Below are 55,195 nucleotides of genomic sequence, written 5' to 3'. Positions count from 1 at the left end.
GCGCAAGCGCGACTGCATGAAGTACAGCCTGGGCTCGGGTGACGTCATCAAGCCGCAGTACGTGGTCGAGACGCTCTGGAACATGACCAAGGACGCTGATACCTATATCACCTCGGACGTGGGCCAGCACCAGATGTGGGCCGCGCAATATTACAAATTCGACGAACCGCGCCGCTGGATCAATTCCGGCGGCCTGGGCACCATGGGCGTGGGCATTCCCTACGCCATGGGCATCAAGCTGGCCAAGCCGGATTCGGAAGTGTTTTGCATCACCGGCGAAGGCTCGGTGCAGATGTGCATTCAGGAGCTTTCAACCTGCCTGCAATACAACACGCCCATCAAGATCGTGTCGCTCAATAACCGCTACCTTGGCATGGTGCGTCAGTGGCAGGAAATCGAATACGCCGGGCGCTACAGCAGCAGCTATATGGACGCGCTGCCCAATTTTGTCAAGCTTGCAGAAGCCTACGGGCATGTCGGCATGCTGATTGAAAAACCGCAGGATGTGGAGCCCGCGTTGCGCGAAGCGCGCAAGCTCAAGGACCGCACCGTGTTCATGGACTTCCGCACCGATCCGACGGAAAACGTGTTCCCGATGGTCAAGGCCGGCAAGGGCATCACGGAAATGCTGCTGGGGTCAGAAGACCTCTGAGCGCATCGATTCCCTTACTTTACTTTTTTACCCCGTCAACTGACGAATCTATTGACTGCCGAGTCTGCGCATTACCGTGCGCAGTGGAGGGCAGCGAAAAGAGGAATCTTCTTATGAAACACATCATTGCAGTTTTGCTGGAAAACGAGCCGGGCGCTCTTTCCCGCGTGGTTGGCCTGTTTTCGGCACGCGGCTACAACATCGAGAGCCTGACCGTCGCGCCGACCGAAGACCCGACCCTGTCGCGCATGACCATTCAGACCTCGGGATCGGACGACGTGATCGAGCAGATCACCAAGCACCTGAACCGCCTGATTGAAGTGGTCAAGGTGGTCGACCTGACCGAAGGCTCTTACACCGAGCGTGAACTCATGATGGTCAAGGTGCGTGCAGTCGGCAAGGAGCGCGAAGAGATGAAGCGAATGGCTGATATATTTCGCGGGCGAATCATCGATGTGACCGAGAAAAGCTACACGATTGAACTGACGGGCGACCAGACCAAGAACGATGCGTTCCTGGAGGCCATCGACCGCAGCGCCATTTTGGAGACGGTGCGAACCGGTTCGAGCGGCATTGGCCGCGGCGAGCGAATTCTGAGGGTCTGATATGACCGGAATCCGGGTATCGGATCTGGCAGTTTTTATTTTTTTGCTGATTATTTAGGAGCGACAGATGAAAGTTTTTTACGACAAGGATTGCGATTTAAGCCTGATCAAGGGCAAGACGGTCGCCATCATCGGCTACGGTAGCCAGGGCCATGCACACGCCCAGAACCTGAATGACAGCGGCGTCAAGGTTGTCGTAGGCTTGCGCAAGGGCGGCGCTTCGTGGCCCAAGGTTGAAAAAGCCGGCCTTCAGGTCGCTGAAGTCGCTGATGCAGTCAAGTCTGCCGACGTGGTCATGATCCTGTTGCCCGACGAGCAAATCGGCGCGGTCTACAAGAATGACGTGGCCCCCAACATAAAGCAGGGCGCTTCCCTGGTGTTCGCCCACGGCTTCAATGTGCATTACGGTGCCGTGATTCCCCGCGATGATCTGGACGTCTGGATGGTCGCCCCCAAGGCTCCCGGCCACACGGTGCGCAACACTTACACCCAAGGCGGCGGCGTGCCTCACCTCGTGGCCGTTCACCAGGACAAGTCCGGCAAGGCCCGCGATCTGGCCCTGAGCTACGCCATGGCCAATGGCGGCGGCAAGGCCGGCATCATCGAAACCAATTTCCGCGAAGAAACCGAAACCGACCTGTTCGGCGAGCAGGCTGTTCTGTGCGGCGGTGCGGTTGAGCTGATCAAGGCTGGCTTTGAAACGCTGGTGGAAGCCGGCTACGCGCCTGAAATGGCCTATTTCGAGTGCCTGCACGAACTCAAGCTGATCGTGGATCTGATTTACGAAGGCGGCATTGCCAACATGAACTACTCCATCTCGAACAATGCCGAGTATGGCGAGTACGTCACCGGCCCGCGCATCGTGACCGAAGACACCAAGAACGCCATGCGCGCCGTGCTGAAAGACATCCAGACTGGCGAATACGCCAAGAGCTTCCTGCTGGAAAACATCGCTGGTGCTCCAACCCTGATCAGCCGCCGCCGCTTGAACGCCGAGCACCAGATCGAGCAAGTGGGCGGAAAGCTTCGCGCCATGATGCCGTGGATTGCCAAGAACAAACTGGTTGATCAGACGCGCAACTGATTTTTTCGACCACCACGGTTTTTTCAAAAGCCGCGCAAAGCCCTTGCGCGGCTTTTTCAATGGTGGCGGCAAAAATGCTGCGATCCAAAAACGGGTCTTATCCTTGCCAATCTGCACCGGTATGCTTGGCCCGCTGTTCACAAGGCATTGTCTTGTGCGCAGCCATAACTCGCTGCACTATGAATTCAATAGCTATTTGCACGCACCAGTCGTGCCTGAGGAGTACTTTTTATGCATGACGGCGAGGAAAACCTGACAACACGGGCGGAAGTTGTGCTGCGCAAGCGGCGCAAAGGCATCTACATATTGCCAAATCTGTTTACCCTTGCGGCGCTATTTGGCGGGTTTTACGCCATCGTTATGGCCATGAACGGGCGCTTCGATCTGGCAGCCATTGGCGTATTTTGTGCCATGGTGCTCGACAGCCTGGATGGCCGGATCGCGCGTATGACCAATACCCAGAGCGCTTTTGGCGAGCAAATGGACTCGCTTTCAGACATGGTGTCGTTTGGCGCTGCGCCCGCCTTGATTGCTTATGTCTGGTCACTGACCAGCCTGGGTCGTTGGGGCTGGATTGGCGCATTTGTTTATTGCGCTTGCGCAGCATTGCGGCTCGCGCGCTTCAATGTCAACACGGCCGTAGTCGACAAGCGTTTCTTTCAGGGTTTGCCTTCTCCCGCCGCCGCTGCGCTGGTTGCGGGTTATATCTGGCTGATGAACGACCTGGGAATCAAGGGTGTGGATGTGCGCTGGATCACCTTCGGATTGATGCTGTATGCCGGCCTGACCATGGTCACCAACGTGCCTTTTTACAGCTTCAAGGATGTCCAGATGAAGCGCAGCGTCCCATTCGTCGTCATTGTGCTGATCGCACTCGGTATTGCCATCATCAACATCGATCCTCCGACGATCATTTTTGGCCTGTTCGTGATTTATGGCTTGTCGGGTTACGCGTTGTACGGCTGGCGCAAGGCCAAGGGCCAGCAGACAAGTTTGATTTCAACCTCTACCGACGAGCCTGACGAACGTGGGCTGCACAAATGAATTGTGGTACATTGTTTTGATGAAAAAAATTTCGCTAGCACTACTGCTATCTGCCAACGGGCGGAGACGGTAGCGCACGCGCACACCTGATTTCCATGGCCCGTTTGCACCAGCAACGGGCCGTTTTTTTTTGGGTTGCTGGTTTCCTCCAATAGAAAACGCACCGCGACTGAAACCTGCAGACGATTGACCCCTAGATAACCTTTCTCAGCCCTGCTGCATTTTTGCAGTTTGTGCAAACCTCATCCAAACCGAGAGACTTCCCATGACCGACAAACTCATTATTTTCGACACCACCTTGCGCGATGGCGAGCAATCGCCTGGCGCTTCCATGACACGTGACGAGAAATTGCGAATTGCCCGGCAACTGGAGCGGCTGAAGGTCGATGTGATCGAGGCCGGTTTTGCCGCCAGTTCGAACGGCGACTTCGAATGTGTCAAGGCGATTGCAGAAGTCATCAAGGATTCCACCATCTGCTCGCTGGCGCGCGCCAACGACCGCGACATTTCGCGCGCCGCAGAAGCGCTGAAGCCGGCCAATTCTGGACGATTGCACCTCTTTCTGGCGACCAGTGCGCTGCACATGGAAAAAAAGCTGCGCATGACGCCCGACCAGGTGTTTGAGCAGGCCAGGCTTTCCGTGCGTTTTGCGCGCAACCTGATGGACGACATCGAGTTCAGTCCCGAAGACGGCTACCGCTCCGACCCCGACTTCCTGTGCCGCGTCATCGAGGCGGTCATCAACGAAGGCGCAACCACCATCAATGTTCCCGATACTGTGGGCTATGCGATTCCCGAACTCTACGGCAACTTTATCAAGAACCTGCGCGAACGTATCCCCAACAGCGACAAGGCGGTGTGGTCGGTGCATTGCCACAACGACCTGGGCATGGCCGTTGCCAATTCACTCGCTGGCGTGAAGATCGGCGGCGCCCGGCAGGTGGAATGCACCATCAACGGCCTGGGCGAGCGCGCAGGCAATTGTTCACTTGAAGAAGTGGTGATGGCGGTGAAAACACGCAAGGATTACTTTGGCCTCGAACTTGGCATTGACACGCAGCAGATACTGGCGGCCAGTCGCTTGGTGAGCCAGACGACCGGTTTTGTGGTGCAGCCCAACAAGGCCGTTGTGGGAGCCAACGCGTTTGCCCACGCGTCGGGCATTCACCAGGATGGCGTGCTCAAGGCACGCGACACCTACGAGATCATGCGCGCCGAAGACGTGGGCTGGTCCGCCAACAAGATCGTGCTGGGCAAGTTGAGTGGGCGAAACGCCTTCAAGCAGCGCCTCCAGGAACTCGGTGTTGCAATGGAAAGCGAGACCGACATCAACAATGCCTTCATCAAGTTCAAGGATCTTGCCGACCGAAAAAGCGAAATTTTTGACGAGGATATTCTTGCCCTGGTCAGCGATGAAAGCGTTACCCACAGCAATGAGCAGTACGGTTTTGTATCCCTGTCCCAGCACAGCGAAACTGGCGAGCGTCCGCAGGCTTGCGTGGTTTTCACGGTCGCAGGAAAAGAGGTCAAGGGCCAGTCCGATGGAAACGGACCGGTAGATGCATCGCTCAAGGCGATTGAGACGCATGTCAAAAGCGGTGCTGAAATGGTGCTTTATTCGGTCAATGCCATCAGCGGCTCAACCGAAAGCCAGGGCGAAGTGACCGTGCGCTTACAAAATAGCGGGCGCGTTGTGAATGGCGTCGGCTCTGATCCTGACATTGTGGTGGCGTCGGCCAAAGCTTATTTGAGCGCCTTGAATAAACTTCAAAGTAAAGCTGACAGGGTTGCCGCGCAGGGATAATATCTCTTTGTCTGGGCAATACCCTTTAGATTCAATGGCTTAGGTCGGGTCTGCCGGGTAAGCAAAGGCATGAAGCCAGACATTCTGGTAGTTATTTAAAAAAGTCACGCAAGCTCCTGATATTGCGTGACTTTTTCTATTTCTATACACTTCAGCCTCTTTCTTTATCGCAACCCAAACAGGCAATATTTACCATGTCGAAACAGCTTTTGAGTCGCGCACTAAAAATCGTGGGATTCTTTGCTTTGTCGTTTGCTCTGGTGGCACCGACTGCCCAAGCGGCGCCGGAAAAATCGTCGTCCAAGCGAGCGATTGTCAAGAAGCCCCATGTCGAAAAATCGAAAGCGTCCCAAAAAGTAGCATCCGTTCGCAAGAATGTACGCTTTGAAACCAGCGTCAAGTTAGCCCGTGCCAAGCGGCCTTCCCTTATTCAGGCGCTGATTCCCGCCATCCCTTCGTTTGGCCAGATGGCTGGCCTGCACAGCGCGATCGACCCGCTGGATCTGAAGTCCAGTGTGGCGCTGGTGATTGACCAGGACACGCGTGAAGTGCTGTTCAGCAAGAACGAACATGCGGTGCTTCCGATTGCGTCCCTGACCAAGTTGATGACTGGTGTAATCATCAGCGGAGCCAGGCTCCCGATGGATGAGATGATCACCGTGACGCAGGATGACGTTGACACTGAAAAACACAGCCGCTCGCGGCTCAGCGTCGGCACCACGCTGTCACGTGGCGAGATGCTGCACCTGGCGCTGATGTCGAGCGAAAACCGGGCCGCCCACGCCCTGGGCCGCACCTATCCCGGCGGCATGGCCACTTTTGTCAGCCTGATGAATGCCAAGGCAAAAATGCTGGGCATGCACGACACCAGCTACGCCGAGCCCACCGGTCTTTCCAGCCGCAACCAGTCCAGCGCACAAGACCTGGCTGCACTGGTCAATGCCGCTCATGGTGACCCGGTGCTGCGCGAATTGTCGACGTCTCCGGGTTTCCAGGTGGCGGTTGGCAGCCGCACCCTTCAGTACAACAACACCAACCGGCTGGTAAAAAACCCGGATTGGGACATTGGTCTGCAGAAAACTGGGTATATCAACGAAGCCGGCCAGTGCCTGGTCATGCAGACCAAAATTGCCGGCCGTAAACTGATCATGGTGTTTCTGGATTCTGCCGGCAAGCTGAGCCGCCTGGCCGACGCAGAGCGTGTGCGGCGCTGGGTCGAAGCCAATCCGGTGGCGGATCAGAAAGTCAAGCTTAGCGCTTCCGACAAGCAGATCACCGGTTGATTGCCAGCTTTCGGAAATATTAAAACCAGATGCCTGATGCGGGTTTTGCCAAAAACCGCATCAGGCATTGTGCTTTATGATGCTATGGTATTCATAGCTTAAGACGCTCGTGCACTGTGCGTGAAAGCCACTTTTATCTTGAAGTACAGCCCAGCGCCGTCGAAATCTCGTTGGCTGTGGCCTGCAGCTTGGGCAGCCAGCTTTCATCGAGCCGGTCAGCAGGCGCCGAAATCGACAAGCCTGCCACCAGCTTGTTCTGGTCGTTATAAATGCCGGCAGCCATGCAGCGAACGCCCAGCTCCAGTTCCTCGTTGTCCCGCGCATATCCGTATTGACGGGCTTTTGACAATTCGCGTTCCAGCACGGCCAGCTCGGTGATGCTGTTGCGTGTTTGCCCGGGCAAACCCGTTCGGGTTGCGTAGGCGCGCAGGCGCTGCGGATCGTCGGACGCCAGGAACAGCTTGCCTACCGACGTCAGGTGCAGCGGTGCCCGGCCGCCTATGGTGCGTACCACCTGCATGCCCGAGCGTTCGCCATAAGTGCGCTCGACATACAGGATTTCGTCGCTTTGGCGCATGCTCAGGTTGACGGGTTGCTGCGTCAGTTTGTGCAGTTCGCGCATGGGAGCAAGCGCCGCTTCTCGGACATTGAGGCGCGCCTTGACCAGGTTGCCAAGTTCGAGCAGCCGCATGCCCAGGCGGTAGTTTCCCGCTGCCGGCCGTTCCACGAAGCGGCCCGAGGCCAGGTCATTCAAAATTCGGTGCGCCGTGGAGGGATGCAGGCCGGATTGTTCGCTGATTTCCTTGAGGGAAACGGCTTCTTCACGGTTGGCCAGAATATCGAGCAGGGTAAAAATTCGCTCGATCACCTGGACGGTCGGTTTGACGGGAAGATCGTTATCGGGTTTTGTCATGTGCAGGCTTTCTGCTGCAAATTTTACCTTGTGAAATTTGCTTGTGCATTGCTGAATCTGCATGTGGCTGCACTGCTGAACGGAGCGGCGAGCCTAGCCGGGACCGGCGCTGATCGTTCGTGAGTCACTCCAGCAGCCGTTGAGCAGTATCTCGTTGGGCCTGAAGCCGAGCTTGTAATTCATCTTGGGACTCTGGGCGATCCAGTAACCCAGATAGACAAACGGCAAGCCAAGTTGCCGGGCCTGCTCGATCTGCCAGAGCACGCTGTAGTTTCCGTAGCCAGTGCCTGCTTCGGGCTCATAGAAGGTGTAGACCGCTGAAATGCCGTCTTCCAGCACATCGAGAATCGACACCATCTTCAGCGCGCCGGCCTCGCCGTTGGGCAGGGGCTCGCGAAATTCCACCAACCTTGAATTGACGCGGCTTTGGAGCAGGAACTGGGTGTACTGATCAATGCTGTCGTGGTCCATGCCACCACCAGCATGGCGGCTGTTCTGGTAGCGCAGGTACAACTGGTAGTGTTCCGGCAGAAAACACAGTTTGAGGCTGCTGGCCTTGAGGGCCTGGTGCCGCTTCCATGCGCGCCGCTGGCTGCGGTCTGGCACAAAGGTGTTGACTGGCACGCGCAGCGGCACGCAGGCCTGGCATCCGTCGCAGTAGGGCCGGTAGGTGAACATGCCGCTGCGCCGGAAACCCTGGGTGACCAGTTCTGAATAAGCGTCGTTGTGGATCAGGTGGCTGGGGGTTGCGACCTGCGAACGCGCCTGTCGGCCCGGCAGGTAGCTGCAAGGGTAGGGCGCCGTTGCGTAGAACTGCAGGGTGTGCAGCGGCAGGTCTTTTAGGTGCGTCACGGTGTTGCGGGCAATGGGGTAGCTGTCGCCTTCAGAATTTGCTGCCAGTATAGGGAATCGAATTGCCATGCGGGCGCGTTGGCATTCACGTTGCAGCGCAGGTGATCGGCAAACGCAGCGCGGCTGATTTCGGCCGCGCCGAGTGAGGCAAGATGGCCGGTGTTTTGCTGGCAGTCGATCATCGTGACGCCTGTGGCGCAGCAAAAAGACACCAGCGCGGCCAAGGCGATTTTGGAGGCGTCGGTCTGGTGCGCAAACATCGATTCGCCAAAGACCATAGTGCCCAGGTTGACGCAGTACAGGCCGCCGGCCAATTCTCCGTTGATCCAGGTTTCCACGCTGTGGGCGTGGCCGGCGCGGTGCAGTTCGGCATACGCCTGCTCCATTTCCGAAACAATCCAGGTGCCGGACTGGCCGATCCTGGATTTGCTGGCGCAGGCGCTGATGACGCGCTCGAAAGCGCTGTCAAACCTGATTTCGCACCGGGCATCGCTGATGAAGTGAGCAAGGCGCTTGCGCAGCGACCGGTGCAGCCTGAAGTCGGCGGTTCGCAGCACCATGCGCGGATCGGGACTCCACCAGAGCACGGGCTGCCCCAGGCTGAACCAGGGAAAAATGCCGTTTGAATAAGCTCGGAGCAAGGTGGGTGCATCGAGAGTTTCGCCGGCCGCCAGCAGGCCGGGTGCCGGGTCGGCCGTGCCCCAGGCCTGTTCCAGCGGTGGAAAAGCCTGACCGGCCGCAAGCCATGGCAGCGGTGGCAAGGCGGCCTGGGAAGTACCCTTCGCAAGAGGCATGAGAAGCTTCGGTGTAAAAGGTCGTGGACAGTCTGAAATCGATTTTTAAATGCTATGAAATAAATAGCTGCTTACGCACGTCATATAGGCGTAAAAGCCTTATTTTGTTCCAAAAATACGGTCGCCGGCATCGCCCAGGCCCGGCAGGATGTAGCCATGATCGTTGAGTTGACGGTCGATCGCCGCAGTGTAGATCGCCACGTCGGGATGCGCCTTTTGCAAGGCTGCAACGCCTTCCGGACAGGTCAGAAGGCAGACAAACTTGATGGATTTGGGCTTGAGCTGTTTGAGCCGGTCCACCGCCGCAATGGCCGAGTTGCCGGTGGCCAGCATCGGGTCAACGATGACGATGTCGCGCTCTTCCATTTCCTGCGGCATCTTGAAGTAATACTCGACCGGAGCCAATGTGTCCGGGTCGCGGTACAGGCCGATGTGGCCGACGCGGGCGCCGGGAACGACGTTCAGGAAACCATCGAGAAAACCGTTGCCAGCACGCAGGATGGACACCAGAACGAGCTTCTTGCCATCGATGATCTTGCCGGTCATGGTTTCCAGGGGCGTTTGCACTTCAATGTCCTGAAGCGGCATGTCGCGGGTGACTTCATAGGCCATCAGGTTGCTCAGCTCGCTGAGCAGGGTGCGAAAAGTGCTGGTCGAAGCGTTCTTGCGGCGCATCAGCGTCAGCTTGTGCTGCACCAGCGGGTGGTCGATCAGGTGAACATTGCTCATGGATAAAAGGCTTTCTTGTGGTGGTTCGATGTGTGGTTCAGCGTTTTTTGCCGCCAAACAGGCTGCCCAGTACACCACGAATGATTTCGCGTCCCACGGCCCCGCCCATGGTGCGAACAGCGGACTTGGCCATGCTTTGCGCCAGGCCATCGTATTTGGCGCCGCGCGGCCCGGTGGTGCCGAACAGCATGTCGTTCAGGCCGCCCAGCATGCCACCCGAAGCCGATTGCCCAGCCGCACCACCATTGGGCAATGCGGCCGCTGTAGCTGCGGCGCTTGAACGTTCCTGGAGCATTTCATGGGCCGATGCGCGGTCGACTTCCTTTTCATAGACGCCGGCCACCAGCGAATCCTGCAGGAGTTGCTGGCGTTGCTGCGCAGAGATCGGGCCCAGCTGGCTGCCGGGCGGCAGCACAAAGACGCGCTCGGTCACGCTGGGCCTGCCCTTGGCGTCGAGGAAGCTCACCAGCGCTTCACCCACCGCCAGTTCGGTGATCGCGGTTTCTATGTCCAGTCCAGGCTTTTGCCGCATCGTCTGGGCAGTGGCCTTGACGGCTTTCTGGTCGCGCGGGGTGTAGGCGCGCAAAGCATGCTGCACCCGGTTGCCGAGCTGGGCCAGCACCGAATCAGGAATGTCCAGCGGGTTTTGCGTCACGAAATAAACGCCCACGCCCTTGGAGCGCACCAGCCGCACCACCAACTCGATGCGCTCGACCAGCGCCTTGGGTGCATCGGTGAACAGCAAATGGGCTTCGTCAAAGAAAAACACCAGCTTGGGCTTGTCCGGATCGCCGATTTCAGGCAACTGCTCGAACAGCTCCGACAGCATCCACAGCAGGAAAGTCGCGTAAAGCCGGGGCGAATGCATCAGCTTGTCGGCCGCCAGGATGTTGATGACGCCATGCCCTGCGCTGTCGGTCTGCATGAAGTCGCTGATGTTGAGCATTGGCTCGCCAAAGAATTTGTCACCGCCCTGGGTTTCGATCTGCATCAGTCCGCGCTGGATGGCGCCCACGCTGGCGGCGCTGACATTGCCGTATTGCGTGGTGAACTGGCTGGCGTTGTCCCCCACATGCTGCAGCATGGCGCGAAGGTCCTTCAGATCAAGCAGCAACAGGCCGTTGTCGTCGGCAATCTTGAAGACCAGGTTCAGGACGCCGGCTTGCGTTTCATTCAGGTTGAGCATGCGGCCCAGCAGCAGCGGCCCCATGTCGGACACGGTGGCACGCACCGGATGGCCCTGCTCGCCGAACACGTCCCACAGCGTGGCCGGACAGGCCAGGGGTTCGGGCAGTCCCAAGCCGCGTTCCTTCAGGATGCCGGCCAGTTTTTCACCCACGATGCCGGCCTGGCTGATGCCGGTCAGGTCGCCTTTCACATCGGCCATGAAGACCGGCACGCCGATTCTGGAAAAGCTTTCAGCCAGGGTTTGCAGCGTGACGGTTTTGCCGGTTCCCGTGGCGCCGGTGATCAAGCCGTGCCGGTTCGCCAGCGCCGGCAGCAGCTCGCATTGCGTCAGGGAATTTTTACCAACAAGAATCGGCTCGGCCATGATGTGGAGGTCCTGGTGAAACTTGCCTGAAGGCGAGGCAAGCGAAAAGTAAAATGGATGGTGTAGATTAAATCAATTGCTGAAGGATTTTCCGTGGCTGGTCATAGTAAATGGGCGAATATTCAACACCGCAAGGGTCGCCAGGACGACAAACGCGGCAAGGTCTGGACGCGGGTGATCCGCGAAATCATGGTGGCGGCGCGCCTGGGCGGCGGCGACCTGGCGACCAATCCGCGCCTGCGCCTGGCGGTTGAAAAGGCCAAGGCGGCCAATCTGGCAGCCGACACGGTCAAGCGCAACATCGACAAGGCCACGGGCAACCTGGAAGGCGTTCACTATGAAGAAGTCCGCTATGAAGGCTATGGCATTGGCGGCGCGGCCATTTTGGTGGACTGCATGACCGACAACAAGGTCCGTACCGTCGCCGAAGTCCGCCATGCGTTTTCCAAGCACGGCGGCAACATGGGCACCGAAGGCTCGGTGGTGTTCCAGTTCAAGCATTGCGGCCAGCTGATCTTTGCGCCCGGCACGAACGAGGACCGCGTCATGGAAATTGCACTGGAGGCCGGTGCCGACGATGTGATTGCACATGACGATGGCGCCATCGAAGTGCTGACGCCTTACACCGCGCTGGAAACCGTCAAGAATGCTTTGGAAGCCGCCGGCTTGAAGCCTGAACTGGCCGAAGTCACCATGCGCGCTGACAACACCATCGAACTGAGCGGCGACGATGCCCAGAAAATGCAAAAGCTGCTCGATGTGCTGGAAGACATGGACGACACCCAGGAGGTCTTTCACAATGCCGAACTTTCCGAATAAGCCCCTTTTTGCCAACACAACAACAATGAAAGTCACAGCATGAAAGTCTTGGTGGTAGGCGGCGGCGGCCGCGAACATGCGCTGGCCTGGAAACTGGCCCAGTCGCCCAAGGTGCAGGCGGTGTATGTCGCGCCGGGCAATGGTGGAACCGCCCTAGATTCCCGGCTTGAGAACATAAATATCACGGACCCGCAAGCCCTGCGGGCGTGGGCAGCTACTGAAAAGATAGCGCTAACGGTCGTTGGCCCTGAGCAGCCATTGGCCGCCGGCATTGTCGATGAGTTTCGCCAGCACGGTCTGCGGATATTTGGCCCGACCAAGGCGGCGGCGCAGCTGGAAAGCTCCAAGGCCTTTTCCAAGGCTTTCATGAAGCGCCACCATATTCCGACGGCGGACTATGAAACCTTCAATGACGCAGCGGCCGCGCATGCCTATGTTGATGAAAAAGGCGCACCCATCGTGGTCAAGGCAGATGGCCTGGCCGCCGGCAAGGGCGTGGTGGTGGCCATGACCCTGCGCGAGGCGCACGAAGCCATCGAATTCATGCTGGCCCCCGACCCCGAATTCAACCCACTGGGCGTCACGCACAACGAGGGCGGTGCTCGCGTCGTCATCGAGGAATTCCTGCAGGGCGAGGAAGCCAGTTTCATCGTCATGTGCGACGGCAAGAACGTCGCCGTCCTGGCCACCAGCCAGGACCATAAGCGTTTGCTCGACGGCGACCAGGGCCCGAACACGGGCGGCATGGGTGCTTATTCGCCAGCCCCGGTGGTCACGCCCGATGTCCATGCCCGGGCGATGCGTGAAATCATCCTGCCCACCATCAAGGGCATGGAAAAAGACGGCATTCCGTTTACCGGCTTCCTGTACGCCGGCCTGATGATCGATGCGCAAGGCAAGCCCAAGACGCTGGAATTCAACTGCCGCATGGGCGACCCGGAAACCCAGCCCATCATGATGCGGCTGAAAACCGATCTTTTCGATGTGATGATGGCGGCTACCTCGGGAACGCTCGACAAGGTGGAAATGGACTGGGACCGGCGTCCGGCCCTTGGCGTGGTGATGGCCGCGCACGGTTATCCGCTGCACCCGCGCAAGGGCGATGTCATCCACGGCCTCCCCCCGGCCAGTGAAGACGCCATGGTGTTTCACGCGGGAACGCAGCGCCAGGACGGCGCCACGCTCACTTCCGGCGGCCGCGTGCTGTGCGTAACGGCGCTCGGCGGTACGGTCAAGGCCGCGCAGCAGCGCGCCTACGAAGTCGCCCGGGGGATTGATTTCGATGGCACGCAGTACCGCAAGGACATCGGTCACCGGGCTATCAAGTCCTGAATGCCGCTCATGTCCAGCATCGACCTTTCAACCGTGCGCAGTTTTTTGCTGGGTTTGCAAGAGCGCATCACCTGTGCGATTGCCGAGGTGGATGGCCAGCCATTCGTGGCCGACCATTGGCAAAAGGAACCTGGTGAAACGCTGCAGGGCAATGGCATCACCAAAATCCTGGAGCAGGGCCAGGTGTTTGAGCGGGCAGGCTGCGGCTTTTCCCATGTACGCGGCCCCAGGCTGCCGCCCTCTGCAACCCAGCACCGGCCCGAACTGGCTGGCGCACCGTTTGAGGCCATGGGTGTTTCCCTGGTGTTTCATCCGCGCAATCCCTATGTGCCGACGGTGCACATGAATGTCCGGATGCTTGCGGCAACGCCGCTTGGCCAAGACGCTGAACCGGTTTGCTGGTTTGGCGGCGGCATGGACCTGACGCCTTTTTACGGCTTTGACGAAGATGCCGTGCATTTCCATCAGGTGTGCAAGGACGCACTGGCGCCATTTGGCGACGATAAATACCCGCGCTTCAAGCAGTGGTGCGATGAGTATTTTTACCTCAAGCACCGGCAGGAGCAGCGCGGCATCGGCGGCGTGTTCTTCGATGACTTTCAGGAGCTTGGCTTGGCGCAGAGCTTTGCGATGATGCAAGGCGTTGGCGATTCCTTCCTGCAGGCGTATCTGCCGATTGTCGAACGCCGCAAGGACATCCCCTTTGGCCAGCGTGAGCGCGATTTCCAGTTGTACCGCCGGGGCCGCTATGTGGAGTTCAACCTGGTCTGGGACCGGGGCACCCATTTCGGCCTGCAGTCGGGTGGACGAACCGAATCGATCCTGATGTCCATGCCGCCGCTGGCAAGCTGGACCTACCAGCGGCCAAATGAAGCCGGATCGCCTGAAGCACGCCTGTATTCAGAGTTTCTTGCCAGGCGGGACTGGGTTTGAGTACTAACGCGAGCGGCCAGCCCCGATGCATCGGCGTGTTTGGTGGTGCGTTTGACCCGCCGCACAATGCCCATGTCGCATTGGCCAGGGCAGCGCTGGCGCAGTTCGATCTTGATGTGCTGCACGTCATCCCGACCGGCCAGGCATGGCACAAGGCCAGGGCGCTCAGCGCCCCCGAACACCGGCTGGCCATGGCCCGGCTGGCGTTCGGCAGCATTGATGGCGTCATGGTGGACGCGCGCGAATTGCAGCGCACGGGCCCTACCTTTACCATTGATACCTTGAAGGCCTTGCAAGCCGAGAATCCCGGGTGCCAGCTCTACCTGTTCATAGGCGCAGACCAGTTCGCCACCTTTGCCCAATGGCATCAATGGAGGGAGATTCTTGAAATCGCTATAATTTGCATAGCTGACCGCACAGAATCCGCGCTGACTCAAATCCAGTTTGATGCTTACGCGCCGCACCATCACCGCTTTTTCCTTCTCAAGTTGCCCTTGATGCCGGTCAGCGCGACCCAGATTCGCCAAATGATGGCTTCGGGCGCGACCACCGCTAAAGAAGCCAGGAAATTGGTTCCTGACGCGGTCGCACGTTATATTTCGCTCTATCACCTGTACGGCCACGGTTAATTTTCACCTTATTGAAGCAAAGCATTGCATGACCCCTATCACTGTCAAAACCTCAAGCACCGAGGGCAAAAAAGATGTCCAAAAACTGCAGCGCGCCATCATTGACGGGCTGGAAGATGTCAAGGCACAAGACATCCAGGTGTTTGATACCGAGCACATCACGTCACTTTTCGAGCGCGTGATCGTTGCCTCAGGAACGTCCAACCGCCAGACCAAGGCGCTTGCCGCCAGCGTGCGCGACGCCGTGCGGGACGCCGGTTTTGCCAAGCCACGCATTGAGGGCGAAGACAACGGCGAGTGGATCATCGTTGACTGCGGCGCGGCTGTTGCCCACATCATGCAGCCCACGATTCGTCAGTACTACAACCTGGAAGAGCTCTGGGGCGACAAGCCCATCAAGCTCAAGCTCGGAGCCCCCGCGCCGCTGCCAAAAGCCTCCAAGGTTGAAGCGAAAGCAGAAGTCAAGCCTGCCCGGTCGCGTGCTGGCGCTGCAAGTAAGCCCAGGTCAGCCGCTGCCAAGCCCTCCAAGGCTGCAAAAAATGCGCCTGATGAATCGCCGCTGGACGCGAAAAAAATCGCACGCACCGATGATGGAACGTATGTCGGCCGGGTCGGCAAGACCAACGACTGGACCGCCAAGCGCAATGCCAGTACACCTGCTGCCGAGCCTGAAGCGAAACCCCTCAAGGCGCGCAAACCGGCCAGGGCTGCCAAGCCCGAAACCCGGCCCGAAGTGACCAAACCAGCCGTTAGAAAAGCACCTGCCAAAACGCCGCTTGTCAAAATTCCCGTGGCCAAAAAAGTGGCCGCCAGGAAGGCCACTGCCACGACAACTGCCAAAACGCCTGCAGCCAGGAAGCCCGCTGCGAAGAAAACCACGCCTCGGAGCGAATGAGGCTGACCATCGTAGCGGTCGGCCAGAAGGTGCCCGATTGGGCCCAGACGGCTTACGACGACTACGCCAAACGCTTTCCTCCAGAACTGAAGGTTGAGTTAAAGGCCGTCAAGACCGAACCGAGGGGCTCCAAAACCCTGGAAAACCTGCTTGCTGCTGAGCGTGCCCGGATCGAAGGTGCCATTTCCCGAGGCTGCCGGGTCGTGGCACTGGACGAGCGCGGGACGGCCGTGACCACCATGGCGCTGGCGGAAAACCTCAAGAATTGGCAGCTTTCTGGCGACGACGTAGCCATCGTGATTGGCGGGCCGGACGGGCTGGATGCCGGCTTCAAGCAGTCCGCCCATCAGCGAATTCGCCTTTCTGACCTGACCCTGCCGCATGCCATGGTGCGCGTATTGCTGATCGAGCAGCTTTATCGCGCCTGGAGCATCACGATCAATCACCCGTATCATCGCGAGTAGTTTTTTGAGGTCTGTTCAGCATGGTGAAGTTTGTATATCTGGCCTCTCAAAGCCCAAGGCGGCGTCAGTTGCTGGAACAATTGGGCGTTCGGTACGAACTGCTGCTGCCCGACGCAGATGAAGATGCTGAAGCGCTGGAAGCCGCCTTTGAAAACGAGGCGCCAGCACGCTACGTCAAGCGCGTGACAGGACTCAAGCTCGATGCCGCTTCAGCGCGCCTGGCTCGGCGCCAGCTTCAGCCAGCGCCTATTGTGTGCTCTGACACCACTGTGGCCCTGGGGCGAACCATTTACGGAAAGCCCGACGATGCTGGACATGCCGAACGCATGTTGTCTGAACTTTCCGCCAAAACGCACCGAGTTTTGACCGCAGTTCAAGTTCAGTACGGCTCCCGGCGTTTTGCGGTACTCAGCACATCGCGGGTGAGTTTTGAAGCCATGACCGGCGATCAAATCAGTCGCTATGCAGCCACTGGCGAACCTCTTGGCAAAGCGGGCGCTTATGCCATACAGGGCAGAGTGTCCATGCATATTACCCGGATCAACGGCAGTTACAGCGGCATCATGGGGCTGCCATTATGGGAAACTGCCGCGTTGCTTCGGGCTGCTGGACTTGATATTTAGCCTTACTGTCTGAGAACAATGCAACAAGAAATTCTGATCAACTGGTCGCCTCAAGAGACACGCGTTGCCGTGGTGGAGCATGCAACTGTCCAGGAATTGCATGTTGAGCGAACGCTTGAGCGTGGCCTGGTCGGCAACGTGTATCTTGGAAAGATCGTCCGTGTGCTGCCGGGAATGCAGTCTGCGTTCATCGACATAGGCCTAGACCGTGCCGCGTTTTTGCACGTGGCCGACTTGATGAGCAGTATCAACAGCCGCCATGCCGAGCCTGAATCGCAGCTTGCGGGAACGGCCATATCGTCAGGAAATGCATCCTTCCAGCCGATCGAGAAGCAGTTGTTTGAAGGACAAGCGTTGATGGTGCAGGTTCTTAAAGACCCGATGGGCACCAAGGGCGCACGGTTGACGGCGCAAATTAGCATTGCGGGCCGTTTACTGGTCTTTTTACCCCAAGACAACCACATTGGTGTTTCGCAAAAAATTCCTCCTCTCCAGCGCGAAGAGTTACGCCAGCGGGTTCAGTCTTTGGTCGCCGATATGGGAGGCGGTTTCATTCTTAGAACCAATGGCGAGGATGCTACGGACATTGAACTGGCTGAAGACATTGCTTATTTACGAAAAACCTGGCTTCGTATCAAGCAGGCTTCTTTGCGCATGCCGGCGGCGTCTGTTTTGCACCAGGATTTGAGCCTTTTGCAGCGCGTGCTGCGCGACATGGCGCTGGAAAATACACAGACTATTCGGATCGATTCGCGTGAACAGTTTGAAAAACTCAAGGCTTTTGCCCTGGAGTTCATGCCCTCAACTGTCCCCAAGCTACAGCTTTACAGTGGTGAGAGGCCTATTTTTGACTTGTTCAACATTGACGAGGAAATTGCAAAAGCGCTTGGCCGCCGGGTAGACCTTAAGTCCGGTGGCTATCTGGTCGTTGACCAGACCGAAGCATTGACGACAGTTGACGTGAACACTGGTGGATTTGTTGGCGCCCGCAACTTTGAAGAAACCATTTACAAGACGAATCTGGAGGCCGCACAGGCCATTGCCCGACAACTCCGACTGCGTAACCTGGGCGGTATCGTGATTGTCGATTTCATTGACATGGGCAAGGAAAGCCACCGCGATGTCGTATTGGCTGAGTTCAAAAAACAACTGGAGCGCGATCGCGTCAAAACCGCTGTGAATGGATTTTCAGCCTTGGGATTGCTTGAAATGACACGCAAGCGAACCCGGGAGTCACTGGCGCATCAGTTGTGCGAACCTTGCAATGCCTGTAGTGGAAAAGGCATTGTCAAAACGGCCCGTAGCGTGACCTACGACATCCTGCGTGAAATCTTGCGTGAAGCACGCCAGTTCAATCCACGGGAATTCAGAATCGTGGCTTCGCCCAAAGTGATCGAGTTGTTTCTGGATGAGGAAAGCCAGCACCTTGCAAGTCTGAGCGACTTCATTTGCAAACCCATTTCCCTGCAGGCCGAAGCGGTGATGGCCCAGGAGCAATACGACATCGTATTGCTTTGATCCCCCGGCGATTCACCGCAAACATGCTGGCCGGCGCCTTCCTTATGCCTGGCAAGCGCATGGCGCAGTTCTCGCATCCAACCCGCGGCTGCCGATCAGCGCGCCGCGTATTGCGGCAGCAGCGCATCGGCCTGGCGTTGCTCCAGCGGCAACGGTTCGCCGTGCAACCGGGCTGCCAGCAGTTCGCCACACAAGGCCGCGAATGTCAGGCCGCGCGAACCCATGCCGCTGCACACCCACGCATTGGTCAGGCCGTCGAGCGGGCCGAGCGACGGCAGGCGGCTGGGCGTGGCGCAGCGAATGCCGGCCCAGCCCTGCACCTGTCCGTTTTCAAATTGAGGCGTCAGCGCCTGCGCGGCGGCGGGCAGCAGGGTTTGCAGCTTACTGAAGTTGTATTTTTGGTCATCGGACCGTAGTTCAGTGCTGATGTTGTCACGCTCGAAACTGGAGCCGGTGACCCAGGCTAGCCCTTCTTCCAGCAGCACGGCCGGCACTAGGCTGCCATGGCCGTTGACCGGGAAAACCGGCATGGCCTTTTTCGTGTCCGGCGCATGCAGGCCCCACGAGGCCTGGCCGCGAATGGCCTGCAGCGCCAGCGGATGGACCAGGCCCGCCGATTCGGCCAGGAGGCGGCTGGCGTGTCCCGCTGCCACCACGACCAACTCGGCGCTGGCCAGTTCCCGGCCGGCGTCATCGCGCGCCTGCCAGCCATCGGCTTGCCGTGCCAGCTGGCTGACGGCCACGTTGCCGCGCCATGCCACGCCCGGCGTTGCCAGCCAGGCCCGGACCAGGCGGGCGGGCTTGATCCAGCCGGCCCGCGCATGCCACAGCGCCGGGGTGTCGGGCGGCAGGCCGCCGTGGGCCAGCTGTTCGGGCGATGCCACGCTGGTCCAGTCGCCTGCTGCATTGGCCAGCGCCTGTCCGGTACGCCATGCGGCAGGCAACTGGCGCGAATGTTCCACGCAATGCTCCAGCACACCGCTCAAGCTCCAGTCGAGACCGCTTTCCAGCAGGCTACCGGCCTGTTGCAGCATCGCCCGGATGCCGCTGCGCGACAGGCGCGACAGCAAACTGTCGTCGGGTGACACATGCGGCGCCAGCACGCCGGCCAGCAAGCCAGAAGCGCCAGCGGCAGGCGTGCTGGCGGCGTCCAGAACCGTGACCTGCCAGCCGCGCCGCGCCAGGCTGGCCGCCACGGCGGCTCCGGCCAGGCCCGAGCCAATGACGATGCAGCGCGCCGCTTGTGTTCGCACTGGTGCGGGCCGGGATTTTTTGGGTTCCCACGCGGGCTGGTATTGCCCCTGCAGGTTGTCGCGCTTGGGCGGTATGCCAGGGATTTTTTTGATAATGAAGCCGCATTGCGCCAGCGCGTCGCGCACGCTGCGCGCAATCGTCCAGGTGGCGATGCGCGTGCCTCGGCGGCAGCAGCGCGCCACGGCCTTAAACGTATGCACGTCCCAGATGTCAGGGTTGCACTGCGGACTGAAGCCGTCGAGGTAGACCGAATCAGCTTCAAAAGTGGGTTCGCGCAGCATCGCCTTGGCGTCGCCGATGCACAGCGTGAGCAGCACCTGGCCGCCCTCGAACACCAGCCGGTGCATACCGGGCAGCAGGCCCCAGAGCTGGTCCTTCAAAGCCTGCGCGAAAGGAATCAGTTCAGGATGCGTCAGGGCGCTGCGCAACACATCGTCGGCGCTGGCTGGATAGGCCTCGGTCGAGACGAAATGCAGCAGGCGAGGGCGCTGCGGGTCGGCCCTCCAGGCGGCCCAGGTGACCAGGAAATTGAGCCCCAGGCCAAAGCCGGTTTCCAGCACGCACCATTGCGGCTGGCCGCGCCAGGCTTCGGGCAGGCCGCAGCCCTTGAGGAAGACTTCACGCGCCTGTTCCAGTCCGCCCGCTTCGCTGCGGTAGCGGTCGCCAAAGCGCGGGCTGTAGGGGCTGCCGCCCGCCGTGCCGTCGTCCCGCCATTCAATACGCTCGGCCATCCGCCGCGCTCAGGCGCTGGGGGAGGTGGGTGGAACGTAGCCCTGCACCGCATCGGCGCCGTCGCCGAAGAAGTGTTTTTCCATCTGCCGCGCCAGGTACTGGCGGGCTCTGGCGTCGGCCAGGTTGAGCCGGTTTTCATTGACCAGCATGGTTTGCTGCTTCATCCAGTCGGCCCAAGCCTGCTTGCTGACCTCTTCCCAGATGCGCTTGCCCAGCGGGCCGGGGTACGGTGGAAAATCAAGGCCTTCGGCTTCCTTGCCGAGCTTGATGCAATTGACGAGACGCGCCATATTAGAAGTTCTTTCTTGCTTTTTAAAGTTGTGGAAGATTTTTTGATAAAAACGAATTTCTATTCGTTTTTATCAGGAGTGCTTGCATCCGGTATCCATTTTGTCCGCATTCCGCGGCTTTTTTGGAGCATGGCGCAAACCACGGGGTCGCGTCGTCACTTTATCAACCTTTGTATTCACACCGCCGGGGCAATAGTTCGGGTAGCCTTGGCATGGGGCGGATACGGTCTGAATCAAGCTTTCAGGGTAGGCCGCGATGCCCTCCAGGTCGGCGTAAAGGCAGCCTGAAAGACCGCGTTGCAAATCAGGAGAGTGACGTCAATTCGTTTTAACTGTAAAATACGACTCCAACCCACGACAGGCAAGCGCGAAAAGCTATTAAAAATATAGCATTAGCGTTTGTCGGGCCGGGCTCTCAGTGGTCTGGCAGCCGATCCACCCCCCTTGGTGACGCCGACTGGCAAAGTGCTTGAATTTGGGGAAGGAACCCCCAGATTTGTTACATGAACGCCACAAAACCAAACGCCCGTAAAACCGATTTGACCGTGACCCATGTGCTCGCTGAGTTGCTTGAGCGCCTGGAGCGCAGTGCGGTGCCTGTCGGCGCCGAACAGTACCGATCGGTCGTGCAGCATCTGGTCAGCGAACTGGGTGAAGTCGAGCCGGGAACGGCACTCGGCGCCCTGCTCGACAGCCATCCTGCCGCCGCCGAAGTGTACGAGAACGTCAATTACCAGCATGCCGGGCTTTGCCGCTCGGCGCTGGACGCTTCGCTCGCTGCGGAGCTGCAAGCCAAAGAGGTTCTGGACCGCGCGATGCGCCGGGCCATGGACCGTTCCAACCCATCACATAAGGAAGACCCCACCCATGGCAAGAGCTGACGCCAAAACCGCCGTACTCGCAGACGGCCTGCGCTACAAATCCAAAGTTTCCGGTTCGCCCTTTGCGGCCACCACGTCCTTCGGCGCGGCCACCATGTCGTGCTTCATGTGCGGCAAGCACCGTGCCCGTTCCCTGATGGGTACCCGCAAGGTGCTGGGCAAGTCCCAGGCCGTATGCTCGCCTTCATGCAAGGGGCTTGATGAAGCGCTTGAGGCCGCAGCCGCTGCTTCGGCAGCCGCAGCAGCGTCGTCCGCCGCCTGAGGTCCTGCCGGGCCCCTGCGGGGGGCTCGCTGGTTTGACCCGGCCTTGATTTTCGGGCGCTTGGCAGCGCATAGAGCGCTGCCGGGCATGTCGAAACCACTGGCAACCATCGGCAAGCGACTTTGAAAGGGAAATTTTTCATGAATCCCCATTCCAGAACAATCTCCGTGTTGCAGCCTGACGAGGCTACTGACCATATTCGCGGACCCGCGTCCGCGCCGGTCACTCTGCTTGAATATGGCGATTTCGAGTGCCCGGCCTGTTGCCAGGCTTACGGCGCGGTGAACATCCTGCGGGCGCATTTTGGCGACCAGCTGCGCTTCGTGTTTCGCCATTTTCCCCTGCGTGAAGTGCATCCGCATTCCGAACTGGCCGCTGAAGCGGCCGAGGCGGCCGGTGCACAAGGCAAGTTCTGGTCGATGTACGACCTGCTGTTCACCCATGCGCAGCATCTGAAGGAAAAGCATCTGCTGGACCATGCCGCTCAGATCGGGTTGGACATGGCGCGCTTCCGCAATGAAATGACCGACCATGTCTATCTTCAGCGGGTGCAGGAGCATGTATTGGGCGGCCGGCATCTAAGCGTGCGGTCAACGCCGGCGTTTTACGTCAACGGCGTTTTCACCGACGTGTCCTTCGGCCTGCAGCACCTGCATGACGCGGTTGACAAGGCATTGCCACGCAGCTGATCGCCCTGCCGTGAAGGTGCCACCGGTGGACCGATAATGGTCCGCTTCTGAGTCACGTCCGCAAGGGGTGAATCGCATCAAACCCCCCATTAGGATCATTCCGTGAGAAAAACATTCCTCCTCAACATCGAAGGCAAGAACCGTGACCGGCTGGTCGAGGCCAGCAAGCACGACATCCGCAAATACGTCAAGCGTGAACGCAGCCGGGCCTTGCCTGCAGGCGTGGATTTCTGGGATTTCGACTGCAAGTTCGGCAACAACGAAGCCGCTGCGGCCGTGGTGCACTTTGCCACGCTCATGAACCTGATCGACACCGCCGTGCAGGAAGGCGCCGAGCAGTTTTACGTCGAGGTCGTCACCAAGCATGGCCACCGCAGCGCCCGTCCGCAGGGGGCCGAAGCCGTTTCCGGCGACGACGAAGACTTCGAATAAGCCTCGCCCAAGCTCTGCTTTTGCAGGGCTTATTCGCCTTGCACCGGTTTTGTCTGGCCGGCCGCTTCGCGCAGCTTGTCCTTCTTGCTCGGGCGCTTGCCCTTGACGCCGCCCACCGAAAGCGGATCGGCGGCATTGGGCTGAAGGATTTCAACAGGCTCGAAACCGGCGACCTGCTCGCGCAGCACGCTCAGGCGCTGGCGCTTTTCGATCAGCCGAAAATGCGCCTGGGTAGCGGCGCTGACAAAGCTGATGGCCATGCCGCTTTCACCCGCCCGGCCGGTACGGCCGATGCGGTGCGTGTAGTCGCTTGACGAGCGCGGCAGGTCGTAGTTGACCACCACCGGCAGCTGAACAATATCGAGGCCCCGCGCGGCCACGTCGGTGGCCACCACCACCTGCACCAGTTTTTGCTTGAAATCGAGCAACACCTGGCTGCGCTTGCCCTGGCTCAGTTCGCCGTGAAAGGGCTCGGCCTCGATGTCAGCCTTGCGCAGCTTGTCGGCCACGATCTCGGCCGCATGCTTGGTGGCGACGAACACCAGCACCCGGCTCCATTTCTCGGTCTGCACCAGGTGGCGCAGCAACTGCGTGCGCCGGCTCGGATCAACTTCGATGGCGCGCTGCGTGATGTCGGGTTCGGCCTGGGGCGCGGCCTGCACCTCGATGCGCAGGGGCCCCTGCAGCATGCTGGCGGCCAGCGTCTCGATGGCCGGCGGAAAGGTCGCCGAGAAAAACAGGCTCTGACGCTGCGTCGGCAGCAATTGCAGGATGCGGCCCAACTCCTCGCCAAACCCGAGGTCCAGCAGCCGGTCGGCTTCATCGAGCACCAGGGTTTCAACGGCGTCCAGTGTCAGCGCCTTGTGGTCGATCAGGTCGATCAGCCGGCCCGGCGTGGCGACGATGATGTCGGCGCCGCCGCGCAGGTTCATCATCTGCGGATTGATCGACACGCCGCCAAACACCACCGCGACCTTGATGCGCTGCGGAAGGTATTTGGCCAGGCTGACGATGGCTTCACCCACCTGGGCGGCAAGTTCGCGCGTCGGCACCAGCACCAGGCCGCGAATGCGCCGCTTGGCGCCGGCGGGCGATTCGGCCAGCCGATGCAGCAAGGGCAGGGCGAACGCCGCCGTTTTGCCCGAGCCGGTCTGGGCCGAGGCCACGATGTCGCGGCCCTGCAAAATGGCTGGAATCGCCGCCGCCTGGACCGCCGTGGGCGCAAGGTAGGCCATTTCGGCAATCGCGCGCGACAGAACGGGCAGCAGGGCCGGCGAAAAGCCGAGGGATGAAAATGGCATGGAAAAGGTGCTCGGAAAGAAGGCAAAAAGCGAAGACGCCGACAGCCGGTTGGGGGCTGCGACCAGTGTCGCCAGAACCCGCAAGTTTAAGCCCGGCCTTTTCAGCGCGCGCCCGCGATGCCAGAACCTATCTCAAGCCTGGATCGGGTAACGCATCAGGATGCTATGAAATACATAGCTCCTTGCGCTTGCGGGGTATGCGCAAAAGCCTGTTTTTGCTTAAATCCAGCGCAAATTGCATGGCGGTCTGCCGGCGTGCCGCCCGAACGCAGCAGCGGTTGATGCCGCCTGGCATGTGCTGGCTTTCCGGACCCGGCATCGTCAGACGCTTCTTACCCTGGCTACGCTGGCCAGCCTACGAAGAAAGCCACCAGCTTTCGTTACCACGGCTGTTTCAACCGGCCTTCTTAACCAGGGAACAAGCATGCTGGCAATGAACTACCGTAGCCCTTACCGGGTACGCGCGGAGCGAAATCGGCCCGACGGTGATTTCCGCCGATCTGGACCTGGGCGACGCGGTGCTGCTGACCGACGCCTAGCCGACCGGCGCATGCAAGGGCGTCACTGAGCGGCGGGTGCGGCAGTTAGCGGCACATGTTGTAGCCGCCGGTTTCCAGGTGGAAATGGTCGCGGTGCACCGCGTTGTAATCAGGGCCGAGCACGCCGTTGAAAAACTGGCAGGCGCCGTTGTGCGCATCGGTCAGCATCAGCGTTTGTGGACCTGGGGCTGAACTGGCTGCAGCGTGCGGCCAGTTTTTCAGCACCGTGATTTTTTGGCCGTTTTCCAGCGTGAAGCCGGCAATGTCCAGCGCATTGGCCGTGGCATGCCGGCTCCGCGCGACGCTCGGCGCATCGGGTGAATCGCCTTCGCCACGGTTGACGTTGCGGCAGGCGTAACTGCCCAGGTGGTCAATGGCGGCCACGCGCTGGCCGAAATGCTGCTGCGCGCTAGCCTGCAGCGCATGCTTTTCCCACATGAAAAACGACAGCGCCATCGGGCAACTGAGCGAGACCGGTGCGCCGATGCGAATGCCTGCGCTTCTCAAACGCACGGCATTCTCAAAACCGCAGCCTGGCGCCGTGGTGCGGTCCGGCAGCACGTCGAACTGCATGCCGGTCTGCGCCAGCGCTGTCAGGCAATGTCCGGGGTCGCTGCGGGCGCGCGAGAGTTTGTAGGATGTCAGCATGTCTGGCGCTGCCATGACATCAAGCGGAGCCCAGGGGTTGAAGCGCTCGGGAATCGCCAGGCGCCCGCTGTAAAGCCCATACGCTGCCGCAGCGACAAGGCTCCACAAAACGACCGCAATCCAGTGCGACTTGCGCGGGCGGTCACGCAGCGCAGAAGGAGAAGGACGAAGAGGCATTGTTTTTTTCTTGGCAGCCGCACAGCGGCATGGATATTTGTATCACGGTGAAAGTTGTGCGACCCGGTAAGTCTTTTTGGAATGTGAAAATTTTCTCGATGCACCACGGCCTGCATAAGCCCGGGGAGCCGTCCAGCCCTTCGCTGCACTGTGGGTGCGGGAACCTGTCTTCCCTGTGACAGGCGCAATGCCATGATGACCCGTTGTCAAGGAAATGGTTCAGGCCACATGGCCCGTCAAAGCGTCAGCCAACCGCCAGCGTGTGGCCTGATGCACGGGTCAGCAGGCTGGTCAAAGTTTTGTAGACTGACTGTTTTAAAAAAGTGCACCTTTATGGCCGTTTATAAAAAAACAGAAAAGGGCATGAATGAACTGCTTGCCCCGGCACCAAACATTGATGCTCGACTGGTCAGTGTGCTGATTCTGGTGGACGGCGTCCGTGATTCGGCGCAAGTCAACCGGCTGGCCCAAGAGGCTAGCCTGCCGGTCGATGCGCTGGAGATGTTGCTTCACGGCGGCTTCATCGACCGGAAATTCAAGGGCAGCGCCGCACCCGCCGAAGTCAAAACACCAACCCCTGCCGAGCCGGTGGTGCCTGAAAAAGCGGCGGCCACCAGCAAGCTTGAAAAATTCAATGCGCTCTATGCCTACCTGGTCGACGAAACCAAGGCCTTGCTGGGGCTTCGCGGTTTCATCTACCAGCTCCGCATTGAACGCGCATCCACGCTGCTGAAGCTGAAGGCATTGATCGAGCCGATCGGCCGGGCGATTGAAAAGAAGCATGGCTATGAAATTTCGAGGAATTTCGTGCGCGAAAGTGAGCGTCTGGCCGTTGCAGCGATTGCCGAGCGCGACATCTAGGGCACCTTACGCATCCATCATTTGCGCCTATGGCCCTATGGCTTGCGTTGAGAGCAAGGCCGCTAACATTTTTTTTACTACTAAATTCGTAGCAGCTCGCGCATAAAGGACATGCGAAAAATGGCTATTTAATGCTAAAAAGTTGCTTTAGCGCAGCACATAACCCGCCAGCACGCTCTGCACTTCATAAATGCTCAGCTTCTTGTTGAAACGCTTTTGCACCGGCAGGGCGGTGCCTGAAATCCAGATTTTCAACTCGGCGTCCAGGTCGAAATGGCCGCCGGTCTCAATGCTGAAATGCGTGATGCTTTTGTAGGGAAACGAGTGGTATTCGACCTTGCTGCCCGTCATCCCCTGCTTGTCCACCAGCACCAGGCGCTTGTTGGTAAAGACAAAATAGTCGCGGATCAGCTGGTAGGCATGCTCGACCTGCTCGCCGGCGGCCAAAATCTGGCTGAACTCCTGTTGAATCTTGTCGGCATCGATTTTCGATGCGTTGCCCATCATTCCGTCCAGCAAACCCATGGTGAAATCCTTCAAAAAAACAGTTGGTCTGGCGATGTTATGCGCTCAAGCGCGCTCCTTCGCTGGAATTGAAGGCGCGGGCTTTATGCGGCGCTCCAGATTTTTCCGTCAGGAACCCGGCAAGCCCACGCGCCCCCGGCCTTTGCGCTTGAGCAGCAGGCGCAGCGCCAGGTAGGCAGCAGCGCTGCCCGCGTACACGATGGCGCGTTGCTTCAGGCTGGGATGGCCTGGATATTCGCTGGCGACCTCGCGGGTGACCGCAGTTGGGAGTGAAGAGAACGGGCGGATGATGACCAGGTCGCTCTGGCGTGGCGGATCGGGCAGGTTTGTAGCTTGCTTGCCCGGCTTGTTTTGTCCGCTGGCGATGCCAGACGATTCAGTCGGCAGGTCAGCAGCGTCTGGCTTGCGGTTGCCGGCGAGCGAACCATGTTCATTGGCATACACCCAGGTGAATTCGGCGCCCAGCAAAAAGATTTGCGCCGAGTAATACACCCACACCAGCAGCACCACCAGCGAACCGGCGGCCGCAAAGGACGAGGTGACGCTGCTTTTGCCGATGTACAGGCTGATCAGCCACTTGCCCACCTCAAACAGCACGGCGGTGACGAACGCGCCTGTCCACACGTCGCGCCAGCCGACCTTGACCTGGGGCATGACCTTGAAAATCATCGCGAACAAGATCGTGGCAATGCCGATGGAAAACACGACGTTGATGACGAAAAGCAGCGTTTCCCAGCCCTGCAGCAGCCCGCTGGCCCATGAGCCCACGGCCGCAAGCCCGGCGCTGCTCACCAGTGACACCAGCAGCAAAAAGCCCAGCCCCAAAATGAAGCCCAGCGACAGCAGGCGGCTTCGCACCCAGGCCCAGATGCCTGAAGCCTGCGGTGCTGCCTTGGGCGCCCGCCAGATCCGGTCCAGGGAACTTTGCAGCTCGGCAAATACCGTGGTCGCGCCAATCACCAGCACCACGATGCTGATGGCCGTGGCCACCAGGCCTTTCGTGGGCTGGTTGGCGCTTTCGATCAAGGCCTGTATGCCCTGCGCGCCTTCCTGGCCGACCAGGCCGGACAACTGGCCAACGATTTCGCCCTGCACCGCCTCGCGGCCCCAGACAAAGCCGGCCACCGCAATCACGATGATCATCAAGGGCGCAATCGAAAACACCGTGTAGTAGGAAATGGCCGCACCCATGCTGGGCGCGTAATCGTCGATCCAGGCCATGACCGATTTTTTGGCAAGCTGATAGAAATGTTGGAGTTTCATGGTTTGTCCGGCGCCTTGGAGAATCAAGGACTGCCGGGAACTAGTGTGTCAAGCGCCGGCTGGCGGCATCGTCGGCCTGAACTCACGAATGCTGTAGGCGGCGGGCGATTCTGCGTCGCCTTCGTCGCCTGATGCAGCGCTCAATGGGTGATGACGGGCGTGGATTGACTTTTCGGCGCATGGTCCAGGTCGGGCCGCCGCCACGGGTCCACATGCGTCATCAGGTTCAGTACCCGGTGGCGCTTGAGCACGCGCTGGCGCGCTTCGACGGCAATGTCATGGCCGGCTTCCACCGTGAGGGTGGCATCAACCTCGATGTGCGCATCGACCACGATCATGTCGCCCATCTTGCGCGTGCGCACGTCATGCACGTCGCTGACGCCGGGCGTCTCCATCAGCGTGCGGCGAATCGCCTCGACTTCCTGCTCGTCAACGGCTCGGTCCATCAGGTCGTGCATGGCTTCCCAGCCGAATTCCCAGCCCATCTTGGCAACCATGAAGCCGACGATCAGCGCTGCAATCGGGTCCAGGATCGGGTAGCCCGCCAGGTTGCCAATGATGCCGATGCCCACCACCAGCGACGATGCCGCATCCGAGCGCGCATGCCAGGCGTTGGCCACCAGCATGCTCGACTTGACGCGCTTGGCCACCGCCAGCATGTAGCGAAACAGCGTTTCCTTGGCAACCAGGGCGATGCCGACCACCCACAGGGCGCTGGCATGGACCTGCGGGATGGACTCGGGGGACTGCAGCTTGCCCACAGCCGCCCACAGCATGGCGCCGCCCACCGCCAGAAGAATCAGGCCCAGCGCCAGCGAGGCGGCGGTCTCGAACCGCTGGTGGCCGTAGGGATGGTCAACGTCCGCGTCCTTCTTGCTGTGGTGGCCGGCAAACAGCACGACAAAGTCAGACACCAGGTCCGACAGCGAATGAATGCCGTCGGCAATCAAGGCCTGCGATTTTGTCAGCATGCCGGCGCTGATCTGCGCGGCCGACAGGACGATGTTCACGCCCACGCTGACCCAGGTGCTGCGCGAGGCGGCCGCCGCGCGCTCGGCCGGGCTGTGCTGGGTGTCTTCGGTGTCGTCGGCGAGGTCGTTGAATTTCATGGCGGATGGGGTTCGGTGGCGAGCGGATGCCCGATATTCAGACAAAGAGCTTACCTTGCCTGCTGCGGCTTAAGGCTGCCTGAGTGCGCGCGGCCTTGCTTAAGAAATCGCTAAGAACGCCGCCGCATCATGAGAACAAGCCCCAAACAAGGAGTTTTCATGAAGCTGTCATTCCCGCATCCATCGCCGTTTCAAGCCTTGCTGGCGGCCGCCGTCCTGACCTGCGCCGCCATCGCCCCCGTGGCCTATGCCACGACGCCCGCCGAACAGCTGGCCGGCTACACGGCCCAGGCCGGAGCGCCTGCGGTGCCTGCGCGCGGCCAGCAGTTTTTCAACACGCGCCACGGCCGCGACTGGAGCTGCGCCTCCTGCCATGGCGCCTTGCCGACCCAGACTGGCAAGCATGCGTCCACCGGAAAATCCATCAGCGCGCTGGCGCCGGCCTTCAACCCTGAGCGTTTCACCGACTCAGCCAAGACCGAGAAATGGTTTCGCCGCAACTGCAACGACGTGGCCGCCCGCGAATGCACGGCCGCCGAAAAGGCCGATGTGCTGGCCTGGCTGATGGCGCTCAAGCGCTGACGGCCGGCACTTCATCTACTGCACAAGGAAGCACACCATGTCATTTCGATTTTCTTCGCTGGCCACCCAGCTCACGTTCGGCCTGCTCGCCGCCCTCGGCATCCTGCAGGCAGCCGTGGCCGACAGCGACCGGCGCATGGTGCCGCTGCTGCCCAAGTACCAGCAGGAGTGCGCCGCCTGCCACCTGGCCTATCCGCCCGGCATGCTGCCGGCGGCTTCCTGGAAGCGGGTGATGGCCGGCCTGCCCAGGCATTACGGCACCGACGCATCGCTGGACCCGGCGACCGTCAAGGAACTCTCGACCTGGCTGGGCGCCAACGCCGGTTCTTACAAGCGCGTCAGCGAGGAGCCGCCGCAGGACCGTATCACCACCTCAAGCTGGTTCGAGCGCAAGCACCACGAGGTCGCGCCGCAGGTGTGGAAACGGGCAGCGATTGGCAGCCGGGCCAACTGCGCGGCCTGCCACACCGGCGCCGACAAGGGCGATTTCGACGACGACAACATCCGCATCCCCAAATAAGAAATGACAAAGCCATGACTGCCAACACCTTTCCTCCTTCACAAACTTCACAGCCGTCCAGTCCACCCGCCAGCGCGCAGGCGCAGCCGCCCCGTCCGCAAAGCCGCCGCGTGGTCGATGCCACCACGCGCATGCTGCACTGGCTGATGGCGCTGAGTTTCACCGGCGCCTACCTCACCGCCGACGGCGAGCGCTGGCGGCTGGTGCATGTGTCGCTGGGCTACACCCTGGCCGGGCTGCTGGTGGCGCGCGTCTTGTGGGGTCTGTTCGGGCCGCGCCAGGCGCGCTTGTCCATGCTGTGGCGCAAGTTGCAGGGCCTGCCGGCCTGGCTCAAGTCCTTGCCCACGGTGACATCACCCGCCGCGTTGCAGCCAGTCTGGCGCCAGGGCCAGAACCTCATGATGGCGCTGGTCGTGGTGCTGATCCTGGGTGCGGTTATTCCGCTGACGCTCAGCGGCTATGCGGTCTGGGACGAGTGGGGCGGCGAATGGCTCGAAGACGTGCATGAGTTTTTCGGCAATGCCCTGCTCATGATGGTGCTGGCGCATATCGGGCTGATTGCCCTGTTGAGCCTGCTGCGGCGCAAGAATCAGGCGCTGCCCATGCTGACCGGCCGCACCGCCGGCCCTGGCCCCGATCTGGCCAAGCGCAACCACGGCTTGCTGGCCGCGCTGGTGCTGGCCTGCGTGCTGGGCTTTTGGGGCTGGCAGTGGAGCGATGCGCCGCAAAACACCGGCGCTGATGCGGTGCAGCTTGATAATCGCCGCAACCATGACAACGACTGAAAGAGACCCCCATGCGCATCCTGCTGGCTGAAGACGATGGATTGCTGGGCGACGGCCTGCGGGCCGGGCTGCGCCAGCTTGGCTTTCAGGTGGACTGGGTGCGCGATGGCGAAGCCGCCGAGCGTGAACTGCGCGCCCAGCCCTACGAAGCCGCCGTGCTCGACCTAGGCCTGCCGCGCAAGGACGGGCTGGATGTGCTGGCGGCCATCCGCCGCTCTGGCATCAAGACGCCGGTGCTGGTGCTGACCGCCCGCGACGCCGTGCCCGACCGGATACGTGGCCTGGACCTGGGTGCCGATGACTACGTAGTCAAGCCGGTCGATCTGCACGAACTGGCCGCGCGGTTGCGCGCGCTGGTGCGCCGCGCCCACGGCCAGCCGCAGGAATGTTTGAGCGCGCAGGACCTCGTGCTGGACCCGGCCTCGCGCACCGTGCGCAAGGCGGGCGAGCAGGTAGCGCTTTCAACGCGCGAATTCGACCTGCTGCAGGCCTTCATGCTGGGCGCCGACCGGGTGCTGTCGCGCGAGCAGCTGGAGCAGCAGCTCTACAGCTGGGGCCAGGAGGTGGAAAGCAACGCCATCGAGGTGCATGTTCACAATTTGCGGCGCAAGCTGGGCCCGGCACTGATCCACACGGTGCGCGGCGTGGGCTACATGCTGCAGCGCGATATGCCTGCATCATGATCCGGCCACCGCGTTCGCTGCAAAACCGGCTGCTGCTGCTGGTGATTTCCGGCGTGGCGCTGGTCTGGCTGGTCACTTCCGTGCTGACCTGGTATGACGTGCGCCACGAGCTGGACGAGCTGCTCGACGGCCACTTGGCCCAGGCAGCAGCCCTGCTGGTGGTGCAGCAGGCGCAGGAGATTGAACAGGACGAACAGGGAAACGACCGCGACCGGGAACTGGACGCGCCCACGCTGCACCGCTATGCGCCCAAGGTGGCGTTCCAGGTTTTTCATGAAGGCCGGCTGGCCATGCGTTCGGCCAATGCGCCGGTGGCGCCGATGGTCGAGGCAGCCCAGGATTTCAAGTCCGGGTTCAAGACCGTCGCGCTTCAGGGTCAGGCATGGCGCGTGTTTGCGGCCCACGGCGCCGAGCGCGATGTGCAGGTCTATGTCGGCGAGCAGACGGGTTCGCGCAACGATATTTTGTGGGCGGTGCTGCGCAGCACCCTGTGGCCCATGGTCATTGCGCTGCCGCTGCTGGTGGGTGCGGTGTGGTGGGCGGTGCGCCTGGGCGTGCAGCCGATGCGCCAGCTGGGCCACGTCCTGGCCGAGCGCCAGCCGCAGGCGCTGAGCCCGGTCACGCTGGCGCAGGCACCGTCCGAGATGGCGCCGATGATCGACGCCTTGAACAGCCTGTTCGAGCGCATCGGGCAACTGCTCGAATCCGAGCGCCGCTTCACCGCCGACGCCGCGCATGAACTGCGCACGCCGATTGCCGCCATCCGCATGCAGGCGCAGGTGGCCATGGGGGAGGCCGACGATGCCCTGCGGCGGCATGCACTTGAAGGCACGCTGGAAGGCTGCGACCGGGCCACGCGGCTGGTCGGGCAGTTGCTCAGCCTGTCCCGGCTGGAGGCCGCCGAGTTACCCGCCATGGCCAATGTTGATTTGCGGGCATTGGCCCAGCGCGTGGTGGCCGAGCTGGCACCGAAAGCGATCGGCAAGCAGCAGTCGCTCGAATTCGAAGGCAGCGAGCCTTGCCTCATGCCCGGCAACGAAACGCTGCTGGCCGTGCTGGTGCGCAACCTGGTGGACAACGCCGTACGCTACAGTCCGCCGGCAGCGCGCATCCGGGTGAGCGTGCTGCGGCAGGTTGGGCAGATCGTGCTGAGCGTTGAAGACAGCGGGCCGGGGCTGGATGCCGCCGACCGCCAGCGCCTGGGCGAGCGATTCTTCCGCGTGACTGGCAGCGTGGAGAGCGGCAGCGGCCTGGGCTGGTCCATCGTGCGGCGTATCGCAGCGGTGCACCAGATGACGACTGACGTGGGCTGCCCGACGGCGCTGGGCGGTCTTTCTGTGCACCTTGTTTATGATCAATAATGCCGTTTGCGCAATAAAAGCGTGCATTGGTAGCTATTAAAAATATAGCAAATAGCCAGTCTGAATTCACAAACCCCCCGGGAAAGGTCGTTTTTTTTCGGCCTTGCCCGCAACACACAAAGCGATATCGCCATGAAACCACTCAGCCGCCACGTCGAACGCCATCGCACCGACCGCATCGGCTGGCTGCGCGCCGCCGTGCTGGGCGCCAATGACGGCATTGTCTCGACCGCCAGCCTGGTCCTTGGCGTGGTAGCCGCCGGCGCCACCCCGCAGGCCGTTTTGGTGGCCGGCGTGGCTGGGCTGATGGCCGGGGCCATGTCGATGGCGGCGGGGGAATATGTCTCGGTGTTTTCGCAGGCGGACACTGAAAAAGCCGAACTCGAACGCGAGCGCCGCGAAATCGAACTGCATCCCGAGGCGGAACATTCCGAACTGGCGGGCATCTACATGAAGCGCGGCTTGAGCCCCGAGCTGGCCCGGCAGGTAGCCGGGCAACTGATGAAGCACGATGCGCTGGGCGCCCATGTGCGCGACGAATTGGGCATTTCCGACACCATGAGCGCCAACCCGGTCCAGGCAGCGCTGGCGTCGGCTGCCAGTTTTGCCGTGGGGGCGGCGCTGCCGCTGGCCGTCATCGCCCTGGCGCCGGCGCAAGGGCTGGTGGTTTGGGTGGCCGTCACCTCGCTGCTATTCCTGGCGCTGCTGGGCGCCCTGGCTGCCCGTGCGGGCGGCGCGGGCATGTTGGCTGGCGCCTGGCGCGTCACTTTCTGGGGCGCGCTGGCCATGGCGATCACCGCCGGGGTTGGCGCGTTGTTTGGCGCTGTCGTTTAGGCGCGGTGTGCTGGGCCAGCCGCCGGATACAACTGGCGCAGCACGGACGAGGTGATGCGCAACAGCACCGCCTGCGCAGCGCCGGCCGAGGCGTCTGCATCAGACAAAGGGAGCCGCAGCGCCCGCCACAGGCGGCCCACGGCGGCTCCCTCGGCGGCCACTGCCTGCTCGACTTCGGTCTGCCAGAAAGCTGGCGCCTCGCTTTGCGCAAAATGGCCGCGCCCGCGCCCGAAATGCGCCACCGTCAGGTAGCGCAGCACGCTGGCCACCAGCAGCGTGCGCAGGAATTCATCGGTGAACCGCAGCGTGGTCTGTTCCCGGTCGGTGCTTGAATTAAAGCCCCAGGCCGCGCCAGCGAAACCCAGTGCGCCGACCACGCTGCCCAGCAGCGCGCCGGCGCCCAGGCTCAAGCCGCCGGCCATCAGGTCCGCCGACAAGCCGGTCGCCGCGCCCGACAGCACCGCGCCGAGCAAGCCCGCCTGCGCCTTGTCGATGGGCGCGCGAACCGCAAAATACTCGCGCACCCGCTGGTTGATGCGGGTCGCTTCGCCGGGATCGATCCGGTGCAGCGCCAGCAGCTGGCGCGTGGTCGCGGCAATGCCGTCGTTGAGCCGCTCCATCAAAAGGCCCATGGCCTGGTCCTGACGCTGCAGCTTGCCCGCTTTGCGCAGGCCGGTGGCCTGCAGCGCTGAATGGAGCAGCGACCGGCCCTCTGGCAGGGCCGCCTGTCTGTCCCGAGCGGCCGCCGCCAGCTGCTGCGCCGTCAGCCGCATGGCCTCCTGAAAGCGTTCTTCATTGTTCGCGTCCCAGGCGGCCAGCAGTCGCGCGTAGCCGGCGGCCTTCTCCAGCGCGATCCACTGGCCGACGGCTTCATAAAAAACGCGCTCATGCACCCAGCACCGGGCAAAGGCGTCGAGCGCGAGCACCTTGCGCACGATGGGGAATGCTTCCAGGTGCCGGCTCCAGCGCATGAGTTCTGCCTGTTCCTCTGGTGCCGGGCGCGGCGGCCCCATCTGGTTGAGCAGCACCACCACCGGCTTGCCCAGCCACTGCAGGATCTTCATCTCGGCTGCCAGGTAGCCGGCATCGCCCGGATTTTCCGCCGAATTGACCAGGTAAAGCACTACGTCGGCTGCGTCGCGGGCGGTGCGCAGCGCCTGCTGGCTGAGCCAGAAAGGGCGGTCGCGGTAGCGGTCCAGCACCTCCCGCAAAAACCAGCCAATCGGGTTGTCGGCCATGCCGAGCCGCTTGAGCAGGCGCACCGAATCGCCAAAACCGGGCGTGTCCCACAGCAGCAGGGCATCGCCGGCGCTGGTCGCGAGCAGCGGATGCGCGTCGGACGACAGGGTGACATGGGCGGCATCGCGCACTTCGCCAACATCCATGCCCAGCAGCGTCCGGGCCAGCGTGGTCTTGCCGTTGTTGGTGTGCGAAACCAGCGCCAGCTGAATCTGGACCGGGGCGGCGTTGTTCATGCGGCCGCCGACAGGGTCAGCCCGGCCCCGCTGTCCAGAGGATGCGCCTCGGGATGGAGCAGGTTGACAAAGGTGGCAGGCGCCTTGTGAAAGCTGCAGAACTGGCGCCACAGGGCGATGCGCTCAGCCATTCTTTCGGGGCCGCCGGCTTGCGCGCCGACCCGTTCCAGGTAGCCCGATTCATCGACCAGCACGGCAATGCCGCGCGCCGATTCGCGCACCAGGTGGTCGAGCAAGGCGCCATGGTTTTCCTTTTCGGGCGTGGCCGCCAGGCTGAACAGGACCGCCGTGACCGTGGCGTCGCTGTCGTTCAGCTTGACCTCGCGAAGCGCATCGCGCGGCTCGTCGCCATAGGCCATCGACGGGCGCAGCATCAGCCGCGCCTGCTCACCGAGCAGCCGGGCCGCCAGTTGGCTCAAGCCCTTGTCGCGCGCTTCATCGACTGCAAAACTGTAGGGCAGCACCCGCAGCGTGCCGGGCGCGCCGCCGAGTGCCTTGAGCAGCCGGCGGAAATAGGGCTGCTCCAGGTCCAGCGGAAAATCCCGGGTCCATTGCCTGACGCGCCACTGGGCAGCGCCGGCCAGCAGCAGGCGCGGCAGCACGACCAGCAGCAACAGCGTGGCGGCATACAAATGTACCCAGCGGGCGCCACCGAGAGGCGAGGAGGGCGCTTGTTCGAATCGAAGCGCTTCAATATCGGCCAGCGAAAAGCCCTGCAGCGGAAAAATCGCCATGGCCGGCATGAACAGCGCCGACAGCAGCGCATGGACCTGCCCGGCATTCAGAAAAGTGCTTTCCCAGCCCGCCGAATACTGCGCGAAGTAGCCGCGTGCATACAGCGAAAGCACCGCGCCAATGGCAAACAGCGCCGAACCCAGGTGCAGGGTGCGGCCCAGCCGGGCCAGCGTCAGCCGGCGGCTGAGCCCGGGCCATTCGGTCATGAACGCCAGCAAGGCACTGGCAAGCACGGGCGGCAGCTTGCGCGGCAGGCGTGTCCGGCCCAGGTTGAGCAGGCGGACCAGGCCCGGTGCGGATTTCTTGAGTTTGCCGAACGGCAACAAGGGCCAGACCAGCAGGCCCGCATAGACCGCCAGGTTCCAGCCGATGATCAGCAGCAGCGGTGCCGACAGCAGGTCAACGCGGTGCGGGTCGGTGATCTGGTCCAGGAAAATGCCGGCCAGAAGGGCCAGGGCCGGCAGCCCGGTCAAGAGCAGATTGAGCGCCCCGGGCAGCCGAAGCATGGGGCCAAACGCCGCATGCCGCTCAGACATGCGCTTGAGGATTTGCCCGGCGCGCTGGTGCAGGAAGTCGTCAGCCGTGACTTGCGATCCTGCGTAGGACGCCTGCCACTGGGCCAGTTCCATGGCGCTGCGGCTCGCATGGCGGCGGTCGTCTTCGCTCAGGATGTCGTGCGCGTGATCTGCCGCTTCAATGGCGCGGACCATCACCACCTCCCGAGCCGCCTGTTCATTCATGCATTACTTCCAGGGCGCAGCATGGCTGAAATGACCGGCGGCGTGCGGGTGCTTACTCGGGCAGCATGACCTGGTTGTTCACGCTGAACTGATAGTCGCGAAAGATGTGCTCGGCGCTCAGGCCCAGATAGGTGCCGTCGGCCAGAAGGCGCGTCGTGTCCTTGAGACGGTAGGTGCTGCTGCCGCAGGTCCAGACGTTGTAGTTGCGCATGTGGGTGCACAGGCAGGTCTTGTCCATGACCACGATGTTCTTGCCGTCCGGGTGGATGGCGATTTGCTGGTTGTAGGCGGTGATGTAGGCGCAGTTGCCATTGCCGTCCAGCAGGTAGCCGTAGGACTCGCAATTGGGCCGGATGCCCGAGCCAATGGCCGGGGAATTCTTCAGCATGCGCATCGGATAGCCGGTTGGCGAGATGGTGTTGACCTCGATGTCGGCTTCGCTGGCGCGGAAGTATTCCTGCTTGTCCTTGGCCGGCAGGCCGCATTCGTTGGCGACGGTGAAGCGCGTCGCCACCTGTACCGCCGCCGCGCCGTTTTCCAGGAAACCGACCGCGTCGCTGCCGGTGAAGATGCCGCCGGCGGCGATCAGCGGAATGTCAAGCTGCTCGGCCTTCAGGAAGGCGGCAATCTCGGCCACGATGGTGGCCAGGTCGTATTTTTCCCAGTCCAGGCCAAAACCCAGGTGGCCGCCCGCCAGCGGGCCTTCGACGATCACGTAGTCGGGCCGCCGGTCCAGGCGCGATGTCTTGCGCAGGAACAGCTGCAGGGCGCGAACCGACGACACGATGATGCCTAGCTTGGCATCGCGAAAGCGCGCGTGTTCGGCCATCAGGCCGAACGAGCCCAGGTGCAGGCCGGCGCTCAGCGTGATGCCGTCAATGCCCGCGTCCAGCGCCGAATTGAGCCGCACTTCCAGCGTGTCGCGTGGCGAATTCATCGTCAGCTTTTCCATCACGTTGACGAACACCATGCCGTCGCCGCGCTTGGCTTCCATGGTTTTCCCGACATGCAGCTTGGTGGCTTCAGCCAGCTGGCCCAGGTCGAACTGCACGCTGCTCTTGTCGGAGTTGGCGATGTTGCTTTTGTAGAACTTCGTCTTGCCCTTGACGAATTCGGTATCAAAGCGCCGGTCGGACACGTCATGAATCAGCGCGTCGGAAATATGCCCGATACCGCCCAGGCGCGCCGCCTCCAGCGCCAGCTCGGCGGTGGAAATGTCAACGCCCATTCCGCCAATGATGATTGGCACCAGTTCCTTTTGGCCAAGTTTCAGGCGGAAGTCATCAACTCTTTTCATCGGAATCCTTGTGGCTAGGTGGGGTGAAGGCGCTTTCGTGCGCTTGAGCATTCCACAGCAATTTACGAGTCTGGGGGAATGCGTTTGTCAATACCCATAATGGTAATGCCTTGAACGGCCAGAGTCAGGACCGGCATGGAGTAAACGTCCGGGAAACAGGATTTGGATCAATGACTGTGCATTGCGTGGCCGTGCTGCAGGGCCTTGGCCGGTGCCGCTGAGCGGCGTTTTGCGTAATGGGGTGTTTGCGCCGCTTTCTTTTCATCAACCGCCAGACGCGAACACTGTCATTCGCAATGGCGGTGCTGGCCGGCACCGGCATCAGTTTTCTGCCGGACAGCCTGAGCCGGGCCGAACTGCAGGCGCAATCCCTGGTCTTGGTGCTGCCGGGCTGGGCGCCCAAGCCCGGCATGGTGCATGCCGTTTTTCCTTCGCGGCGTGGCCAGATACCTGCTGTGCGCAGCTTCCTGGACTTTCTGGGCCAGCACATGCGGGGCGATGAACTGTTCGGCACTGCATCGCCGCCTTTTTCATGAGCCCTGCTTTTTTATGCCAAATCGGAACTTTGCGCAATCACAGCGGGCTTGGGTAGCTATTTAAAAAATAGCATTAAATAGGTTCGGCGCTGTCTGCTTTGTAAAATTCAATCGAATTTCTTTATTCGATTTAATTAATAAATTAAGAGAAATATATTCTTTTGAGTTTTAAAGGTTTCGCGCCAGAATACGCGCTTCGCAAGCGGCGCATCAGCTATCCTTTCCAACTTTTCCTTCAGCCTTCCTGGAACCCGCATGACCTCTAAATTCAAGATCGCCCTGGCAACGCTGGCTTTGGCCGCCAGCGGCATCGTTTCAAGCCAGACCCTGCTGAACGGCTCGTATGACGTGGCGCGCGAGTTCTACAAAGACTACAACGCCGCCTTCGTCGCCCACTACAAGAAAACCACAGGCAAGGACGTGAAGATCGACCAGTCGCATGCCGGTTCCAGCGCCGTGGCGCGTTCGGTGGCCGACGGCCTGGACGCCGATGTGGTGACCATGAACACCTCGACCGACGTCGAATTCCTGGCCAATGCCGGCGTCGTGGCCAAGGACTGGGCCAAGCGCTTTCCGGGCAATGCCTCACCGACCACCTCGACCATGCTGTTCCTCGTGCGCAATGGCAATCCCAAGGGCATCAAGGACTGGGACGACCTGGTCAAGCCCGATATCAAGGTGATCGTGGTCAACCCCAAGACCGGCGGCAACGGCCGCTACACCTACCTGGCCGCCTGGGGCTACGCCAAGAAAAAGGGCGCGACCGACGCGCAGGCCGCCGAATTCGTCGGCAAGCTGTACAAGAACGTGCCGGTGCTGGGCAAGGGCGGGCGCGACGCGACTACGGCCTTCGTGCAGCGCAACATTGGCGATGTGCTGGTGACCTTCGAGTCGGAAGTGGTGTCGGTGAACAAGGAGTTCGGCGAAGGCAAGGTCGATGCGGTCTATCCGTCCATCAGCATCCTGGCCGAAAACCCGGTGGCGGTGGTGGAGCGCACCGTGGCCAAGAAGGGCACGGCTGCATTGGCCAAGGCTTACCTCGATTACCTGTATTCAGACGAAGGCCAGGAAATTGCCGCCAGGCATGCCATGCGCCCGTATTCGCAGGCGATCCTGAAAAAACATGTCGCCACCTTCAAGCTGATCCAGCTTTTCACGGTGCAGGAAATGTTCGGCTCGCTGAGCGAAGCGCAAAAAGTCCATTTCAATGACGGTGGCCAGTTCGACAAGCTCTACACCGTTCGCTAAAGCATGAATTCCTTGACTTCCGGGGCGCCATCCGCCGGGGTGGCGCCCCCTTTTCGTGCCAGCGCCAAAAGAACGCCGCAGCGCGTGTTGCCGGGTTTCAGGCTGACGTTGGGCTACACGGTGCTCTACCTCAGCCTGATCGTGCTGATTCCGATCACCGCGCTGTTCTTCAAGACCTTCACGCTGACCTGGGAGCAGTTCGTATTCGCCGTCACGTCGCCGCGTGTCATGGCGTCTTACCGGCTGACGTTTGGCGCGTCCTTGATTGCCGCGCTGGTCAACCTGGTGTTTGGCCTGCTGCTGGCCTGGGTGCTGGTGCGCTACAAGTTTCCGGGTAAAAAAATCGTCGATGCGCTGGTCGATCTGCCGTTCGCGCTGCCGACCGCCGTGGCCGGCATCTCGCTGACGGCTTTGCTGGCCGGCAATGGCTGGCTGGGCCAGTACCTGGAGCCCATGGGCATCAAGCTGGCCTTCACTCCGGCCGGCGTGGTGATTGCGCTGATTTTCGTCGGCATGCCGTTTGTCGTGCGTACGGTGCAGCCGGTGCTTGAAGACGCGGAAAAGGAGCTTGAGGAAGCCGCCACGGCGCTGGGCGCGAATCGTTTCCAGATTTTCACCAAGGTGATTTTTCCGCACATCGCGCCGGCTTTGTTGACGGGTTTTGCCATGGCGTTTGCGCGCGCGATTGGTGAATACGGATCGGTGATTTTCATCGCTGGCAACATGCCGATGGTGTCCGAGATCACGCCGCTGATCATCATCGGCAAACTGGAACAGTACGACTATGCTGGCGCCACCGCTGTGGCGGTGGTGATGCTGGTGATTTCCTTCGTCCTGCTGCTGGTGATCAATGCGCTGCAAACCTGGCAGCGCAAAACCACCGGAGCCGCATCATGAGCAGTCCGTCTTCCCAACCAATTCGCCGGGCCAAGTCCGGCACCACTGAAGCGCCGTGGGTCCGCTACCTGCTCATCACGGTGGCGCTGCTGTTCGTGCTGCTGTTCCTGATCCTGCCGCTGGCTGCCGTGTTCACCGAGGCGCTGCGCAAGGGTTTTGGCGCCTACCTTGAGGCCCTGAAGGAGCCCGACGCCTGGTCGGCCATCCAGCTCACCTTGATTGCCGCCGCGATTGCCGTGCCGCTGAACCTGGTGTTTGGCGTGGCCGCCGCCTGGGCGATTGCCAAGTACGAGTTTCGCGGCAAGTCCTTTCTGACGACCTTGGTCGATCTGCCGTTCTCGGTTTCGCCGGTCGTGGCCGGCCTGATGTACGTGCTGCTGTTCGGCGCGCAGGGCTGGTTCGGGCCGTGGCTGCAGGCGCATGACATCAAGATCATCTTTGCCGTGCCGGGCATCGTGCTGGCAACCGTGTTTGTGACCTTTCCCTTCATCGCGCGCGAGCTGATTCCGCTGATGCAGGCGCAGGGCAACGACGAGGAGCAGGCCGCCATCGTGCTGGGCGCTACCGGCTGGCAGACCTTCTGGCGCGTCACGCTGCCCAACATCAAGTGGGGCCTGATTTACGGCGTGATTTTGTGCAATGCGCGCGCCATGGGCGAGTTCGGCGCGGTGTCGGTGGTGTCCGGCCATATTCGCGGGCAGACCAACACCTTGCCGCTGCATGTGGAAATTCTCTACAACGAATACCAGTCGGTCGCCGCCTTCGCCGTGGCGTCGCTGCTGGCCATCCTGGCGCTGGTCACGCTGGCCATCAAGTCGGTAGCCGAATGGCGCCATGATGCTGAAATGAAAGCGGCGGCTCAATTGCCGCCCGAGCGGCCGCAAGCTGTTGCTGGCATTCGTTGAAAACACGCTGGAAAAAATAAATCATGGGTATCGAAATTCGCAACGTCAGCAAGCAGTTCGGCAACTTCCAGGCCTTGAGTGACGTGAGCCTGGACATTGAAGCGGGCGAACTCGTCGCCTTGCTCGGCCCCTCGGGCTGCGGCAAGACCACGCTGCTGCGCATCATCGCCGGGCTGGAAACGCCAGACCAGGGCAGCATTTTTTTCAGCGGCGAGGACACCACCGACGTGCATGTGCGCGAGCGCGGGGTCGGTTTTGTGTTCCAGCATTACGCGCTGTTTCGCCACATGACGGTGTTCGAGAACGTCGCCTTCGGCCTGCGCGTCAAGCCGCGCAGCCAGCGTCCGAGTGAAGCGCAGATCAAGGAAAAGGTGCATTCGCTGCTCAGCCTGGTGCAGCTCGACTGGCTGGCCGACCGCTTTCCGTCGCAACTGTCCGGTGGCCAGCGCCAGCGCATCGCCCTGGCGCGGGCGCTGGCGGTCGAGCCCAAGGTGCTGCTGCTCGACGAGCCCTTCGGCGCGCTCGATGCCAAGGTGCGCAAGGAGTTGCGCCGCTGGCTGCGCCGCCTGCACGACGACCTGCATGTCACCAGCATTTTTGTCACGCACGACCAGGAAGAAGCACTGGAAGTCGCCGACCGCGTGGTGTTGATGAACGCCGGCAAGGTCGAGCAGATCGGCTCACCGCAGCAGGTCTGGGACCATCCGGCGAGTCCGTTTGTCTATGGTTTTTTGGGCGACGTGAACCTGTTCCATGGCCGCGCCCATGAAGGCGAGGTGCATCTGGAAGGCTTGACACTGGACTCGCCCGAGCACAGCGGCGCGCAAAACGCCAAGGCCTTTGCCTATGTGCGGCCGCACGATTTCGAGGTGGCGCGTTATGCGCCCGGCGCCGACGGCATGCATGCCACGCTGGACCGCGCGATTGTCATCGGGCCGATTGCCCGGCTGGAGCTGATTCCGGTTGACGCGCCCAAGCAGTCCGCCGACTCCCTGATTGAAGTGCAAATGCCATCGCAAAAGTTCAGGGACATGGGGCTGAAGGAGGGCGACAAGCTGGTGCTGATGCCGCGCAAGGCGCGTGTTTTTGTCGAGGCGGGCGAAGGCATTTGAGGCCAGGGGCTGCCTGGGCCCGTCAGAGCGTATTCGTTTTTACCGGAAAACGAAATTTCAGCATCAAATATGCATCTGGCGCTTGCTTGGCAAGCGTAAGCAGCTATAAATTCAGTAGCAAAAAGCTTATCAATCCCATCGAGTGGTGCGTCCTGCATGTGCAGGACAAAGACCTTTGCAGGTGCGATTGAGCCGCCGGACTATTCCGGGGCCTAAACGCTGGCGGGAACTAATCCCGGGCGGGTTCAACGAACCATCGGACAATCCATAAATTGACTAAACAAAGAGGGACTTGAATGTTTTTGACGTATTTCGACACCATGCCGCGCCGCTTGCTGGCTCTGACGGCTGCGGTGTGCGCGCTGCTGCTGGCTTTTGGTCTTTATCTGCAGCATGTGGTGGGGCTGGAGCCTTGCCCGATGTGCATCGTGCAGCGCTATGCGCTGGTGCTGGTCGCCATCGTTGCGGGCGTGAGTGCCTTGAGCGCCCGGCGCAATTTCCTGATCAGCGGGGCTAGTGTGCTGGTGTTGCTGTCGGGTTTTGGCGCTTTCGTGGCGGCGCGGCAAAGTTTTTTGCAGTGGTATCCGCCGGAAATCGTTTCCTGCGGCCGTGATTTCTACGGAATGATCGAAACCTTTCCGCTCAAACGCTCGATTCCGATGATCTTCAAGGGCAGTGGCGACTGCACCGCGATTGACTGGACTTTTCTGGGCGGCTCGATTGCCAACTGGTCCTTTGTCAGCTTTGTCTTGATAGGCGCAGTGGCGCTGATGCTGCTCGTCAGACAGGCCCGCCAGCGCTGATACGGCGCCTGGGCTGCCATCGTTGCTTTAATTGCTATTGAAAATATAGCTGCCTACGCTTGTGCTGTATGCGCAAGCGGGTGATTTTATGTAAAAAATGCCAGTCAGCGCCGGGCTGACTGGCATGGGCTTGAACAGGCGCTTTTTCGGGACGCCCCCGGCCGCTTTAGATCACCTTGGCAATCGATGCGCAGACATAGTCGATGTTCTTGCTGTTCAGCGCGGCCACGCACATGCGGCCGGTGTCTAGGCCGTACACGCCAAACTCATTGCGCAGGCGCACCATCTGGTCCTTGTTCAAACCGGAATAGCTGAACATGCCGATCTGCTTCGTGATGAAGCCCATGTCTTCCATCACGCCGGCCGCCTTCAGGCCATCGACCAGCTTGTGGCGCATGGCCTTGATGCGCACGCGCATTTCGCCCAGTTCCTTTTCCCACAGCGCGCGCAGCTCGGGCGTGTTCAGCACCATGGCGACCACCGTGCCGCCGTGGATCGGCGGGTTGCTGTAATTGGTGCGAATGACGATCTTGAGCTGGCTCAGCACGCGGCCCGTTTCTTCCTTGTCGCTGCACACCACGCTCAGCGCGCCGACGCGCTCGCCATACAGGCTGAAACTCTTGGAAAACGAGGTGGAGACAAAAAAGCTCAGGCCGGCGGCGACAAACTTGCCTACCACCGCGCCATCTTCAGTCAGGCCGTAGCCGAAACCCTGGTAGGCCATGTCCAGGAAGGGCGTCAGGTTCCTGGCCTTGACGGCGGCGATCACGTCGTCCCATTGTTCAGGGGTGATGTCGTAACCGGTCGGGTTGTGGCAGCAGGCATGCAGCACGACGATGGTGCCGGCAAGCGCGGCGTTCAGCGCGGCCAGCATGCCGTCGAAGTTGATACCGCGCGTGGCCGCGTCGTAATACGGATAACTTTCGACCGTGAAGCCGGCGTTCGTGAACAGTGCGCGGTGGTTTTCCCAGCTCGGGTCGCTGATCAGGACCTTGGCATTTGGGTTCAGGTGCTTCAAAAAGTCGGCGCCGACCTTCAGGCCGCCGGTGCCGCCGATGCACTGCACCGTGGCGACGCGGCCCGAGATGACGGGCTCGCTGTCGGCGCCAAACACCAGGGCCTTGACGGCCGAGTCGTAGGCGGCAAGGCCGTCGATGGGCAGGTAGCCGCGGGCCTTGGGCGATTCCATCATCTGCTTTTCAGCAATCCGGACGCATTCGAGCAGCGGGAGCTTGCCGTTGTCGTCGTAGTAAACGCCCACGCCCAGGTTGACCTTGGCAGGGTTGGTGTCGGCGCCAAACTGTTCGTTCAGGCCCAGGATCGGGTCGCGCGGTGCCATTTCGACGGCGGTAAACAAAGACATGGAATATCCTTAAGTGTGAAAAATGTGCCTTGAACAAGTCGATCAAGGCGAATAGCACCGGTGGTCGTCCCGGCAGCGGTCTGGTCGTCGGAAGGCGGGGATTGCAATTCCCGACTTCGCCCGAATGTCATAGTGTGTTTAATTGCCCCGGATTTTAACGGGGCCTGAATAGGGTTTTTATGCTAGACATCATGGAAGTCACGGCTGACGCGACGGACGCCGGCGGCGTAGGCCAGTTCATCCGTTTTCCGGATTCGCCGTTCGAGCTGTTTCAGCCCTACCTGCCGGCCGGCGACCAGCCGCAGGCCATCGACAAGCTGGTGGAAGGCGTGCGGGACGGCGAGGTTTTTCAGACCCTGCTCGGCGTGACCGGCTCGGGCAAGACCTTCACCATGGCCAATGTGATTGCGCGGCTGGGCCGCCCAGCCATCGTGTTTGCGCCGAACAAGACACTGGCCGCTCAGCTGTACAGCGAATTCCGCGAGTTCTTCCCGAAAAACGCGGTCGAGTATTTCGTCAGCTACTACGACTACTACCAGCCCGAGGCCTATGTGCCGCAGCGCGACCTGTTCATTGAAAAGGACTCGGCCATCAACGAGCACATCGAACAGATGAGGCTGTCGGCGACCAAAAGCGTGCTGGAGCGGCGCGACACCATCATCGTCGCCACCGTCAGCGCCATTTACGGCATTGGTGCGCCCGAGGATTACACGCAGATGCGTTTCATTGCCCGCATTGGCGACAAGATGGGCCAGCGCGACGTGATTGCGCGGCTGATCCGCATGCAGTACAGCCGCAATGACGCTGATTTTTCACGCGGCACCTTCCGCGTGCGTGGCGATGTGATCGACGTTTTTCCGGCCGAGCATTCGGAACTGGCGATCCGCATCGAGCTGTTTGACGACGAAATTGAAACCCTGCAACTGTTCGACCCGCTGACCGGCCGCATCCGGCAGAAAATCCCGCGCTTCGTGGTGTACCCGAAAAGTCATTACGTCACGCCGCGCGACAAGGTGATGACGGCGGTGGAAACCATCAAGCTGGAGTTGTCGGAGCGGGTAGGGCAGTTCATCGCTGAAGGCAAGCTGATCGAGGCCCAGCGTATCGAGCAGCGCACCCGGTTCGACCTGGAAATGCTGGGCGAGATCGGCCACTGCAAGGGGATTGAAAACTACACCCGCCACCTGAGCGGCGCGCCGCCGGGCTCGGCGCCTTCGACCCTGTGTGATTACATGCCCAAGGATGCGGTGATGTTTCTTGACGAAAGCCACGTCATGATTGGCCAGCTCAACGCCATGTACAACGGCGACCGGTCGCGCAAGACGACGCTGGTCGAATACGGTTTCAGACTGCCCAGCGCGCTGGACAACCGGCCGCTCAAGTTCGAGGAATTCGAAACCAAGATGCGGCAGGCGATTTTTGTCTCCGCCACGCCGGCGGCTTACGAAAACGAGCATGCCGGACAGGTGGTTGAGCAGGTCGTGCGGCCGACCGGGCTGGTCGATCCGCAGGTGGAGGTGCGCCCGGCAACGCATCAGGTCGATGACGTGCTGCAGGAAATCCGGATTCGCGTGGAGATCAACGAACGCGTGCTGATCACCACGCTGACCAAGCGCATGGCCGAGCAACTCACCGACTACCTGACCGAAAACGGCGTCAAGGTGCGCTATCTGCACAGCGATGTGGAAACGGTCGAGCGGGTCGAGATTTTGCGCGACCTGCGGCTAGGAACTTTCGATGTGCTGGTCGGCATCAACCTGCTGCGCGAGGGGCTGGACATTCCCGAGGTGTCGCTGGTGGCGATTCTGGACGCCGACAAGGAAGGCTTCCTGCGCTCGGAGCGCAGCCTGATCCAGACGATTGGCCGCGCCGCTCGCAACCTGAACGGCCGGGCGATTTTGTACGCCGATCGGGTCACCGACTCGATGAAGATGGCGATGGGCGAAACCGAACGCCGGCGCAACAAGCAACTGGCCTTCAACACCCTGCACGGCATCACACCGCGCAGCATCGTCAAGCGCATCAAGGACCTGATCGACGGCGTGTACAGCGAAAAATCTGGCAAGGATGCGCAAAAGCTGGAAATGCAAAAGGCGCTGGTCGAGGACATGAGCGAAAAAGACATTGCGCGTGAAATCAAGCGGCTTGAAAAGCAGATGGTCGAACATGCAAAAAACCTGGAGTTCGAAAAGGCAGCCCGTGTGCGCGACCAGCTGCATGTGCTGAAGGAGCAGGCTTTTGGTGCGCCCGGAACTGACAATGTGGTGCCAATTTCCTCGGTGGCTTGAAGTTGCCATGGCCCGATCGAGTCTTTGGGGTGTTGATTTGATTGGGGTTATTACCGCGAGCCACGGTGCACCGGCGTGCGAAAAATGACCCTGCATGGTATACTTGATTAAATTAGTCAGGAACCTGAAAGCAACAAAAAAAACTTCCGTCAGCTCTGAAGTTGGCCGGAATGTTGAGGGACAGTTCCCTGAAAGCCACAAGCTTTCGGGGCCAAAACGACAGTCAAGCACACTTGAAGGAGCTTGTTATGCGTCTTACAACCAAAGGCCGTTTCGCGGTCACCGCGATGATTGACTTGGGGCTGCGCCAGAATAACGGTCCGGTTACGCTGGCAGCGATCAGCCAGCGTCAGCAGATCTCGCTGTCCTACTTGGAGCAGTTGTTCGGCAAGCTGCGCCGCCATGAACTGGTCGAGTCCACCCGTGGACCGGGCGGCGGCTATACGCTGGGCCGCAAGGCGTCTGAAATCACTGTCGCCGACATCATCGTGTCGGTAGACGAACCCATTGACGCCACCCAGTGCGGCGGCAAGGAAAATTGCCAGGACGATGGCACCCGCTGCATGACGCATGACCTCTGGTCTTCGCTGAACACCCGCATGGTCGAGTTCCTTGATTCGGTCAGCTTGCAAAAGCTGGTCGATGACCAACTGGCTAAGGGCGTGATGGTTGAAAGCACGCCACAGGTCAAAAAGGCCGTTTTTGCATCGCCCATCGGCAAGCCATTACGCGTGAATGCGCCTAATTCCGTGTTCGCACTGGGCAACGCTTTTTCCAAATCCTGACGGATTCGAAACACATCGCCGCCTCACCACCGTTTTACCAAGTCGCCAGCCCGTAAAAATAAGAAAGTTTGCTTTATGGAAACCCCACACTTCCCGATTTACATGGACTACAGCTCTACCAATCCTTGCGATCCTCGGGTGGTGGATGCGATGGTTCCCTGGTTGCGCGAGCATTTTGGCAATCCCGCGTCACGCAGTCACGCCTGGGGCTGGGAGGCTGAGGCCGTGGTGGAAAAATCTCGCGAGCAGGTAGCTGCATTGATCGGCGCCGACCCGCGCGAGATTGTCTGGACCAGCGGCGCGACCGAATCGAACAACCTGGCGCTCAAGGGCGCGGCGCATTTCTACAAGTCCAAGGGCAAGCACCTCATCACGGTCAGGACCGAGCACAAGGCCGTGCTTGACACCTGCCGCGAACTGGAGCGCCAAGGCTTTGAGGTTACTTATCTGGATGTCCAGGCTGACGGTTTGCTGAACCTGGACGTGCTCAAGGCGGCGATTCGCCCTGACACGATTTTGGTCAGCGTCATGTTCGTCAATAACGAAATCGGCGTGATCCAGGACATGGCCGCCATCGGTACGATCTGCCGCGAAAAAGGCATCATTTTCCACTCGGACGCCGCGCAAGCCACCGGCCGCGTTGACATCGATTTGGCCAGCCTGCCGATCGATTTGATGAGCCTGACCTCGCACAAGACCTACGGGCCCAAGGGCATTGGCGCACTGTATGTGCGTCGCAAGCCGCGGGTGCGCTTGGAAGCGCAGATGCACGGTGGCGGTCACGAGCGCGGCATGCGTTCAGGCACCTTGCCGACGCACCAAATCGCCGGCATGGGTGAGGCTTACCGCATTGCCAAGGCCGAGATGCATGAGGAAAACCAGCGTATCCGGGTATTGCATGAGCGCATGCTCAACGGCCTGAAGGATGTCGAGGAAGTGTTTCTCAATGGCCACGCTGAAAAGCGCGTGCCGCACAACCTGAACATGAGCTTCAACTATGTCGAAGGCGAGTCGCTGATCATGGGCATCAAGGGCCTGGCAGTGTCGAGCGGTTCCGCCTGCACCTCGGCCAGCCTGGAGCCCAGCTATGTGCTGCGCGCCTTGGGCCGCAGCGACGAGCTGGCACACAGCAGCCTGCGCATGACGATTGGTCGCTGGACGACGGAAGAAGAAATCGACTACGCCGTTGCCACCATCAAGGAAAACGTGGCTAAGCTGCGCGACCTGTCGCCGCTGTGGGAAATGTTCAAGGATGGCGTTGACCTGTCCACCATCCAGTGGGCGGCCCACTAATCAAACAGGCATTCAGATGGCGCTGAACCCGTCATTTGCCCGATAACCAGAATTCAAGGAGTTAATTCAATGGCTTACAGCGAAAAAGTGGTGGATCACTATGAAAATCCCCGGAATGTCGGCTCTTTTGAAAAAGGCGATGAAACGGTAGGCACCGGCATGGTCGGCGCACCGGCTTGTGGCGACGTGATGAAGCTGCAGATCAAGGTGAACCCGGTCACCGGCGTGATTGAGGATGCGCGCTTCAAAACCTACGGCTGCGGCTCGGCCATTGCCTCCAGTTCACTCGTGACCGAATGGGTCAAGGGCAAGACGCTGGACCAGGCGGCGAGTATCAAGAACAGTGCCATTGCCGAGGAACTGGCATTGCCGCCTGTGAAAATTCACTGCTCCATCCTCGCGGAAGACGCCATCAAGGCGGCGGTGAACGATTACAAGCAAAAGCACCTGCCGGCCGCTGCATCCGCGCACTGATCAACCTGTTTATTTCGAGCGATTTACATGTCCGTTACCCTTACCGACGCAGCCGCCCGCCACGTGACCCGCTACATCAGCAAACGTGGCAGGGGCGTGGGTGTGCGCTTGGGCGTCAAGACCACTGGCTGTTCCGGCCTGGCTTACAAGCTGGAATATGCCGATGAAATCGCGCCCGAAGATGTCGTGTTCGAAGACAACGGCGTGAAGGTGCTGGTCGATCCCAAAAGCATGGCCTATATCGACGGCACCCAGCTTGACTTTGTGCGCGAAGGCCTGAATGAAGGCTTCAAGTTCATCAATCCCAACGAGCGTGACCGCTGCGGCTGCGGCGAGAGTTTTCGCGTCTGAGCGGCAAACGGACAACATTCTTACCGCGCCGCATCGCGCGTCCAATTTCTCAAACGCCGCCTTCACTGACCGTGCTGGCGGCTTTTTCATTCCATGAACCTTCAATCCAACGACTTCGAGCTTTTTGGCGTTCCCATGCAGTTTGCCCAGGACCGGGCGCAACTCGATGCGCGCTGGAAAGAGCTGCAGCGCGAAGCCCATCCTGACAAGTTTACAGGGCAGGGACCAGCGGCGCAGCGTCTGGCCATGCAATGGTCTGTCCGAATCAACGAGGCGTATCAGCGGCTCAAGGACCCGCTCAAGCGAGCCAGTTATTTGTGCGAACTGCACGGCGCGCCGATCAATGCCGAGAACAACACCACCATGCCTGGCGTCTTCCTGATGCAGCAAATGGAATGGCGCGAAGCGCTGGAAGATGCCGAGAGCATCGATGATCTGGATAAAATTGCCCTGGAGTCCAAGACCGGTCAGCATGAACAGCTATTAAAAATAGAGCAAACGCTGGATCAGGAAAAAGATTTTTCCGAAGCCGCGCAACAGGTCAGAAGCCTCATGTTCATCGAACGCTTTGCCCGCGAGGTCGATGCCCGCATCGATCTGCTGGAACAATAAGACATTCACGAAACTCAGTAAAGAACAGCGCCATGGCACTTTTGCAATTATCCGAACCCGGCCAGACGCCAGACCCGCACCAGCGGCGAATCGCCATCGGCATTGACCTCGGCACCACCCATTCGCTGGTGGCCAGTGTGCGCAATGGGCTGTCAGAGTGCCTGCCCGATGACCAGGGACAGGTATTGTTGCCAAGCGTCGTGCGTTACCTTGAGGGCGGGCGGACGCAAATTGGCTCTGATGCGCTCACGGCCCAGGTTGACGACCCGTGCAACACGATTTCTTCGGTCAAGCGGCTGATGGGGAGGGGCATTGACGACATTGGCAACCGCGAGCAGATGCCTTACCGCTTCATCGACAAGCCCGGCATGGTCACGCTGCAAACCGTGGCCGGTGAAAAAAGCCCGGTCGAAGTCAGTGCCGAGATTCTGGCGTCGCTCAGGCAGCGTGCCGAGGACACTTTTGACGATGACATCTATGGCGCCGTGATCACCGTGCCCGCCTATTTTGACGATGCCCAGCGCCAGGCGACGAAGGATGCGGCGCAACTGGCCCGATTGAACGTGCTGCGCCTGATCAACGAGCCGACCGCCGCAGCCATTGCCTACGGACTGGACAATGCCAGCGAAGGCGTCTATGCGGTCTATGACCTGGGCGGTGGAACGTTTGACATTTCCATCCTGCGCTTGTCCCAAGGGGTGTTCGAAGTGGTCTCGACCGGCGGGGATTCCGCGCTGGGTGGCGATGATTACGACCGCGCCCTGGTTGACTGGACCCTGGCCAAGGGCGGGGTGACCGCCGATACGCTGAGCGCGTCTGACAAGGCTGTCCTGCAGAAAACAGCGCGTGCTTGCAAAGAGGCGTTGTCCACGGCCTCATCGGTACCCTTTTCTGTTCGCTTGTCCAAGGCATCCATCACTTTTGAAATGAAGGCCGCTGATTTTGAAGCAGCCTCGGCGCATCTTACCCAGCACACCCTGGCTGCCGTGCGCAAGGCCTTGCGCGACGCCGGCCTTAACCGTGACGAAATCGATGGCGTGGTGATGGTTGGCGGATCAACCCGCATGCCGCAGGTGCGCAAGGCCGTCGCAACTTTTTTCGGACGCGAACCGCTGGTCAATCTCAACCCCGACGAAGTGGTGGCGCTGGGGGCGGCCATTTCTGCTAATCAACTGGCGGGAAACAATGCGGGCGACGACCTCTTGCTGCTCGATGTGATTCCCCTGTCGCTGGGCGTTGAAACCATGGGCGGGCTGGTCGAGCGCATCGTGCCGCGCAACCAGACCATTCCCACGGCCATGGCGCAGGATTTCACCACTTACCAGGATGGCCAGACCGCGTTGGCGCTGCATGTGGTGCAGGGCGAGCGCGATCTGGTGGCTGACTGCCGCAGTCTGGCGCGTTTTGAACTGCGCGGTATTCCGCCCATGGTCGCTGGCGCCGCGCGCATCCGCGTGACGTTCACGGTGGATGCCGATGGCCTGCTCAGCGTCAATGCCAGGGAACAGATCAGCGGCGTCGAAGCGCAAATCGACGTGAAGCCTTCGTATGGCCTGTCGGACGATGAAATCGCCCGCATGCTGCAAGACAGTTTTTCAACCGCCCAGCAAGACATGCGCGCGCGTGCGCTGGTGGAGGCGCAGGTCGATGCGGACCGCATGATCCTGGCGATTCAAGGCGCACTGCACGCTGATGCGGACCTGCTCAGTTCAAGCGACCGTGCGCAGACGGCCAGCTTGATTGCTGCGCTGGCCGATGCCCGTGTCAACGGCGATGCCGCGTCCATCGAGGCCGCAACGCAGGCGCTTGCCAAAGGAACCGAAGCTTTTGCAGCCCAGCGCATGAACCGGGGCATCCAGAAAGCCCTGGCCGGAAAGAACATCGAGTCGGTCTGAACACGTTGCCGCACTCTTATTACCCACAGATCGACACCATGCCAATCATCAAGATTCTTCCCCATCCCGAATACTGTCCGCAAGGCGCTGAAATCTTGGCGCCGGCAGGTACTTCCATCTGCGAAGCGCTGCTCGACAACAAGATCAACATCGAGCATGCCTGTGACCTGAGTTGCGCCTGCACGACCTGCCATGTCATCGTGCGCGAGGGATTCAGGTCGCTCAATGCGATGGACGAAAGCGAGGAAGACCTGCTCGACCGGGCCTGGGGCCTGGAGCCCAATTCACGCCTGAGCTGCCAGGCTTTTCTGGCGCAGTCGGATGTCACCGTGGAAATCCCCAGGTATTCAATCAACCATGCCAAGGAAAACCACTAAATGCGTTCAATGCGAGAACCCTGACCATGCGCCAAATTGTTCTAGATACTGAAACCACGGGCCTTTCTGCCGAAAACGGCGACCGCATCATTGAAATCGGCTGCGTGGAACTGGTCGCGCGCAAGTTAACCGGCAGCAACAAGCACTTTTACCTCAATCCCGGCCGCGACAGCCACGAAGATGCACTGAAGGTTCATGGCATCAGCAATGAATTCCTGAAAGACAAGCCCAAGTTTTCAGCCGTGGCGGACGAACTGCTTGACTACCTGCAAGGCGCCGAGGTGATCATTCACAACGCACCTTTCGATGTGAGTTTCCTGAACAAGGAACTCGAATTGATCGGCCGGGAACACATCATGCATTGGGTGGCGAAGGTCACGGACAGCCTGATGATGGCCAAGGAGATGTTCCCGGGCAAGCGAAATTCGCTCAATGCCCTGTGCGATCGCCTTGAAGTCGACAATTCGGGCCGTACCCTGCACGGAGCCTTGCTGGACGCCGAATTGCTGGCAGATGTGTACATCAACCTGACACGCGGCCAGAACAGCCTGATGATGGACATCGGCGGCCCGGTGGATGCAGGCGATGACGAACCCATGATTGACCTGCGCCTTTTCGACCTGCCGGTTATGGTGGCGAGCGACAAGGAAATGGAGGCACATGAAAAAGTCCTGGCGATGCTCGACAAGGCCAGCCGAGGAAAAACGATCTGGCGGGTAGAAACCTCAGCAATCGTAAATAATGCCTGAAAAGCGGCATATAATCGAAAGCTGACCGATAGGGCGGTTAGCTCAGGGGTAGAGCACTGCATTCACACTGCAGGGGTCGCAAGTTCGAAACTTGCACCGCCCACCAAAATAAATAATGAAATCAAGGACTTAGCTTTATGGCCAAGTCCTTTTTTTATGCCTGTACGGAAATAGTACGGAAAAGCTTTTCTGTTTCTCTTGCCATTTCATCCAATAAATTTGTAGATGTCAGTGTTGATCGGTGCCAAGAGGGATCAAGTAGGTGACAAAAACCATGACGTTGATCGGGCAGTCGAACACTCCTTTAGCGGTAGTTTCTTAAAGCCGAAGATAAAGGTTGATTTCCTGGCCGGCGTTCAAAGCGCCCAGCAGCGTGGCGAGTTCGGCTGGTGGGGCAGTTTCTGCAAAGGCTGCCTAGCAGCGCGCAAGCCAACAGCCCGGGGTCAGCTGCGCGCGCACCGCGCGTAGCAGGCGCGGCCAGCACGGCAGCGCCTGCTGCGCTGCTTGTTTTTTTTTCCACTTCAGGTGGTGCTGACTGTTGGCGCCAACGCGGTTTTGATCTAGGCTACCGATTTCAACTAACCCATGTGAGGCCAGCAAGATCCAACGCTGAGCCTGGATTTTTCGGGTGTGCGGATGGGGAAGTTATTTTCGGCAGCTTGGATCAATTCGTCGTCGGCACCAACACCCTTCCTGAAATGGCGGATGTTTAAACCACAAGATTTGGCTGAAAATCGCGCCAAACTTCGGCAATGCAGCGAAACCCGTCGGTGGCAAGTACCCGCTTTACGGTAACCCAATTGCACGATTTGGGGTATCGTTCAGCAGTCGTTCACGGCAGTCTCCAACGTGGCCAAAGCGGGCATACGCCACAGTTAAAAGCGGACGCTCAACTAAAGTGGACCCCGGATTTGAGACAGCGGTTTAAGCAGGACACTGTCGCAAGAAATGGGTAAATCATGAGTGAATCGAAGAAACGCAAAGTGCACCTGCCGGAGTTCAAGGCG

The 55,195-nt window shown here is 60.4% G+C and carries 58 protein-coding genes and 1 tRNA gene (1 of these 59 cut by a window edge); 43 read left to right on the top strand and 16 right to left on the bottom strand.

Features of this window, described 5'->3' with window-relative positions; all coding sequences use genetic code 11:
- From ACP7AD_RS02220 to pbpG, 7 genes are all read left to right on the top strand, one after another.
- Positions 1-652, top strand: the 3' end of a protein-coding gene (locus ACP7AD_RS02220; RefSeq protein ID WP_426144782.1) for an acetolactate synthase 3 catalytic subunit. Its footprint begins 1,127 nt before the window's first position; the window shows 652 of its 1,779 coding nt (coding positions 1,128-1,779); its start codon lies beyond the left edge, outside the window; the stop codon is at positions 650-652.
- 113 nt (positions 653-765) lie between these two features.
- A complete protein-coding gene (ilvN, locus tag ACP7AD_RS02215; RefSeq protein WP_011801117.1) occupies positions 766-1,257 on the top strand; it encodes an acetolactate synthase small subunit in 492 nt (163 codons plus the stop codon).
- Between the two features lie 67 nt (positions 1,258-1,324).
- Positions 1,325-2,341, top strand: a complete 1,017-nt coding sequence (ilvC, locus tag ACP7AD_RS02210; RefSeq protein ID WP_029524610.1) for a ketol-acid reductoisomerase — start codon at positions 1,325-1,327, stop codon at positions 2,339-2,341.
- Positions 2,322-2,597, top strand: a complete 276-nt coding sequence (locus ACP7AD_RS02205; RefSeq protein ID WP_426144784.1) for a hypothetical protein — start codon at positions 2,322-2,324, stop codon at positions 2,595-2,597. The genes ilvC and ACP7AD_RS02205 overlap by 20 nt, the downstream gene beginning before the upstream one ends.
- Positions 2,573-3,385, top strand: a complete 813-nt coding sequence (gene pssA / locus ACP7AD_RS02200) for a CDP-diacylglycerol--serine O-phosphatidyltransferase (RefSeq protein WP_426144785.1) — start codon at positions 2,573-2,575, stop codon at positions 3,383-3,385. Before ACP7AD_RS02205 ends, pssA begins: the two co-directional genes overlap by 25 nt.
- 265 nt (positions 3,386-3,650) lie before the next feature.
- Positions 3,651-5,189, top strand: a complete 1,539-nt coding sequence (locus ACP7AD_RS02195; RefSeq protein ID WP_426144787.1) for a 2-isopropylmalate synthase — start codon at positions 3,651-3,653, stop codon at positions 5,187-5,189.
- A 194-nt stretch (positions 5,190-5,383) separates the two neighbouring features.
- Entirely contained in the window at positions 5,384-6,472 is a 1,089-nt protein-coding gene (gene pbpG / locus ACP7AD_RS02190; protein WP_426144789.1) for a D-alanyl-D-alanine endopeptidase, read from the top strand.
- A 133-nt stretch (positions 6,473-6,605) separates the two neighbouring features.
- Here pbpG and ACP7AD_RS02185 read toward each other — a convergent pair whose 3' ends face one another.
- The 5 genes from ACP7AD_RS02185 to ACP7AD_RS02165 all read right to left on the bottom strand — a co-directional run bounded on the left by ACP7AD_RS02185 (position 6,606) and on the right by ACP7AD_RS02165 (position 11,312).
- Positions 6,606-7,385 (bottom strand): IclR family transcriptional regulator, encoded by a 780-nt coding sequence (locus tag ACP7AD_RS02185; RefSeq protein ID WP_426144790.1) that lies wholly within the window; start codon positions 7,383-7,385, stop codon positions 6,606-6,608.
- A 93-nt stretch (positions 7,386-7,478) separates the two neighbouring features.
- The gene (locus ACP7AD_RS02180; protein ID WP_426144792.1) at positions 7,479-8,237 is read right to left on the bottom strand and encodes an arginyltransferase; all 759 of its coding nucleotides are present in this window, start codon (positions 8,235-8,237) and stop codon (positions 7,479-7,481) included.
- A complete protein-coding gene (aat, locus tag ACP7AD_RS02175; RefSeq protein ID WP_426144794.1) occupies positions 8,234-9,031 on the bottom strand; it encodes a leucyl/phenylalanyl-tRNA--protein transferase in 798 nt (265 codons plus the stop codon). The genes ACP7AD_RS02180 and aat overlap by 4 nt, the downstream gene beginning before the upstream one ends.
- 99 nt (positions 9,032-9,130) lie before the next feature.
- The gene (upp, locus tag ACP7AD_RS02170) at positions 9,131-9,760 is read right to left on the bottom strand and encodes a uracil phosphoribosyltransferase (RefSeq protein WP_426144795.1); all 630 of its coding nucleotides are present in this window, start codon (positions 9,758-9,760) and stop codon (positions 9,131-9,133) included.
- Between the two features lie 37 nt (positions 9,761-9,797).
- Positions 9,798-11,312: a helicase HerA-like domain-containing protein gene (locus tag ACP7AD_RS02165; protein ID WP_426144796.1), complete on the bottom strand. Its 1,515-nt coding sequence runs from the start codon at positions 11,310-11,312 to the stop codon at positions 9,798-9,800.
- 93 nt (positions 11,313-11,405) lie between these two features.
- Here ACP7AD_RS02165 and ACP7AD_RS02160 point away from each other — a divergent pair, with 93 nt between their 5' ends.
- Genes ACP7AD_RS02160 through rng form a run of 8 tightly spaced genes read left to right on the top strand, consistent with a single transcriptional unit; the run spans position 11,406 to position 18,525 of the window.
- Entirely contained in the window at positions 11,406-12,131 is a 726-nt protein-coding gene (locus ACP7AD_RS02160) for a YebC/PmpR family DNA-binding transcriptional regulator (RefSeq protein WP_426144798.1), read from the top strand.
- A gap of 39 nt (positions 12,132-12,170) precedes the next feature.
- A complete protein-coding gene (gene purD, locus ACP7AD_RS02155; RefSeq protein ID WP_426144799.1) occupies positions 12,171-13,463 on the top strand; it encodes a phosphoribosylamine--glycine ligase in 1,293 nt (430 codons plus the stop codon).
- A gap of 9 nt (positions 13,464-13,472) precedes the next feature.
- Positions 13,473-14,396, top strand: a complete 924-nt coding sequence (gene hemF / locus ACP7AD_RS02150; RefSeq protein WP_426144801.1) for an oxygen-dependent coproporphyrinogen oxidase — start codon at positions 13,473-13,475, stop codon at positions 14,394-14,396.
- Positions 14,393-15,025 (top strand): nicotinate (nicotinamide) nucleotide adenylyltransferase, encoded by a 633-nt coding sequence (nadD, locus tag ACP7AD_RS02145; RefSeq protein ID WP_426144803.1) that lies wholly within the window; start codon positions 14,393-14,395, stop codon positions 15,023-15,025. Before hemF ends, nadD begins: the two co-directional genes overlap by 4 nt.
- A 28-nt stretch (positions 15,026-15,053) precedes the next feature.
- Positions 15,054-15,920, top strand: a complete 867-nt coding sequence (rsfS, locus tag ACP7AD_RS02140) for a ribosome silencing factor (RefSeq protein WP_426144805.1) — start codon at positions 15,054-15,056, stop codon at positions 15,918-15,920.
- Positions 15,917-16,384: a 23S rRNA (pseudouridine(1915)-N(3))-methyltransferase RlmH gene (rlmH, locus tag ACP7AD_RS02135; RefSeq protein WP_426144807.1), complete on the top strand. Its 468-nt coding sequence runs from the start codon at positions 15,917-15,919 to the stop codon at positions 16,382-16,384. Before rsfS ends, rlmH begins: the two co-directional genes overlap by 4 nt.
- Positions 16,385-16,404: 20 nt before the next feature.
- A complete protein-coding gene (locus ACP7AD_RS02130) occupies positions 16,405-17,007 on the top strand; it encodes a Maf family protein (RefSeq protein WP_426144808.1) in 603 nt (200 codons plus the stop codon).
- 18 nt (positions 17,008-17,025) lie between these two features.
- A complete protein-coding gene (gene rng, locus ACP7AD_RS02125) occupies positions 17,026-18,525 on the top strand; it encodes a ribonuclease G (protein ID WP_426144809.1) in 1,500 nt (499 codons plus the stop codon).
- A 95-nt stretch (positions 18,526-18,620) separates the two neighbouring features.
- On the opposite strand, the gene mnmC is transcribed toward rng, so the two are convergent.
- Complete coding sequence (gene mnmC / locus ACP7AD_RS02120) at positions 18,621-20,510, bottom strand: FAD-dependent 5-carboxymethylaminomethyl-2-thiouridine(34) oxidoreductase MnmC (protein WP_426144811.1); 1,890 nt, start codon at positions 20,508-20,510, stop codon at positions 18,621-18,623.
- A gap of 9 nt (positions 20,511-20,519) precedes the next feature.
- Positions 20,520-20,801: an oxidative damage protection protein gene (locus tag ACP7AD_RS02115; protein ID WP_426144813.1), complete on the bottom strand. Its 282-nt coding sequence runs from the start codon at positions 20,799-20,801 to the stop codon at positions 20,520-20,522.
- Positions 20,802-20,816: 15 nt separating this feature from the next.
- Here ACP7AD_RS02115 and ACP7AD_RS02110 point away from each other — a divergent pair, with 15 nt between their 5' ends.
- From ACP7AD_RS02110 to ACP7AD_RS02090, 5 genes are all read left to right on the top strand, one after another.
- Entirely contained in the window at positions 20,817-21,089 is a 273-nt protein-coding gene (locus tag ACP7AD_RS02110) for a hypothetical protein (protein WP_426144814.1), read from the top strand.
- Between the two features lie 215 nt (positions 21,090-21,304).
- On the top strand, positions 21,305-21,682 hold the full coding sequence (locus ACP7AD_RS02105) for a hypothetical protein (RefSeq protein WP_426144815.1): 378 nt from the start codon (positions 21,305-21,307) through the stop codon (positions 21,680-21,682).
- Positions 21,669-21,944 (top strand): hypothetical protein, encoded by a 276-nt coding sequence (locus ACP7AD_RS02100; RefSeq protein WP_426144817.1) that lies wholly within the window; start codon positions 21,669-21,671, stop codon positions 21,942-21,944. The genes ACP7AD_RS02105 and ACP7AD_RS02100 overlap by 14 nt, the downstream gene beginning before the upstream one ends.
- A 140-nt stretch (positions 21,945-22,084) precedes the next feature.
- Positions 22,085-22,633 (top strand): DsbA family protein, encoded by a 549-nt coding sequence (locus tag ACP7AD_RS02095; RefSeq protein WP_426144819.1) that lies wholly within the window; start codon positions 22,085-22,087, stop codon positions 22,631-22,633.
- A gap of 102 nt (positions 22,634-22,735) precedes the next feature.
- On the top strand, positions 22,736-23,065 hold the full coding sequence (locus tag ACP7AD_RS02090; RefSeq protein ID WP_426144821.1) for a DUF6172 family protein: 330 nt from the start codon (positions 22,736-22,738) through the stop codon (positions 23,063-23,065).
- A 29-nt stretch (positions 23,066-23,094) separates the two neighbouring features.
- On the opposite strand, the gene ACP7AD_RS02085 is transcribed toward ACP7AD_RS02090, so the two are convergent.
- Entirely contained in the window at positions 23,095-24,366 is a 1,272-nt protein-coding gene (locus tag ACP7AD_RS02085) for a DEAD/DEAH box helicase (protein ID WP_426144823.1), read from the bottom strand.
- A gap of 584 nt (positions 24,367-24,950) precedes the next feature.
- A complete protein-coding gene (locus ACP7AD_RS02080) occupies positions 24,951-25,730 on the bottom strand; it encodes an extensin family protein (RefSeq protein ID WP_426144825.1) in 780 nt (259 codons plus the stop codon).
- Positions 25,731-26,093: 363 nt separating this feature from the next.
- On the opposite strand from ACP7AD_RS02080, the gene ACP7AD_RS02075 reads away from it, so the two are divergent.
- On the top strand, positions 26,094-26,591 hold the full coding sequence (locus ACP7AD_RS02075) for a hypothetical protein (protein ID WP_426165965.1): 498 nt from the start codon (positions 26,094-26,096) through the stop codon (positions 26,589-26,591).
- 147 nt (positions 26,592-26,738) lie between these two features.
- Here ACP7AD_RS02075 and ACP7AD_RS02070 read toward each other — a convergent pair whose 3' ends face one another.
- From ACP7AD_RS02070 to ACP7AD_RS02060, 3 genes are all read right to left on the bottom strand, one after another.
- Entirely contained in the window at positions 26,739-27,116 is a 378-nt protein-coding gene (locus tag ACP7AD_RS02070; protein ID WP_029524643.1) for a PH domain-containing protein, read from the bottom strand.
- A 108-nt stretch (positions 27,117-27,224) separates the two neighbouring features.
- On the bottom strand, positions 27,225-28,379 hold the full coding sequence (locus tag ACP7AD_RS02065) for a YihY/virulence factor BrkB family protein (RefSeq protein WP_426144828.1): 1,155 nt from the start codon (positions 28,377-28,379) through the stop codon (positions 27,225-27,227).
- Between the two features lie 140 nt (positions 28,380-28,519).
- Complete coding sequence (locus ACP7AD_RS02060; protein ID WP_426144829.1) at positions 28,520-29,488, bottom strand: cation diffusion facilitator family transporter; 969 nt, start codon at positions 29,486-29,488, stop codon at positions 28,520-28,522.
- A gap of 159 nt (positions 29,489-29,647) precedes the next feature.
- On the opposite strand from ACP7AD_RS02060, the gene ACP7AD_RS02055 reads away from it, so the two are divergent.
- The 6 genes from ACP7AD_RS02055 (at position 29,648) to ACP7AD_RS02030 (ending at position 34,253) form a co-directional block, all read left to right on the top strand.
- Complete coding sequence (locus tag ACP7AD_RS02055; protein WP_426144830.1) at positions 29,648-30,070, top strand: DUF1924 domain-containing protein; 423 nt, start codon at positions 29,648-29,650, stop codon at positions 30,068-30,070.
- A 37-nt stretch (positions 30,071-30,107) separates the two neighbouring features.
- Positions 30,108-30,590, top strand: a complete 483-nt coding sequence (locus ACP7AD_RS02050; RefSeq protein ID WP_426144831.1) for a diheme cytochrome c — start codon at positions 30,108-30,110, stop codon at positions 30,588-30,590.
- Between the two features lie 14 nt (positions 30,591-30,604).
- Positions 30,605-31,375 carry a cytochrome b/b6 domain-containing protein gene (locus ACP7AD_RS02045; protein WP_426144833.1) on the top strand — a complete coding sequence of 257 codons (771 nt, stop codon included), beginning with the start codon at positions 30,605-30,607 and terminating at the stop codon, positions 31,373-31,375.
- A gap of 11 nt (positions 31,376-31,386) precedes the next feature.
- Positions 31,387-32,058 carry a response regulator gene (locus tag ACP7AD_RS02040; protein ID WP_426144835.1) on the top strand — a complete coding sequence of 224 codons (672 nt, stop codon included), beginning with the start codon at positions 31,387-31,389 and terminating at the stop codon, positions 32,056-32,058.
- Positions 32,055-33,419, top strand: a complete 1,365-nt coding sequence (locus ACP7AD_RS02035) for an ATP-binding protein (RefSeq protein WP_426144837.1) — start codon at positions 32,055-32,057, stop codon at positions 33,417-33,419. Before ACP7AD_RS02040 ends, ACP7AD_RS02035 begins: the two co-directional genes overlap by 4 nt.
- Positions 33,420-33,551: 132 nt before the next feature.
- Positions 33,552-34,253, top strand: a complete 702-nt coding sequence (locus ACP7AD_RS02030; protein ID WP_426144838.1) for a VIT1/CCC1 transporter family protein — start codon at positions 33,552-33,554, stop codon at positions 34,251-34,253.
- On the opposite strand, the gene ACP7AD_RS02025 is transcribed toward ACP7AD_RS02030, so the two are convergent.
- From ACP7AD_RS02025 to ACP7AD_RS02015, 3 genes are read right to left on the bottom strand one after another with little or no spacing between them, the layout of a single operon-like run.
- On the bottom strand, positions 34,250-35,728 hold the full coding sequence (locus tag ACP7AD_RS02025; RefSeq protein WP_426144839.1) for a DUF3482 domain-containing protein: 1,479 nt from the start codon (positions 35,726-35,728) through the stop codon (positions 34,250-34,252). The two genes, ACP7AD_RS02030 and ACP7AD_RS02025, sit on opposite strands and share 4 nt — an antisense overlap.
- Positions 35,725-37,203 (bottom strand): DUF2868 domain-containing protein, encoded by a 1,479-nt coding sequence (locus ACP7AD_RS02020; RefSeq protein WP_426144840.1) that lies wholly within the window; start codon positions 37,201-37,203, stop codon positions 35,725-35,727. Before ACP7AD_RS02020 ends, ACP7AD_RS02025 begins: the two co-directional genes overlap by 4 nt.
- 52 nt (positions 37,204-37,255) lie before the next feature.
- Complete coding sequence (locus ACP7AD_RS02015; RefSeq protein WP_426144842.1) at positions 37,256-38,500, bottom strand: nitronate monooxygenase; 1,245 nt, start codon at positions 38,498-38,500, stop codon at positions 37,256-37,258.
- 245 nt (positions 38,501-38,745) lie between these two features.
- Here ACP7AD_RS02015 and ACP7AD_RS02010 point away from each other — a divergent pair, with 245 nt between their 5' ends.
- The 6 genes from ACP7AD_RS02010 (at position 38,746) to ACP7AD_RS01985 (ending at position 44,001) form a co-directional block, all read left to right on the top strand.
- Positions 38,746-39,036 carry a LysR substrate-binding domain-containing protein gene (locus tag ACP7AD_RS02010; protein ID WP_426165962.1) on the top strand — a complete coding sequence of 97 codons (291 nt, stop codon included), beginning with the start codon at positions 38,746-38,748 and terminating at the stop codon, positions 39,034-39,036.
- Between the two features lie 255 nt (positions 39,037-39,291).
- Positions 39,292-40,284 carry a sulfate ABC transporter substrate-binding protein gene (locus tag ACP7AD_RS02005; protein WP_426144844.1) on the top strand — a complete coding sequence of 331 codons (993 nt, stop codon included), beginning with the start codon at positions 39,292-39,294 and terminating at the stop codon, positions 40,282-40,284.
- Between the two features lie 3 nt (positions 40,285-40,287).
- On the top strand, positions 40,288-41,181 hold the full coding sequence (cysT, locus tag ACP7AD_RS02000) for a sulfate ABC transporter permease subunit CysT (protein ID WP_426144846.1): 894 nt from the start codon (positions 40,288-40,290) through the stop codon (positions 41,179-41,181).
- The gene (cysW, locus tag ACP7AD_RS01995; RefSeq protein WP_426144847.1) at positions 41,178-42,086 is read left to right on the top strand and encodes a sulfate ABC transporter permease subunit CysW; all 909 of its coding nucleotides are present in this window, start codon (positions 41,178-41,180) and stop codon (positions 42,084-42,086) included. Before cysT ends, cysW begins: the two co-directional genes overlap by 4 nt.
- Before the next feature lie 23 nt (positions 42,087-42,109).
- The gene (locus ACP7AD_RS01990) at positions 42,110-43,198 is read left to right on the top strand and encodes a sulfate/molybdate ABC transporter ATP-binding protein (RefSeq protein ID WP_426144849.1); all 1,089 of its coding nucleotides are present in this window, start codon (positions 42,110-42,112) and stop codon (positions 43,196-43,198) included.
- 296 nt (positions 43,199-43,494) lie between these two features.
- Positions 43,495-44,001 carry a disulfide bond formation protein B gene (locus ACP7AD_RS01985; RefSeq protein WP_426144850.1) on the top strand — a complete coding sequence of 169 codons (507 nt, stop codon included), beginning with the start codon at positions 43,495-43,497 and terminating at the stop codon, positions 43,999-44,001.
- 166 nt (positions 44,002-44,167) lie between these two features.
- Here ACP7AD_RS01985 and ACP7AD_RS01980 read toward each other — a convergent pair whose 3' ends face one another.
- On the bottom strand, positions 44,168-45,364 hold the full coding sequence (locus tag ACP7AD_RS01980; protein ID WP_426144852.1) for an amino acid aminotransferase: 1,197 nt from the start codon (positions 45,362-45,364) through the stop codon (positions 44,168-44,170).
- A 179-nt stretch (positions 45,365-45,543) separates the two neighbouring features.
- Here ACP7AD_RS01980 and uvrB point away from each other — a divergent pair, with 179 nt between their 5' ends.
- From uvrB to ACP7AD_RS01930, 10 genes are all read left to right on the top strand, one after another.
- Complete coding sequence (gene uvrB / locus ACP7AD_RS01975; protein ID WP_426144854.1) at positions 45,544-47,652, top strand: excinuclease ABC subunit UvrB; 2,109 nt, start codon at positions 45,544-45,546, stop codon at positions 47,650-47,652.
- Positions 47,653-47,900: 248 nt separating this feature from the next.
- Positions 47,901-48,437, top strand: a complete 537-nt coding sequence (gene iscR / locus ACP7AD_RS01970; RefSeq protein WP_426144856.1) for a Fe-S cluster assembly transcriptional regulator IscR — start codon at positions 47,901-47,903, stop codon at positions 48,435-48,437.
- A 75-nt stretch (positions 48,438-48,512) separates the two neighbouring features.
- Positions 48,513-49,730, top strand: coding sequence for an IscS subfamily cysteine desulfurase (locus ACP7AD_RS01965; protein ID WP_426144857.1), 1,218 nt, complete (start codon positions 48,513-48,515; stop codon positions 49,728-49,730).
- 69 nt (positions 49,731-49,799) lie between these two features.
- Entirely contained in the window at positions 49,800-50,204 is a 405-nt protein-coding gene (gene iscU, locus ACP7AD_RS01960) for a Fe-S cluster assembly scaffold IscU (protein WP_426144859.1), read from the top strand.
- A gap of 27 nt (positions 50,205-50,231) precedes the next feature.
- Positions 50,232-50,555 carry an iron-sulfur cluster assembly protein IscA gene (gene iscA, locus ACP7AD_RS01955; RefSeq protein ID WP_029524668.1) on the top strand — a complete coding sequence of 108 codons (324 nt, stop codon included), beginning with the start codon at positions 50,232-50,234 and terminating at the stop codon, positions 50,553-50,555.
- 93 nt (positions 50,556-50,648) lie between these two features.
- Positions 50,649-51,167 (top strand): Fe-S protein assembly co-chaperone HscB, encoded by a 519-nt coding sequence (hscB, locus tag ACP7AD_RS01950; RefSeq protein WP_426144860.1) that lies wholly within the window; start codon positions 50,649-50,651, stop codon positions 51,165-51,167.
- Positions 51,168-51,199: 32 nt separating this feature from the next.
- Positions 51,200-53,062 (top strand): Fe-S protein assembly chaperone HscA, encoded by a 1,863-nt coding sequence (gene hscA, locus ACP7AD_RS01945; protein WP_426144861.1) that lies wholly within the window; start codon positions 51,200-51,202, stop codon positions 53,060-53,062.
- A gap of 38 nt (positions 53,063-53,100) precedes the next feature.
- Positions 53,101-53,439 (top strand): ISC system 2Fe-2S type ferredoxin, encoded by a 339-nt coding sequence (gene fdx / locus ACP7AD_RS01940; protein ID WP_426144862.1) that lies wholly within the window; start codon positions 53,101-53,103, stop codon positions 53,437-53,439.
- Positions 53,440-53,465: 26 nt separating this feature from the next.
- Positions 53,466-54,188, top strand: coding sequence for a DNA polymerase III subunit epsilon (gene dnaQ, locus ACP7AD_RS01935; RefSeq protein ID WP_426144864.1), 723 nt, complete (start codon positions 53,466-53,468; stop codon positions 54,186-54,188).
- Positions 54,189-54,219: 31 nt separating this feature from the next.
- Positions 54,220-54,294, top strand: a tRNA-Val gene (locus ACP7AD_RS01930).
- Positions 54,295-55,195 lie beyond the last annotated feature (901 nt).

Origin of the sequence: Polaromonas sp. DSP2-3-2b2 (assembly GCF_049895905.1) — a bacterium.
Taxonomy (GTDB): Bacteria; Pseudomonadota; Gammaproteobacteria; order Burkholderiales; family Burkholderiaceae_C; genus Polaromonas.
Note: the sequence above shows the minus strand (reverse complement) of the source record. Positions and strands in the feature narration are given on the sequence as shown.

Bases quoted from the DNA above. Each gene is read 5' to 3' on its own strand.
- ilvN (WP_011801117.1), top strand. From the start codon at position 766: ATGAAACACATCATTGCAGTTTTGCTGGAAAACGAGCCGGGCGCTCTT.
- ilvC (WP_029524610.1), top strand. From the start codon at position 1,325: ATGAAAGTTTTTTACGACAAGGATTGCGATTTAAGCCTGATCAAGGGC.
- pssA (WP_426144785.1), top strand. From the start codon at position 2,573: ATGCATGACGGCGAGGAAAACCTGACAACACGGGCGGAAGTTGTGCTG.
- ACP7AD_RS02195 (WP_426144787.1), top strand. From the start codon at position 3,651: ATGACCGACAAACTCATTATTTTCGACACCACCTTGCGCGATGGCGAG.
- pbpG (WP_426144789.1), top strand. From the start codon at position 5,384: ATGTCGAAACAGCTTTTGAGTCGCGCACTAAAAATCGTGGGATTCTTT.
- ACP7AD_RS02185 (WP_426144790.1), bottom strand. From the start codon at position 7,385: ATGACAAAACCCGATAACGATCTTCCCGTCAAACCGACCGTCCAGGTG.
- aat (WP_426144794.1), bottom strand. From the start codon at position 9,031: ATGCCTCTTGCGAAGGGTACTTCCCAGGCCGCCTTGCCACCGCTGCCA.
- upp (WP_426144795.1), bottom strand. From the start codon at position 9,760: ATGAGCAATGTTCACCTGATCGACCACCCGCTGGTGCAGCACAAGCTG.
- ACP7AD_RS02165 (WP_426144796.1), bottom strand. From the start codon at position 11,312: ATGGCCGAGCCGATTCTTGTTGGTAAAAATTCCCTGACGCAATGCGAG.
- purD (WP_426144799.1), top strand. From the start codon at position 12,171: ATGAAAGTCTTGGTGGTAGGCGGCGGCGGCCGCGAACATGCGCTGGCC.
- hemF (WP_426144801.1), top strand. From the start codon at position 13,473: ATGTCCAGCATCGACCTTTCAACCGTGCGCAGTTTTTTGCTGGGTTTG.
- rsfS (WP_426144805.1), top strand. From the start codon at position 15,054: ATGACCCCTATCACTGTCAAAACCTCAAGCACCGAGGGCAAAAAAGAT.
- rlmH (WP_426144807.1), top strand. From the start codon at position 15,917: ATGAGGCTGACCATCGTAGCGGTCGGCCAGAAGGTGCCCGATTGGGCC.
- ACP7AD_RS02130 (WP_426144808.1), top strand. From the start codon at position 16,405: ATGGTGAAGTTTGTATATCTGGCCTCTCAAAGCCCAAGGCGGCGTCAG.
- rng (WP_426144809.1), top strand. From the start codon at position 17,026: ATGCAACAAGAAATTCTGATCAACTGGTCGCCTCAAGAGACACGCGTT.
- mnmC (WP_426144811.1), bottom strand. From the start codon at position 20,510: ATGGCCGAGCGTATTGAATGGCGGGACGACGGCACGGCGGGCGGCAGC.
- ACP7AD_RS02115 (WP_426144813.1), bottom strand. From the start codon at position 20,801: ATGGCGCGTCTCGTCAATTGCATCAAGCTCGGCAAGGAAGCCGAAGGC.
- ACP7AD_RS02105 (WP_426144815.1), top strand. From the start codon at position 21,305: ATGAACGCCACAAAACCAAACGCCCGTAAAACCGATTTGACCGTGACC.
- ACP7AD_RS02100 (WP_426144817.1), top strand. From the start codon at position 21,669: ATGGCAAGAGCTGACGCCAAAACCGCCGTACTCGCAGACGGCCTGCGC.
- ACP7AD_RS02095 (WP_426144819.1), top strand. From the start codon at position 22,085: ATGAATCCCCATTCCAGAACAATCTCCGTGTTGCAGCCTGACGAGGCT.
- ACP7AD_RS02085 (WP_426144823.1), bottom strand. From the start codon at position 24,366: ATGCCATTTTCATCCCTCGGCTTTTCGCCGGCCCTGCTGCCCGTTCTG.
- ACP7AD_RS02080 (WP_426144825.1), bottom strand. From the start codon at position 25,730: ATGCCTCTTCGTCCTTCTCCTTCTGCGCTGCGTGACCGCCCGCGCAAG.
- ACP7AD_RS02075 (WP_426165965.1), top strand. From the start codon at position 26,094: ATGAATGAACTGCTTGCCCCGGCACCAAACATTGATGCTCGACTGGTC.
- ACP7AD_RS02070 (WP_029524643.1), bottom strand. From the start codon at position 27,116: ATGGGTTTGCTGGACGGAATGATGGGCAACGCATCGAAAATCGATGCC.
- ACP7AD_RS02065 (WP_426144828.1), bottom strand. From the start codon at position 28,379: ATGAAACTCCAACATTTCTATCAGCTTGCCAAAAAATCGGTCATGGCC.
- ACP7AD_RS02060 (WP_426144829.1), bottom strand. From the start codon at position 29,488: ATGAAATTCAACGACCTCGCCGACGACACCGAAGACACCCAGCACAGC.
- ACP7AD_RS02055 (WP_426144830.1), top strand. From the start codon at position 29,648: ATGAAGCTGTCATTCCCGCATCCATCGCCGTTTCAAGCCTTGCTGGCG.
- ACP7AD_RS02050 (WP_426144831.1), top strand. From the start codon at position 30,108: ATGTCATTTCGATTTTCTTCGCTGGCCACCCAGCTCACGTTCGGCCTG.
- ACP7AD_RS02045 (WP_426144833.1), top strand. From the start codon at position 30,605: ATGACTGCCAACACCTTTCCTCCTTCACAAACTTCACAGCCGTCCAGT.
- ACP7AD_RS02040 (WP_426144835.1), top strand. From the start codon at position 31,387: ATGCGCATCCTGCTGGCTGAAGACGATGGATTGCTGGGCGACGGCCTG.
- ACP7AD_RS02035 (WP_426144837.1), top strand. From the start codon at position 32,055: ATGATCCGGCCACCGCGTTCGCTGCAAAACCGGCTGCTGCTGCTGGTG.
- ACP7AD_RS02030 (WP_426144838.1), top strand. From the start codon at position 33,552: ATGAAACCACTCAGCCGCCACGTCGAACGCCATCGCACCGACCGCATC.
- ACP7AD_RS02025 (WP_426144839.1), bottom strand. From the start codon at position 35,728: ATGAACAACGCCGCCCCGGTCCAGATTCAGCTGGCGCTGGTTTCGCAC.
- ACP7AD_RS02020 (WP_426144840.1), bottom strand. From the start codon at position 37,203: ATGAATGAACAGGCGGCTCGGGAGGTGGTGATGGTCCGCGCCATTGAA.
- ACP7AD_RS02015 (WP_426144842.1), bottom strand. From the start codon at position 38,500: ATGAAAAGAGTTGATGACTTCCGCCTGAAACTTGGCCAAAAGGAACTG.
- ACP7AD_RS02005 (WP_426144844.1), top strand. From the start codon at position 39,292: ATGACCTCTAAATTCAAGATCGCCCTGGCAACGCTGGCTTTGGCCGCC.
- cysT (WP_426144846.1), top strand. From the start codon at position 40,288: ATGAATTCCTTGACTTCCGGGGCGCCATCCGCCGGGGTGGCGCCCCCT.
- cysW (WP_426144847.1), top strand. From the start codon at position 41,178: ATGAGCAGTCCGTCTTCCCAACCAATTCGCCGGGCCAAGTCCGGCACC.
- ACP7AD_RS01990 (WP_426144849.1), top strand. From the start codon at position 42,110: ATGGGTATCGAAATTCGCAACGTCAGCAAGCAGTTCGGCAACTTCCAG.
- ACP7AD_RS01985 (WP_426144850.1), top strand. From the start codon at position 43,495: ATGTTTTTGACGTATTTCGACACCATGCCGCGCCGCTTGCTGGCTCTG.
- ACP7AD_RS01980 (WP_426144852.1), bottom strand. From the start codon at position 45,364: ATGTCTTTGTTTACCGCCGTCGAAATGGCACCGCGCGACCCGATCCTG.
- uvrB (WP_426144854.1), top strand. From the start codon at position 45,544: ATGCTAGACATCATGGAAGTCACGGCTGACGCGACGGACGCCGGCGGC.
- iscR (WP_426144856.1), top strand. From the start codon at position 47,901: ATGCGTCTTACAACCAAAGGCCGTTTCGCGGTCACCGCGATGATTGAC.
- ACP7AD_RS01965 (WP_426144857.1), top strand. From the start codon at position 48,513: ATGGAAACCCCACACTTCCCGATTTACATGGACTACAGCTCTACCAAT.
- iscU (WP_426144859.1), top strand. From the start codon at position 49,800: ATGGCTTACAGCGAAAAAGTGGTGGATCACTATGAAAATCCCCGGAAT.
- iscA (WP_029524668.1), top strand. From the start codon at position 50,232: ATGTCCGTTACCCTTACCGACGCAGCCGCCCGCCACGTGACCCGCTAC.
- hscB (WP_426144860.1), top strand. From the start codon at position 50,649: ATGAACCTTCAATCCAACGACTTCGAGCTTTTTGGCGTTCCCATGCAG.
- hscA (WP_426144861.1), top strand. From the start codon at position 51,200: ATGGCACTTTTGCAATTATCCGAACCCGGCCAGACGCCAGACCCGCAC.
- fdx (WP_426144862.1), top strand. From the start codon at position 53,101: ATGCCAATCATCAAGATTCTTCCCCATCCCGAATACTGTCCGCAAGGC.
- dnaQ (WP_426144864.1), top strand. From the start codon at position 53,466: ATGCGCCAAATTGTTCTAGATACTGAAACCACGGGCCTTTCTGCCGAA.